Consider the following 57,229-nt stretch of genomic DNA (forward strand, 5'->3'; position numbering starts at 1 on the left):
CAGTCCGCGCTTCTGGGCCACGGTGGCCAGCGTGATGCCGGGCTGGGAGGCGCAGCGCCAGGTGCTGCGCGACAGGCTGCTGCCGCCCTGGGAGTAGGCGATCCGGGCACCTGCGAGGCGGCGCCAGTCGGGCTGGACGGTTATTCTTGCCGGGCACACAACCGCGTCCTATCAAGAAAGCCCATCCATGTCCGCAAACGCTCCCGTTCCAGCAGCCATTCCCCTGGCCGTCCAGCCCGCACAGGGCTATGCAGGCGATATTCCTCCCGAACTTGCCTGGCAATGGCTGCAATCCGGTGAAGCCGCGCTGGTGGACGTGCGCACCGATGCCGAGCGCGAGTGGGTGGGCCGCGTACCCGGCGCCGTGGCCGTGGCCTGGAAGCAGTGGCCGTCCATGGCGATGAACCCCGATTTCGACAGCCAGCTGCGCGCCGCCGTGCCTGAAGGCGGCAAGGTGGTCCTGCTGTGCCGCAGCGGCGTGCGCTCGGTGGCCGCTGCCCAGCGCGCAGCGCAACTGGGCATCGAGGCCTACAACATCCTCGAAGGCTTCGAGGGCGATGTGGACGCCAACGGCCAGCGCGGCCATGTCGGCGGCTGGCGCCTGCGCGGCCTGCCCTGGCGCCAGTAAGCCGGCGCCAGCCTGTCGTCGCTCAGCGCTGCGGCTGCGCGAACCCCAGCGCCGCCGCCCGGGCGGCCACCATGTCCACCAGGGCTTGGGCCGGTCCCGACAGCGTGGCCTGCGAGCGCATGGCCAGCAGCAGCCGGCGCCGGGTGTTGAGCGCCCCCAGCGGGCGCAGCCGCAGTGCCCGCGCGGCCAGGTGCGGCGCGGTGGCCGCGCGCGGCAGGATGGCTAGGCCCAGGCCCACCGAGACCATGTGGCACATGGCATCGAAGCTGCGCACCTGGATGCGGATCCGCACGGGCCGGTTGATGGATTCGGCCTCGGCCGCAATGCGCCGCATCAGCGAGGTGGAGCGGGCCAGGCTCACGAAGTCGTGGTCCAGCACGGTGGCCAGGGGCACGGGGGAGTCGTCGTCCGTGTCCAGCGCATGGCCGCGCGGCATGACCAGCACCAGCTCGTCCACATCGCAGACCTGGGTGCTCAGCCCTTCCAGGGGCGTGTTCTCCCCGATGATGGCCAGCTCGGCCACGCCGCTGAGCACGGCGCGCACGGATTCCTCGCTGAGCGCGTCTTCCAGGTCCACCGACACACCCGGGTGGGCCTCCATGAAGTCGGCCAGCAGCCGGGGCAGAAATCCCGCAAATGCGGAGTTGTTGGCCCACAGGCGCAACTGGCCCGTGGCGCCGCTGCGAAAGTCGTCCATGGCCAGGGCCAGATGTTCCAGCCGGGCCACCACGTCCACGGCATGGTGGTACATGCTCTGGCCGGCGGGCGTGGGCGTGACGCCGCGCTTGCTGCGCACCAGCAGGGTCACGCCGCAGTGCTGCTCCAGCTCGGCCACGCGCTTGCTGGCGGCTGCCAGTGACAGCCCCAGCGTGCGCGAGCCGGCCGTCAGGCTGCCGGCATCGACCACGGCCACATACAGGCGCAGCGTCAGCAGATCGAATCGGTGCAGGTTGATCATTCGCATCCTCCACCAGAGACGAAGGATGGATCAACGAGATACGGCTGTTCGACCGCGAGCAGGCCCGCAAGAATGCGCCGGTACAAAGAGAACATGGAGACAAGCATGAATCGACGCATTGTGCTGCAGGCCGCCGGCCTGGCAGCGGCCGCCCTGCTGGGCGCAGGAACCGTCCAGGCCCAGGCCTTTCCAGCCAAGTCCATCACCCTCGTGGTCCCCAATCCGCCCGGAGGTGTGGTGGACACGGCGGCACGCCTGGCGTCCGATCCGATGTCGCGCCTGCTGGGGCAGTCGGTCGTGGTGGACAACCGGGGCGGGGCCAGCGGCAACATTGCCTACCAGATGGTGGCCAGGGCACCCAAGGACGGCTACACGCTGCTGGCTTCGTATTCGGCCTACCACGTGGGCAATCCGGCGCTGTTTCCCAAGCTGCCCTGGGCCCAGTCCGAGCTGGTGCCCGTGGGACTGATCGTGGCCGCCACCAATGTGATCGCCGTCCATCCTTCGGTGCCGGCGAACAGTCTGCAGGAATTCATTGCCTACCTGCGCAAGAACCCGGGCAAGGTCAACTATGCGTCGCAGGGCAATGGCTCGCTGTCGCACGTGGGCACGGCCGTGTTCGCCCAGGTGACCCAGACCCAGATCACGCATGTGCCCTACAAGGGGTCCGGCCCGGCCATCCAGGACGTGCTGGGCGGCCAGGTGCAGATGTTCATCACCACGCCGCCTTCGGTGCTGGGCCATGTGCAGACGGGCAAGCTCAGGGCCCTGGCCGTGACCAGCAAGACGCGCCATCCCATGCTGCCCGATGTGCCCACCACCGCAGAAGCGGGCCTGCCGGGCTTCGAGCTGGAGGCCTGGGTCGGCCTGTCCGCGCCTGCGGGCACACCGCCCGACGCCATCGCCAGGCTGTCGGACGCGCTCAAGACCTCCCTGGAGTCGCCTGACGTGCAAAAGCGCGCGGCCCTGCAGGGCGTGGAGCCGCGATTCCTCGGCCCGCAGGCGCTGGCCGCCCTGGTCCAGCGCGAGACGGACCACTGGGGCAAGGTCATCAAGGCCAACCACATCACGATGGATTGACATGACAGCCAAAAACCATTTCCGTATCGGGCAGATCGTGCCCAGCTCCAACACCACGATGGAGACCGAGATCCCCGCCATCCTGCGGGCCCGCGAGGCCCTGGCGCCCGAGCGTTTCACCTTTCACTCCAGCCGCATGCGCATGAAGCATGTGACCAAGGAGGAGCTGGCTGCCATGGACGGCGACAGCGACCGCTGCGCGCTGGAACTGTCGGATGCGCGTGTCGATGTGCTCGGCTATGCCTGCCTGGTGGCCATCATGAGCATGGGGCGCGGCTACCACCGTGTCTCCGAGACGCGCCTGCACCAGCGCACCGTGGACAACGGCGGCCCCGCGCCTGTGGTCACCAGCGCCGGCGCCCTGGTCGATGGCCTGCACGCCATCGGCGCGAAGAAGGTGGCGCTGCTGGCGCCCTATATGAAGCCGCTGACGCAGCTGGTCATCGACTACATAGAGAACGAAGGCATCGAAGTGGTGGACAGCATCTCGCTGGAGATTGCCGACAACCTGCAGGTGGGCGCCCAGGATGCGCGCGCACCCATCGAGATCACGCGGCGCCTGAACACGGCCAATGCCGACGCGGTCATCGCCTCGGCCTGCGTGCAGATGCCCTCGCTGGCCTCGGTGCAGCCCATCGAGGACCGCGTGGGCCTGCCGGTACTGTCTTCCTCGGTGGCCACGACGTTCATGATGCTCAAGCGCCTGGGCTTGCCGACAGCCGTTCCGGGATTCGGTGCGCTGTTGAGCGGTAAATACTGAATCTTTCATTGAGAAAGGCCGCTATTGCGGCCTTTCTCGGAGCGGGGTAGGTCTAATTCGCGGCATCCAGAACTGGCATGAGCCAGGTCAGAGACACCGAGCAAGGGCCGCCCCGCCGCGAGGGTGTCGTCCCCCTCAGGGGGAAGCGGCGACGCCGCTCAGGGGGGCTTAGATTGCCGGAATGCGCAGCTTCTGGCCAGGGTAGATCTTGTCGGGGTGGCTCAGCATGGGCTTGTTGGCCTCGAAGATCACCGGGTACTTGTTGGCATCGCCATAGAACTTCTTTGCAATGGCCGACAGCGTGTCGCCGCGCACCACGTCGTGGTACTGGGCTTCGGGCTCGGGGTTGGTCACCGTCATCTGGTTGTCCACGGACTGCACGCTGGAGACGTTGCCGCAGCACAGCGTCACCTTTTCCTTGGCCGCCTGGGTAGGTGCCGTGCCCAGCACCGTGACCTTGCCCTGCGAGCCGTCGAACTGCACCTTCACGTCACTGACGCCCAGGTTCTGCGTGCCGATATAGGTCTCGATGGCCTTGGCCGCCTTGGCATTCAGGTCTTGCGCAGGCTCGGCTGCCTGTGCGGCGCTGCCGCCGAACAGCTTTTCGCCGGCTTCCTTGATGAAACTGAAAAGTCCCATGGGTGACTCCTGTTGGTGGGTGGAAAAACGGAAAGGCCAATGTAACGCCTAACAGTGGCAGCGCGCGCTGCCGGGCAGGAGCGCTCCCGGATTTTTGACATTTGCGCCATTCTTGCGTTCACGTCCTCACTCAGTTGTCGTCCATGGCTGACGCTATCCTCCGGAAAACTCCGATAATCCCGCCCATGACTTTTTTGGCCATAGACATCGGCAACACCCGCTTGAAATGGGCGATGTACGACGCGCATCGGCCTGGCGCTGCCCTGTTGGCGCACGGCGCCGAGTTCCTTGAGCACATCGAGCACCTGGCCGAAGGGCCGTGGAGCGACCTGCCCACGCCCACGCGCATGCTGGGCTGCGTGGTGGCTGGCGACACGGCGCGACGGCGCGTGCACGACCAGATCGACATGATGCTGGGCTGGGATTTCGAGCCGCAGTGGGCCGTGCCCAGCGCAGCCGAGGCCGGCGTCACCAATGGCTACGATTTTCCGTCGCGCCTGGGTGCGGACCGCTGGGTGGCCATGATCGGTGCGCGCCAGCACATCCTGCAGCGCGGCCCCGAGCGGCCCCTGATCGTGGTCATGGTCGGCACGGCCGTCACCGTGGACGCGCTGGACCAGCATGGCCACTTCATGGGCGGGCTGATTCTTCCGGGCCACGGCATCATGCTGCGCGCCCTGGAAAGTGGCACGGCCGGCCTGCATGTGCCCACGGGCGCGGTCACGCCATTTCCCACCAACACCAGCGACGCCCTGACCAGCGGCGGTACCTACGCCATCGCCGGTGCCGTGGAGCGCATGTACCAGCATCTCTACATGCACTGCAGCATGGAGCCTGCCTGCGTCATGGCCGGCGGCGCCGGCTGGAAGATGGTGCCCAGCATGACGCGGCCTTTCGAGCTGGTGGACAACCTCATCTTCGAGGGGCTGCTGGTCATGGCCCAGCGCCGTTGGGGTGATGCCAGCGGCCTGCCCGCGGAGGCGGTGAAGGCGGCTTGAAGCCGCCTTGAACCACCTGACAACGCCTGAACCCGCCTGAGGCCACTTTTCATCGTGCAGCGCAGCATCGCGCCGCACGATTGCGCGCGTAACAGTTGATGACGGGAAGGCGGCGCCCCTGGGTGTCGCATGCTATGCCTTTGGCGGGGGATGCGGCGACAGTGGATAATCCGCGGCAATGTCTTCCACCAATCACCTCATGGAACCGATTGCCGCTGTCGAAGCCCCGATCAAGGGGCGGCTGGGCGAACGCCTCCTTTCCGCCGGCAAGCTGAACGAGCGCGATCTGCAAAACGCCCTGCAGGCGCAGCAGGAGTTGGGCGGCTACCTGGGCCAGGTGCTGGTACAGCTGGGTGTGGTGGCGGAAACCGACGTGGCCCAGGCGCTGGCCGAGCAGCTGCAGATGCGCTGGCTGCGTGCGGAAGAGTTTCCCGACCTGCTGCCCGACGTGCCGGGCCTGCTGGCCAGTTTTCTGGATGCGCAGTGCGTCTGCCCGATTTCGCTGCAGGACGGCGTGCTCGAAGTGGCCATGTCCGTGCCGCAGGACCCCTTCATCACCAAGGCGCTGCGCCTGGCCACGGGGCTGCAGATCAAGCCCGTGCTGGCGCTGGAGGCCGACATCCGCAAGGCACTGTCCGAAGCAGGCCAGGAACCCGAAGGGGAAGAAGGCCAGGACTGGGAATCGGACGCCACGGGTGGCGACTTCGTCGAACATCTGAAGGACCTGGCCAGCGAGGCGCCCGTCATCCGCCTGGTCACAGGCATCATTTCCCGCGCCATCGAGCTGCACGCCTCCGACATCCACCTCGAGCCCTTTGAAGCCGGCCTGCAGGTGCGCTACCGCATGGACGGCGTGATCCACGCGGCCGAACTCGTGCCGCCGCGCCTGAGCGCCGCCGTCGGCTCGCGCGTCAAGCTGCTGGCCCATCTGGACATTGCCGAGCGCCGCCTGCCGCAGGACGGCCGCATCAAGACCCGCGCCAAGGGCCGTGAACTGGACCTGCGCGTCTCCACCGCGCCCACGGTGCATGGCGAGAGCATCGTCATGCGGGTGCTGGACCGCGCCAGCGTGAGGCTGCGCCTGGAAAGCATGGGCTTCGAGGCGGACACGCTCGAGAAATTCAACACGCTGCTGGCCAAGCCGCACGGCATTGTGCTGGTCACGGGCCCCACGGGCTCTGGCAAAACCACCACGCTGTATGCGGCCCTGTCCAAGATCGACGCGGTTTCCAACAAGATCATCACCGTCGAGGACCCGGTCGAATATCAGCTCGACGGCATCAACCAGATCCAGGTCCATCCCCAGATCGACCTGACCTTCGCCAACGCCCTGCGCTCAATCCTGCGCCAGGACCCGGACATCATCATGATCGGCGAAATGCGTGACGGAGAAACCGCGCAGATCGCCGTGCAGTCCGCCCTGACAGGTCACCTGGTGCTGTCCACGCTGCACACCAACACCGCCGCAGGCGCAGTCACCCGCATGCGCGACATGGGGGTGGAGAGCTACCTGATCACCTCCTCGGTCAACGGCGTGCTGGCCCAGCGGCTGGTGCGCACGCTGTGCTCGCGCTGCAAGCAGCCCGACACACTGCCGACGGCCGCCATCGAGGGCAGCGGCCTCAAGCGCTTTCTGCGCGAGGGCTCGCCCATCTACCGCGCCGTCGGCTGCGAGCACTGCCGCGGCACGGGCTACAAGGGGCGTACCGGCATCCACGAACTCATGGTCATCGACGAGCCGCTGCGCCGCGCCATCATCGAAGGCCAGGATGCCAACGCCCTGCATGCCATGGCCGCCAAGAGCGGCATGCTGAGCCTCTATGACGACGGCCTGCGCAAGGTGGCTTCGGGCGTCACCACGCTCGACGAAGTGCTGCGCGTGACCCAGGACCAGAGCGATGCCTGATTACAGCTGGGAGGCCGTGGACAGCCGCGGTCAGATGGTCAAGGGCACTTTTTCCGCTGCGGCCGTGGCCGAGGTGGTGGTGCACCTGCGCAAGAGCCGCCTGTCGCCCATCAAGGTCGAGGAAGCCGCAAGCCTGGGCAATGTGCCGCTGGCGGCGCGTGCGCTCAAGAAAGGCCGCATCAAGGCCGACGACATCCAGGGCATGACCACCGAACTGGCCATCATGATGCGTGCCGGCCTGTCGCTGGACAATGCGCTCAAGGTCCTGGTGGAGATGAGCCACAAGGTGCAGATGCAGGCCATGCTCCAGTCCGTGCTCGACAGCGTCAAGGCCGGCATGCCGCTGAGCCAGGCGCTGGGCAAGCACCATGACCTGTTCGGCGACTTCTATATCAACATGGTGCGCTCGGGCGAGGCCAGCGGCCAGATGTCGGGCGTGCTCAACCGGCTGGTGGAACACATGGCGCGCCAGCGTGCCCTGCGCGACAGCGTGGTCTCGGCCACCATCTATCCGGCCATCCTGCTGGGCGTGGCCGTGCTGTCCCTGGTGGCCATGCTGGGCTTCGTGGTCCCGCAGTTCGAGCAGCTCTTCAACGACATGGGCGACGCGCTGCCTCTTCCCACGCAGTTCGTGATGGGGTTGGGCCATGCGTTTCGCAGCTACGGCTGGGCGGTGTTCATCGTGCTGGGCGCGCTGGGCTGGGCCTTTTCCCGCTGGGCCAAGAGCCCCAAGGGCCGCCAGACCTGGCAATCGTGGCTGCTGGGCCTGCCGGGCCTGGGTGGCGTGGTGCGCAAGTACCAGCTCACCTTGTTCAGCCGTTCGCTGGGCACGCTGCTGGGTAACGGCGTCACGCTGCTGACCGCACTGCGCATTGCCAGCGACACGGTCTCCAACGTCGCCATCCGCGAGCGCCTGGAAAAAATGGGTCCCATGGTCAAGGAAGGCCATCGCATGGCCCATGCTGCTCAGAAAACCGGAGAATTCGAGCCCCTGGCCCTGAATCTGGTGCGGGTGGGCGAGGAAACCGGCCGCCTGGGCGACATGATGCTGGAGCTGTCCAACATATTGAACCGCGAGGTCGAAAACGCGATCAAACGCCTCCTGACCATGCTGGAGCCGGCGCTGATCCTGGTCCTCGGTATCCTTATCGCCTCCATCATCGTGTCGATCCTGCTCGGAATCCTGTCCGTCAACGATCTGGCCGTCTGATGAATCTGAATTGTCTGAAAGGTATGTAGAAGATGATGCGCATGCAAAAGCAACTGTCCTCCCGCGCCCGCAAGCGTGGCTTCACGCTGATCGAACTGCTGGTCGTGCTGGCCATCCTGACCCTGCTGGCCGGCCTGGTCGGCCCCAAGGTGCTGAACCAGTTGGGTGGAGCAAAGACCAAGACGGCCGGCGTGCAGATCGCCGACATCGAAAAGGCGCTGGAGCTGTACAAGCTCGACGTGGGCCGCTATCCCACCTCGCAGCAGGGCCTGGACGCGCTGGTCAAGCAGCCTGCCGGCGTTGCCGGCTGGGCGGGCCCCTACCTCAAGGGCGGCGTGCCCAATGATCCCTGGAACAACCCTTACCGCTACACCTACCCGGCTGCCAATGGCGACCTCGAAATCCTCTCGCTGGGTGCTGACGGTGCCCCGGGCGGCGAAGGTGAAGCAGCCGACGTGCGCAACACCAAGTAAGGTGCTCTTGAACACTGCTGTAGCCACCGTTGCCGCACCGTTTTGCCAAGGATGAGTCTTGAAGCGCGCCCAGGGTTTCACGCTGATCGAGCTGCTGGTGGTGTTCGCCATTCTTGGCGCCATCATCGGCATCGTGCCGCCTGCCATGGGCAAGCTGCGCGATGCCGTGGACTATCGGCAGACGGTGCAGGACGTGACGTCCCTGCTGCGCAAGGCGCGCCAGCAGGCCACGCTGCAGGGCATGCCCGTGACCTTTGCGGTCAATACGAATAGCCGCCAGTACGGTATCGCCGGGCAGGCCTCGGCGAGGCTGCCGGACAGCCTGACCGTGCAACTGACCACGGCGGCGGGCATGGCCCTGGCCGACGGCAGCCAGACCATCGTTTTCCTGCCGGAAGGCGGTGCCACGGGTGGCAGCATCTCTCTGGCCCGCGCGCAAAGCGGCGGTGGCGTGCGCCTGCGCGTTGACTGGCTGTCCGGCCAGGTCACCAAAGAGGCCCTGTAGTGCGTCGGCGCGCAGGTTTCCGCCCCAGGGTGCGGGGCATGACCCTGCTGGAGTTGCTGGTGGCGCTGTCCATCATGGCCCTTTCACTGGCCCTTATCTATCGCGCGGTCGGCGGCTCTGCGCGGGGCGTGGCCAAGCTGGAGCAGAACCAGGTCGTGGCCCTGCTGGCAGATTCGCTGATGGATGCATTTCCCATGGTAGATCCTGGAGGCACGCAGGCTTCGGGCCAGGATGGCGCCTATGCATGGCAGGTGGCCTCGGCACCTTTTCCCGTGGCCGATCTTCCCGAGACCGCAGTTCCGCTCCATGCCTTGCGCATCACCATCTCCACCGAAGGGCGCAGCTGGGTCTTCGAGACCCTGCGCCCCCAGCGGCCCTTGCAGCAGGGCGAGGTGGCGCGATGAACCGGCATGGCCGTTTGCCGGCAGGCCAACTAGGCTTCACCCTGGTCGAGTTGCTGGTGGTCATGGCCTTGCTTTCCCTGCTCATGCTTGGACTGGCGTCGGCCATGTCCACGGTTTCGCAGACGCAGGAGCGTGTCGATGCGCGGCTGGACCGCATGGACCATCAGCGCGTGTCCGTCGCTTTTCTGCGCTCCGTCCTGGGCCAGGCCTCTGCCATACGGCGGCAGGCGGGTCTGCGCAAGCAGGGCGAGAGCGAACTGTTCTTCGAAGGCGGCCCACAAGGCATACGCTGGCTGGGCATCATGCCTGCGCGCTTCGGCATGGGCGGGCGCACCCACTTCCAGCTCTCGGTCGAGGGGGATGCTCTGGTATTGCGCTTCGCGCCCTGGCAGGGGCCCGATGTCATGCCCGACTGGGGGCAGAGCCAGTCCTATGTGATTGATCGCGGTGTCACGGCTTTTGCCTTGCGTTACCAGAATGCCAAGTTGGGCGTGGCACATTGGCAGCCGCAATGGGGACCGGAAAAGGACAATGAAAAGGAGCTACCGTCTGCCGTGCAGATCGAGTTGCAGGCGGCGTCGGGGGCGTGGCCCATGACGGTCATCGCCATGCGTACACCGGTTGGATCGAACCCTCGAAGCGTTCTGATGCCTTCGTTCGGTGGAGGTCAGCAATGATGCCCCGCGTCAGACGGTGGGAGGCCGTGGCAAGGGGCGATCAGGGCATGGCGCTGGTGCTGGTGCTCTGGATTGTCGCTGCATTGGCCATTTTTGCCAGCAGCCTGGGCGGGGTCGTCCGCCAGGAGGCTGCGGTTGGAGGGGTGACCCGCAACATGGCCGAAGGCCGCGCCGTGGGTGAGGCTGCGATTTACCTGACTTTGCAGCGTATGGCGACCAGCCCGACAAACCTGAAGGCCTTTGAATCGGTGACGGTTCCGGTCGCCGGACGGATAATCCCGGTCGAAGTCATACCCTGGAGTGGCCTGGTCAACATCAACAACGCGCCTCCCGCCCTGCTGGCCTTGGTGCTGTCCCGGTTTTCGGGACTCGCAAGCGGGCCTGCAGAGGCGATGGCCCAGGCCATTGTCCAGACCCGCGAGGAGATGAGGCGGCGCTCTATAAGAGTGCCTTTCGAAGCCACTGAAGACCTGCTGCAGGTGCCCGGTATGACCTATGCCATCTACGCACCTCTGCGCCATTTCGTCGTCGCGGATTCAGATGGGCGCCCGGGCGTCAACCTCGAAGCATCGCCCCTGGCACTGAGGGCGGTGCTGGAGACGGCGGACGTGGGTGGGATTCGCCAGGCGCAGTCCAGTTCGCGGTACACCGTGATAGCGCGCGTTCCTTTTGATGCAGCGGGGGCGGTGCTGGTCATGCGCCAGGTGGACGTGCGCCAGCAGCGGCCTATGGGGCAATTGCCGTGGACGGATTTCTCTTCCATGCAGGTATGGCAAGGACGTATGTAGTGGGTGCCCCGTGGCGATGTACAGGGCAGCGCGCTGCAATTGCTAGAAGGATTCGTCGTGATGAGACAGTTTTTTTGTAGGAAATGGCAGGCTTCATGGGATTGATGACCTCCGACGCCAAGCTTTTTGGATTGGACCTGTCGGCGCTGGGGCGCCAATGGCAGGAAGCATGGGCGCAGATGATGGATTGGCCGGTGCTCCGCCGCCTCATGCCCGCCTCTGGGATCGAGGTGCTGGGCCACAAGGCAGGTGCATGGGTGCGTGCAGGCCGCTGGCTGAGCTGGCAGGAGCCGGGGCAGGGCAGCTCCGTCCCCGCTGGCGTGGCGGTGCTCGTGGATGAAGGCAATGTCCTGTCACGCAGCCTTCGCCTGCCTGCCATGCCGCCCGCCTCACTGCAGGGGGCGGTTGCGCTGGACGTGCAGACCATGTCCCCGTTTTCCGCGCTGGACACCGTCTGCGGTTACGTCCGGCGCAAGGCCCCCGACGCGGCGCATGGCGCTATTCCGTCGCAGGGTCCGGTCGATGTGGTGATCGTCTCGCGTGCTCATATCGACGGGCTTCTGAAGGCGTTCGCCGACCATCCGGCCTTGGCCAAGGGCGCCGAGCCCGAGATCTGGGCGATGAGCGCATCGGGTATCCCGGTCATGCTTGACGGCTTCGGCGAGCAGCAGCGCCTGAAAAAAGAAGCATGGCGCTGGCGCTGGCTGATGCTGGGCCTGGGCGCCGTGCTGGCCCTGGCTCTGGCGATCGCTGCCACGCCCTCTTTGCAACTGCGGTTTCGCGCGCTGGATGCCCAGCGGCAGTTCACCCAGCTTTCACGTTCTGTCTCGGAGGTCGTGGCTGCCCGGCAGGGTCTGGCGGAAGGGGGGCAGGATGTGGCCACCTTGCTGGACCGCCAGCGCCAGCAACTCGACCACCTGCGTGTCCTGTCCGCGTTGACGGCCACCTTGCCCGACGACACCGCTGTGCAGCGCATTCAATTCAAGGGAAACAAGCTCACGGTGCTGGGGTTGAGCGGCAATGTGTCGCACGCTGTGGACCTGCTCTCCAAGGTGCCGGGGTTCGTCGATGTGCAACTGCCCAGTGCCGTCACGCGGGCCGCAGGGACCAGCAAGGACAGTTTTGTCCTGGAGGCCGTGATCGACCCCAAGGTGTTTGGCTCCCATGCTCTGCCTGACGAGCCGGCCACGCCGGCGGAAGGCACCTCTGCGGAGCCTGGTATTGCCTCTGTGCCCCCGGCTGCCAAGGAGGGCCAATGAAAATCGCGATACCTGCCCCCCTGGCACGCCAGTTGCTGCTGCTGGGCGCGCTCGTTTTGCTGGTGCTCGTTCCTGTGAGCCTGGCTGGACTCTGGATCTATGGCCGGCATCAGGCCGCGCAGGAAGCCCTTGATACGCTGGCGCCCCGGTATGCGCGGCTGCTGGGAATGCGCGACCAGGAAGATGAAATCCGCCAGGCCCTGGTCCAGGTGGCGGAAATCAAGGCCAAGCATGTCTATCCCGGAGAGCTGGATGCGACCCAGACCGGCAATGGCATGCAGCAGAGGTTGCGCACCATGCTCGATGCGGCGGGCCTGTCGGTGGTCAGCAGCCAGGTCAAGCCGGTGACCGACGATGGCGCCTATGAACGCATCAGCGTGGCCATGACGGCCGAGGGCGCATGGTCCGCCATCCAGTTGGCGCTGGTGGCTCTCAAGGACCTCTCTCCCACCGTATGGCTCGACGATCTGGAAATCAGCCTGCAGGGCAGCCTGCTGAGCAATGATCCCAAGGCCGTACCCAAGCTCAGCGCGCAATTCACGTTCAGCATTCTCCGGAGCAAAATCTCGTGAGGCGGCCTAATTTACCGGTCTGGGGCATTGCAGGCACCCAGCTCATACTGTGCGCAGGGCTGGCTGCCCTGTGGCTGACGCCCGAGCTTCAACTTCGGAACACGACCTGGCAACCGCCAGGAGTGCAGCGAGGCGATATCCAGGCCATGGTTCCCCAGTCTCCGTCCGGGTCTGCCCCCCGCCAGGATGACCGGCAACTCCTGCAGATGCAGGAGCGTCCGCTGTTCGCCATGACACGCCGCCCGCCGCCGCCGCCGCCACCACCGCCGCCACCTGCCAAGGAGCCCGAGCCCGACCGCCTGGCCAATGCCCAGGTGCTGGGCTCGTTCGCGGGCAAGGTGACGGGCATCATCCTGCGCGTCGACGGCAAGGAGCAGCGTCTGATGGTGAACCAGAGCCTCAATGGCTGGAAGCTCATCCGGGTGGATGGACGTGAGGTTGAGCTGGAGCGTGAAGGCAGCCGGCGCACGCTCACCATCGCCAGATCCAGTATGGACAAGGGAGCCGCTCCACGGCCGGGATCCCCTGCCCAGGCGAACTCCGCGCCGGAAGAGCCGCAGTTCCCGCTGCCCGCCGGGCTGACCCGAAGCGGCCAGGGAGCGCCTGTGCCGTCGTTCGGCAGCAGTGGCCCTGCCGTTGCCAAGCCGCAGAAATGAAAGAGATCGGTCAGAAAATCATGAAATTCCACTACCGTCCCGTCCAAACCGTATTGGCCGTCGCTGTATGCCAGTTGTTGCTGGCGTGCGCGCAACCGGCCCAGAAGAGCTTCGTCAGCCACTTCGGCACCGGCCACACCCAGGAATATTTCTTCACTGAGCCGGAGGAGGAAAAGAAATCCGACTCCAAAGCGGACGAAGGCCGCCAGCCCCGCATCATGGAAGGGACGGGCAGGCTGATCGGCGAGCCCAAGGCGCTGCCTCCTGTCTCCGGCGCGCCGGTCAAGCTCAGTTTCGAAGATGCTCCGCTCGCGCAAGTGGTCCGTACCGTGCTGGGCGACATCCTGTCGCTGGACTATGTGCTGCATCCGCCCATTGCAGGCACCGTCACGCTGAGCACGCAAAAGGAAGTTCCCGCCGACCAGGCGCTGAACCTTCTCGAGACGGCCTTGCAGGCCAATGGCATGGCCATGGTCCGCGACGCGCGAGGGACCTACCATGTGGGTCGTGTCGATGCGCTCAAGAGCATCGGCGCAACGGTGCGCCAGGCAGTGGTCGACAAACCGCTTGCGCCTGGGTATGGGACCATCATCGTTCCGCTTCAGTACATTGGCGCCAACGAGATGGCGTCCATCCTGCGCCCCATGGTGCCGGGTGATGCCATCGTGCGCGTGGACAATGTCCGCAACCTGCTGGTCATGGTGGGGTCGCGCGCCCAGGCCGAAGGCTGGCTGGAGATGGTGCGCACCTTTGACGTGAACCTGCTGGAGGGCATGTCGGTGGGCGTGTTCCCGCTCAAGTATGTGACCATCCAGGAAGTCAATGCTGCTCTGCAATTGATGAGCGGCGGGGGCGCTGCTGCCCAGGCGGCAGCACCGGCTGCAGGCGCGGCGGGCACGGCCGGCGCCGCTCGGCCGGGGGGGGCTGCGGCCGCAGCCGCACCCAATGCTGCAACCGCCCTGGGCGAAGGCAACCCGCTGTTTGGCGCATTGCGCATCATGCCCATCGAGCGGCTCAACAGCATTTTGGTGATCACGCCCCGCGCTGCCTACCTCGAGGAAGCACGCCGCTGGATCGCCAAGCTGGATCAGCCCGGTTCGGGCGGCGCGCAGCCCCAACTGAACATCTATCACGTACAGAACGGCAATGCCAAGCATCTGGCGGGCGTCCTGTCGGGCATCTTTGGCGGACCGGGTGGTGGCTCATCAACCAACAGCGGCGTGGCGCCGGGGCTGGGGACCTCCATGGGGAACAGCGGTTTCGGCAACAGCGGTTTCGGCAACAGCGGCTTCGGCAACAGCGGCTTCGGCAACAGCGGCTTCGGCAACAGCGGCTTCGGCAACAGCGGCTTCGGCAACAGCGGCTTCGGCAACAGCGGCTTCGGCAACAGCGGTTTCGGTAGCAGTGGCCTTGGCAACAGTGGCTTCGGTAACAACCAGCAGCGCCTGGGGCAAACCGGTGTAGGCGGTCAGGGCGGCGGCACGGCCAGCATCGGCAACATCCGCGTCATGGCCGACGAACTCAACAACTCCGTGCTGGTCTGGGGAACACCGGCAGAATTCGAGCGCATCGAGGTAACACTCAAGAAGCTGGACCTGCCTCCAACCCAGGTGCTGATCGAGGCCAGCATCGTCGAGGTGACGCTCAATGATGGACTGCAATTCGGTTTGCAATGGTCCTTCAATGGTGGATTGCATAACAGCAATGCCGACGGCACCGGTACGCTGCGCACAGCGGATAGCACGACATCCGACCTTGGTGAGGCCCTGGGCATGGGCTTCAACTACACGGTGAGGTCTTCTGCCAGCAGGGTGCGGGCTACGCTCAACGCGCTGTCGACCAAAACTAATGTGAAGGTGGTGGCAAGCCCTTCCCTCATGGTGCTGGACAACCACACGGCCGCCATCGCCGTGGGCACGCAGCAGCCCTATCGGTCCGGCGAGACCTCCACTAGCGCGACGGTGGGCACTACCACGACCAATTCTTATCAGTACAAGGACACGGGCGTCAACCTGCAGGTTACGCCTTCGGTCAATGCCGGCAACCTTGTCACCATGACGGTCAACCAGCAGGTCATTGACGTGGGTAGCGAGGACAAGATTACCAAGCAAACTGCCTTCCTGCAGCGCCAACTCTCCAGCCGAGTGTCTGTTCGCTCCGGCGAATCCATTGTCATGGGCGGCCTGATCCAGGAGACGAATACCAATAGCCGCAATGGCGTGCCGTTCCTGCACGACCTGCCCGTGGTCGGCAACCTGTTCGGTTCTACCTCCAACTCCGGGCGGCGAACCGAGCTGCTGGTCATCATCACCCCGCGCGTGGTCCGCTCCGATGTCGATATCCGCAGCGTAAGCGATGATCTGCGCGATCAGATGCGTGCCCTGGTCCCGCTGCTCAAGACGCCGGAGCCCGCCGGGTCCAAGGCGGAGGTGGAGATCGGTCCCCTGTCGTCGAGCAGTGTGCGCTGAGGCCGGAACCAATGCAGGCGCCATGCCTCGAAACTTTCTTTTTGGAGAAAACAAGCTCATGAATCTCTTGACGAACCAACGTCCTCTGCCGGGCCGGGTGCGCTGGCTGCAATGGGGCGCAGCCCTGGCCGGCGTTGCCGTGCTGGCCGGCTGTGCAGGCCTGGGCAAGCCCAAGGACCCGGAAACCATCGTGGCCGAGCGCTCGCTGGCCTACTGGCAAGCACGCGTGGATGGGGATGTGGCAAAGGCCTATGGCTTCACCTCGCCTGGCTACCGTGCGGTCAAGACCCAGGAGCAGTTCCGCCGTGCCTATGGCACCCCGCCTGCTGTCGATGACCTTGAAGCAGGCAAGGCGCAGTGCGAGGCGGATCGCTGTGAGTTCAACATCAAGTTCAAGGCGCAACTGCCCATGGCCAAGGGGGCTGTCGTGCCCATGGGCATGCAGGAAGTCTGGATCCGTGAGGACGGCCAGTGGTGGCTGTTCCTGGAGTAGGCCGGGAATCGGCAGATCGCCTCTGGCCGCTCGCAAACGCTAGGCAGGGACGCAGATGTTTGCAATAATCCGGTCCTCCACTTGTGGGTGCCCTGAAAGTGTTGTTTTTTTCCGAAACACGATTTGAGTGCCCGAAATAAGCGGTAAGTGGCGCAAATGGCTGTGCTACGATTCCTCGGCGATCAATCGTGGTGGTTGCAACTACCTTATCTTTTTACTGGAGATAGTTCTTATGAAGAAAAATGTTCTGGCCCTGAGCATTGCTGCCATGGTTGGTGGCCTGGGCTTTGCCGGCGTGGCTTCGGCTGCCGTTATCGGCGGTTCGAACGCCGGCACGGATGCCAAGGCTGCTGCCGCTGCTTCGCAGCTGCTGCAGGCTACCAACGGCGGCCTGACTCTCGCCCACGGTGGTGTCGGTCACGCTCTGGTCGTGCCTTACTTCAACGCCCAGAACGGCAACGCTACCGTTCTGCACCTGACCAACACGGACACCGTGAACGGTAAGGCAGTGAAGATCCGCTTCCGCAGCGCCGCGAACTCTGACGACCTGCTGGACTTCCAGATCTACCTGTCGCCCGGCGACGTCTGGACCGGTGCTGTGTCCGCCAATGGTACCGATGGTGCCACTCTGGTCAGCGCCGACAACACCTGCACGGTGCCCGCTCTGACCAAGAACGTGGCCGTGCCCTTCGGCACCCGTCGTCTGAATCCCAGCCTGTCTGATGCAGACAAGGCCAACCAGACCCGTGAAGGCTACGTTGAAATCTTCAACATGGCTGACATCACCAGCGCTGCTGCATGGAACGCTGACGGCGTGGCTCCTGTTGATCTGAGCGGCAACCGTCGCTCGCCCCTGTACACTGCTGTCAAGCACGTGAACGCAGTGGCGCCTTGCTCGGTGGCTGGCTCTGCCGCCCGCTCGCTGGTCGACACCGTGGCCGTGACGAACTTCACAGAAGCCACTGCTGCCCAAGCTGGCCTGCAGACTCCCACCAGCGGCCTGATGGCTGACTGGTACATCCTGAACGTGGCTCAAACCACCACGTTCTCGGGTGCTGCAACCGCCATCCAGGCTACGGGCCGTGGCAACTTCGTGCACTTCCCGCAGGTCAACCAGGAAGCTGCTGGCGTCTCTGCCAACGCTACCACGGCTGATCCGCTGTTCCGTACGGCCAACGTGTACGGTCAAGATGGCAAGAACATCGCGACTGCAGCGCTGACGATGAACTACAGCGACCTGCCCGACATGTCCACGCCTTACACTGGCGGTGTGACCGATCCCCGCGTTCAGGCCTCCAACCTGACCACGGCCCTGGCTGCCACCTCGGTGACCAACCAGTACGCTACGGACGCCATCATCTCGGCCAAGACGGATTGGGTGTTCTCCATGCCCACACGCCGTTACAACGTGGTGGCCAACTACGCTGCTGCGAAGACCAGCGACGCCAACTACCGCCTGTTCACCAACCTGAACACTGCTGCAGCTGAGCAAACTAACAACTGGTTCTACCCCGCTGCTGCTAACGATATTGCCGCTGGCGCAGGTGCCTACAAGGGCAACGGCAACACGACGGTTGACTCCAAGGGCAACATCTGCGTGCTGGCTGACGGTCAGAAGTTCTGGGATCGTGAAGAAACCACCAGCGGCGTGATCCCCGAGTTCTCGCCCGGCGGTACCACTTCCGTGCAGTTCTGCGGTGAAGTCAGCGTGCTGGCATTCAAGGACACCGGCAACTCCGTGCTGGGCGCCTCGGTGGCCCGTACCACGGCTACTTCCGGCACCTATGAAAACGGCTGGGGTGTTCTGACGACCACCAACTCCGGCCTGGGCCTGCCCCTGATCGGCTCCGCCTTCATCAAGCTGGAGAACCCCTCCGCTCGTCAAGGCATGTCCGGCACCTACGGCGTGACTTGGCCTCACCGCTACACGCGCGTTGCTCCCTAATTAGTGGGCACTTTTTCGCGGTAACGCGATCCGAAAAGGCAGGGGTTTCCCCTGCCTTTTTTTATTTCACTATACGTTTTCAATTCCATGAAGCTTTCGACCATCCGTTTCTCTCCGTTGCAAGCCTGGGCCGTGGCAGCGCTGGTAGCTGCTGTACCAGTGGTGCACGCCGCCGATGCGGTCACGCTGGTGCACGATGGCCAGGCCGCCGTCACTGCGGTTGATGTAGAGGCCGATGTGCAGATGCGCTTGCCTGTCGAGGTGCGTTCGCAGGCGTTGGCCAGCAAGCAGACTGTGGGGCAGATTGCACAGAATCTCTTTGTCCGCCGGGCCTTGGGCAAGCAGGCTCTGGCCGATGGGCTGGACAAGGATCCTGTGGTGGCTGCTGCCCTGCAGGTGGCACGCGACAAGGTGCTGTCTGACGAGTTGTTGAACCGTGCGGCTGGCAACAGCGTGGCCAGCGAGGCGGCCATGCTGAAACAGGCGCGTTCTATCTACCAGGCCAAGCCTGAGCGCTTCAAGGTGGGTGAGCAGGTGAAGGCTCGGCACATCCTGATTTCTGGCACGACGCCCGAGTCGCGGGCCAAAGCGGAAGAACTGCTGGCCCAGGCCAGGAAGGGTGCCGATTTCGCGAAACTTGCTGAAGAAAATTCAGCCGACAAGGGCAGCGCGGCGCGCGGTGGCGATCTCGGCTTCTTCACGCAGGGTCGCATGGTTCCAGAGTTCGACAAGGCTGTCTTCGCCCTTCAGAAAAAGGGAGACCTGAGCGAAGTGGTCCAGACCCAGTTCGGCTACCATGTGATCCAGTTGGAGGAGCGGCGCGCGCCCTCGGTCCGTCCGTTTGATGAAGTCAAGGAAGAACTGCTGCGCGAGGTGCGAGCCGAGTCTGCCAACGAGGCCCGCATGGCGCTGGTGCGCAAGGTGCAGGAAAAGATGGTGGCCGATGACAAGGCGCTCGACGCGTTTGTCGAACGCCAGGCACCTTCTGCACAGAAAGCTGCCGCGACACAGCGCTGATACGGCGTATCCTGTCTGATCCAAAGGCTGCCCTGCCTGTGCCTCGATGGCGCTGGCGGGCAGCCTCCAGTTTTTCTACGATGAACGCTTTATGGAATGAGGCGCTTGCGCTGTGGCGCGGGCGCGGTCTGGCGTGGGTGCTGATACGCCGCGAGATCGCTTCGCGCCACACCGGTACGGCCCTGGGCATTGCCTGGCCCTACCTGCAGCCGCTGCTGACTGTGGCAGCTTATTACCTGGTATTCGATGTGGTGTTCGGCATGCGGCTGGGTGAGCACGCACCAACACCTGCGGTGGGGGCATTTCTCGTGGTGGGTGCTTTGCCTTGGATGGCCTTCTGCGATGCCGTCTCGCGGGGCATGAACAGCCTGATCGACGCAGGCGGGCTGTTGCAGAAGAACCCCTTGCCCCCCGTGCTTTTCGTCACGCGCTCGGTGCTGGCCAGTGCGCTGATCTATGGCCCGCTGTTGCTGCTGGTGGCCTTGGCCTATATTCCCTCCCATGGACTGCAGCCCGCCGTCCTGGCCTTGTTGCCACTGCTGGCATTGCAGGTGCTGCTGTGCCTGGTGCTTGCGTATGTGCTGGCCATTCTGGCCGCCGCCCTGCGCGATACAGTACAGGTGGTGGGCTTTCTGTTGTCCGTAGGTATCTACCTGACCCCTGTTCTGTTTCCGTTGAGCATGTTCCCCGAGCGCTGGCGCTGGGTGCTCTGGCTCAATCCGATGACGGGGCTGGTCCAGGGCTATCAGCAGGTGCTTTTGCAGGGGGCCTGGCCGCCGCTGAGTGTGTGGTGGGTGTCGCTGGCCTGGCTTGCGGGCGGCGCCATCGTTTTGAATGCGCTGGTGCGGCGCAGCCGTGACCAGTTGGTGGATTGGCTATGAGCATGAAGCATGGCAATGCCCTGCCCGATGACATGGTGCTGCGTGTGCGCCAACTGGGCAAGGAATACAAGCTCTATCCCTCTCCGCGTTCGCGCCTGAAGGCGCTGTTGACAGGTGCTGCCACGCACCGCAGCCATTGGGCACTGCGGGACGTGTCCTTCGAGTTGCGGCGCGGGCAGTGCATTGGCGTGATCGGTGACAACGGCGCTGGCAAGAGCTCACTGCTCAAGCTGCTGGCGGGGACCTTGCAGCCCAGTTGCGGACAGATCGAGCGCGTGGGGCGGGTGACGGCCATCCTGGAATTGGGCGCGGGCTTCCACCCTGATTTCAGTGGGCGCGACAACCTGTATTTCGGCGGCAGCCTGATCGGCATTAGCCATGAGCGTATGCGCGAGCTCGAGCCCGAGATCGCGGCGTTCGCCGAGCTGGGCGAAGCACTGGACCGGCCCGTCAAGACCTATTCATCCGGTATGACGGTGCGGCTGGCGTTTGCGCTGGTGACGGCGGTGCAGCCGGACGTGCTGATCATCGATGAAGCCCTGGCTGTGGGCGACCAGCATTTCCAGAAGAAATGCATCGAACGCATCATGGCGTTCCGCAAAAGCGGCTGCACCATCCTGTTTTGCTCGCACAGCCCCTATCACATTCGCCATCTCTGCGATGCCGCCCTGTGGCTGCGGGGTGGCCAAGTGGCGCAGTTCGGCCCGACCGAACCAGTGCTGGCCGCGTACGATCTGCATACGCGCGAGCGCCAGGAGCGTGAGCAGCAGTCGCTGGAGGCTCCCGTCGCCGCACTGCAGGTGTCTGCGGGCGAGGGTGCCGGACACCAGGAGGTACAGCCTGAGCCTGCAGGTCCCGTCGCGGCCGTTGACAGTGGTTCGGCCTGCATTCTTTCCGTGGATGTGAAGGATCTGGCCGAACCTGCCGGCGACCAGCCCGGTCTCTTGCAAAGCCAGGATCTGGTCGTGACCATCACAGCGCGCGGCCGGGGGAGCGAGCGGCCCCATATCGGCTTCATGATCGAGCAGTCCAAGGGCGTGGGCATCACCTCCCTGGCCACGCATGAGGATGGAGCGGTCCCTCGCCAGTTGCCCGATGGAACCTGGCAGACCGTACTGACGTTCCCGGAGCTGCCGCTCCACAGCGGCGACTACGTGATCAGCGCTTTCCTGTTCGATGAGACAGGGCTGGCCGTCTATGACGAGTGGTTCCAGTTCCTGCACCTGCGCTTCATCTTTCCCAAACCCTTGCCGGGCTTGGTGCGGTTGCCCCACCACTGGAGCTGAGCCCGTACGGCGGGATACACGGCTGCCTGTCGTTGGCTCCATAATCCACACCCCATGACATCCGACAATTCTTCGAATCCCCTCGGTGAAGGGCAGCGATTGCTGCAGGAGGCTTTGCATCTCCTGGAGCGTGGCGATCGCGCAGGTGCTGCGCAGGTACTGGTCCGTGCACGCGAAAACGACGACAGCCTGCTGCAGGCGCATGCGCTGATAGAAGCCCATGGGCTTGTGGGCTCGTTCTCCAACATCATGGGACTGGACTGCAGAATTTCCCCGAAGGACGATATTTTTGGCTTCTTCCGAGGTCATCCGTCCAGTGTGAATCCGCTGCGCGATTACTTCGCCGACGGCTGGCGCACGCTGTCGGAACTCATGCTGCTGCTGGAGGCCGTGGACAAGCCGCTGTTGCGCACGGCCAGCGTGCTGGAGTTCGCCAGCGGCCATGGCCGCTTCACGCGGCACTTGGTCAAGGCCCTGGGGGCTGAACGCGTCACGGTCTCGGATATCGTGGCCGATGCCGTGGATTTCTCGCAGCAGACATTCGGCGTGAACGGCTTTGCGTCGGCCAGCGTGCCGGAGCAGGTACGCTGGCCCCAGCAGTACGAGCTGGTGTTTGTGCTGTCGCTGTTCAGCCATCTGCCGCGCTCGACCTGGACACGCTGGCTGAAGGTATTGCGCGATGCGGTGGCACCAGGCGGTTTGCTGGTGTTCAGCACGCATGGTGTGAAGGCGGCGGACTTCGATAGCGTGAAGCTCGATGATGATGGTTTTTTCTTCGCCCCATCCAGCGAGTCGAGCGCCATCGACGCCAATGAATACGGAACAGCTTTTACCTCTGAGCGCTTTGTGCTGGACCGCATTGCCGAGACCTGGGGCAGTGATGCGCTGTGCCATCGCTCTCTTGTGCATTTCTGGAATCACCAGGATGCCTATGTACTGCAGCGGTTGTAAACGTTATCTGGGCTAAAGAAAGAACAAAGAGGACGATCGCATGAGTTGGATGCTGCGTTTGCAGGAGCGGCTGTTAGGCATTTCCCCATGGAATGCCGGCAAGATCACGGATGAATGGTTTCGTGCGCATTTCAACTATGCAGCTGATCTGGCCCATGACTGGCTGGGACGGTCGCTGAATCTGTCCCAGGCCAAATTGCTGAATTTCGGCTGCGGCGACGGCATCACCGACCTGGCTTTGGTATTGCGCCACGGCGCGACATCCATCCACGGCATAGATATTCGACAGGAGTATGCCAAGCTGCCCCGGATTGCACGAGAGCAATTGGGCATGTCGCGCATTCCCGCCGCGTTGAGCTTCGAGACCATCGTGCCAAACTCGCCGTTGGCGGGCAGGCATGCAGGCTACGATGGCTTGCTGAGCTGGTCCACCTTCGAGCATGTGCAGCGAGACAAGGTGCTTCCCATCCTGGCGGACCTGCATGCCTGTCTGCGGCCGGGTGGCGTCTTCTTCCTGCAGATAGAACCCCTGTTCCACTCTCCCTGGGGCTCGCATCTGCGTCGCTATGATGATGTGCCCTGGCACCATTTGATGGCCTCGGAAGAGGAGTTGTGGAACACCATCGAAAAGCATGAGGGCCCTCTTGATGCCGCCGAGGTGGATTTTGGCTTTGCGGACTTCGGTGCGGATGGCTACAAGCGCTTCGTGTTCAAGGAATACCAGGCGCTGAACCGGCTCACTGCTGATGAACTGATCGATATCGCCCGGCAGGCCGGTTTCGAGGTGTTGCGTGAGGAGCGGCGCCATGTGGACATGCCCATTCCCGAGGCATTGCAGGGACGTTATCCCGAAGATTGGTTGCGCAACAACGAGATCCTGCTGCTGCTGGGCAAACCATAGCCGGGATCGGGCCTCAGGCCCGTCCATCAATCTATCGTGCGATAGAAGCTCCAGCTGCCCTCGGACTTCAGGTGCCGCAGGTGCGGATTCTGATTCAGGCCCTGCTCATGCCGTTGCGGTGCTGCGATGTGGGTGGCAGCAATCTTCGAGAAGTCGAAGCTGCGTGTGTCCACACGCAGCAGCACATGGTCCAGGCTATGGAGGACGGGCTCGAAATCCGTGCCTTGCAGTTCGGCACCTTCTATGGTCAGGTGCTGATAGCGGTTGTAGATACCGAAGTATTTTCTCCCGGGGTCCAGTCTTTCCCAGAACGCGAGAGGCGGGTGGTAGAAGATCCCTGAACTGATCCTGATGCCAGATGCCGCCAGCGCCATGGCCTGCCGATTGTTGTCCAGCACGACCCAGCGGGCCTGGCGGCTCGTGGCATCGGCGTCCAGCTGTTGCAGCTTTGGCCCTGGTTCCACATGCAATGGCGCCTGCAGCAAGGGGTTGAAGGGCAGGGCTGTTCCCAGCATCCAGACCATGTAGATGGCCATTGCGGCAACAAATTGCCGGTTTGCCAGCAGCAGGGCCAGGACGGCAAAGGCCGTTGCCGTGATGACGGCGACCCCAGGACTGATGGTCTCGGAGATCGCCGCAGGCAGCGTTGAATAGGTGAAAACCGCAAGCCATGCGCAGGCGGTTGCTCCCGTTACCGCAAGTGCCGACAACTGGCGCTGCCTTTCCGGGATGGTTGGAATGATTTCCGAGGCCTGGGTGGGCCATTGTTTCCTGAGCACGCTGGCCAGCAGCCAGGTCTGAGCCAGCAGCAAGCCGATATCCGTGCGGTAGACAGGAACCTTGGCCCATTGCGTCGCCTGAGCCAGCCAGGCAGGTATGCCTTGGTATGAAAAGTACAGGGTCCAGCCAATGAAGGTCAGGCAGAGGCACCCCGCCAGATCCAGTTGCCGTGGCGTGCTGCACCGCATGTTCTGCGTTTGCTGCCAGGCAAACAGCAAGGCCAGCGGAATGGCCAGGAAAATGTAGGAGCCGGCATCGCTGGGGACAAGCATGTCGGTGATGTGGAACATCTGATCCGGACCGAAAAGCCCTCTGGTCAGATACCAGGGATCCATGTATCCCCCTGTCTCCATGCGCCTTCCCGGGTAGACCGTGGCAGCAATCGACGACACGGCGTCTGCAGCATGAAGCCACCATGCGTAGAGCAAAAGGGCGGGCACAAGCGCCATGACCACCACGAGCAGTGCCTGTTGCCAGTTCCAGCGCCAGTCCCCGCGGTGCATATACAGCCATGCTATGGCGAGCGGGCCCAGCAGGCTGGCCACCACTACGAGCCAGGCCGGGTACAGGGTAAGGGCAAAGCCTGCCAGTGCCCAGCCTGCCACCAACGCCCTGGGCAGCACCTGCCGGATGGATTGCCTTGTCCAAGCGGTCAGGAACATGCCGAAGGCGAGCAGTGCGAAAAACAGGATGTAGACAGGCCAGCCCGACCAGCCAACTGACATGGGGGACGCACTTACGCTAAGTGCAAGAACAGCTGCGGGCTGCCAGCGCAGTTGTGCGATGCGCACCAGGACCCACAGGCATGCAGCGAATCCGGCAAAGTAAGGAAACCACCAGTACCATGCGAGCGCCCGCCGCAGGTCAAGGATGAAAAAGCCCCAAGTAGCTGGCTTGGCAAGCGCAGACAGGTTGGAGACGGGCACGCCGCTCATGCCCACAGTGTTCATGTTGTGGCCGGCGCTGGAAAAAACCGTGCTGGTGTTCTCGAAGCTCTTCAGCAGGTGTCCGGGTGCGGCGGCATGGTATTGGCTGATGGCCATGGCGGTGATGACCTGCCATTCATCGCTGCGAATGATCTGGGGGGTACCAAGCCAGGCATTTTCGTCATGGGTAACAAGCTCGTCGTTCTGAAAGAGCAGGGCAACGGAGGAGCCGGTCCATCCACCCGCCACCAGAATGATGAAGGCTGCTGCGGTTGCCGCACCAAAAGCCCTGGCACCAATGCGCAGCCTGGACTGCCATCCGGACAGGGACAGCAACAGGAGCAGCGCAGGCAGGCAGAAGGCCACAAGGGCGCCGGCTCTGGGCAGCAGGCTGGCGCGGGCAGCCTGGTGCAGCGTGATCTGTCGCGCCTTGTCCATGGTGGTCAGCGCAAAACGCCTGCCGTCCGTGGTCATGATTTCCATGCGTACGGTGTAGGTGCCGGAGGCAAAGTCCGGGTCGAGCGGGGCACGGATGTGGAATCCGGCGTTGGCCCAGTTCGGATTGCCTGTAGCCGCCACAACGTCGGGCCTGGGATACGACAGGGCATTGAGCCGGCCTTGGTAGACAAGGTGGTCGTCCAGGAAGATCGAAGCCTGGGTCGGAAAGGCGTGGCTGCGTCCGGAGGCGCTCCAACCCTTGGCGATCAACTGCTGTTTGGCCGCATCGAAATGGATATCCTCCAGTACTCCTTGGTCATGGAAGGCCGTATCAGTTGCACCGGCCGGTAGAAGGAAGCCGCAAAGCAGTATGGTCAGCAGCAGGAAGGACATCCGATGGATGACCCTGTGGAATGACTGGCGTATGGAGTGCATGGCCTGAGAAGCGTTGTCAACCTTTGTGCGATGCGGACCTTGCCTTGAAGCGCGCAAGGTTCAGGGCAGTCGGGGCTGCAAGCCCGCCAGCGACGGTCTTGCCTGCTGACTCAGGCCTGCAGCCAATTCTTGACCCGGCGCTGCCAGTGCGCGGGAATACGCCTGGCCACGCCGCGCAGGATGGGTAGCGAGCGCAGGTGGGCCAGCAGGATCAAGGCCCCCGATCTTGCAGCATGGTCCTGGCGTTGCAGGCGATGTGTGGCCAGGAAGGCCGCATCCAGTGGCTGGAGCAGGGCCTGATCGCGCGGCTGCAGCCCCTGGAGATAACCGTCGCCATAGAAAGCCGCTCCCGGCTGGGCGGCGGCACTCCCTGTTGCGGCCGGTTGCTGCGGCAGCTGTCCTTCAATGAAGTGGCGTTCGCGTATTTGCGCGAAGAAGTCCAGCCATTGGGCGGTGCTGGCGTCCCAGGGCATGACCCAGGACCAGTCGCGGCCTGCCAGCCTTTCGGGGAAGGCCCCTATGTCGGGCGCGACGATGGGCAGTCCGGCGGCCAGGCAGGCGCTGAGCGTGTAGCTGTAGGTCTCCGGCCATTGGGCGGGGAACCAGGCCAGGTCGGGCTGCAGCCACTCCAGCAGCGCAGGCAATTCCTCTTCCTTGTAGCCACCATGCACCGTCAGGCGTGCGCGTGGCTGGGTCTGCAGGCTGCGGTAGCCATAGCCGAGCAGATGGAATTCCACAGGAGCTCCGCGTTTGGCGGCTTCGATAGCCACGGCTTCAAGCACGTCGGCCCCCTTGATGGCACTCATGGCTCCCAGCACGACGATCTTGAGTGGGGCCGTGGCGGCCAATGTGCGTGCCGTTGGGGTCGGCAACTGTGCCGGCATGTCGGTGTGGGCAACGGCCTGGACGCGTGCCCCGGGCACGAAGCCGGCGATCCGGCTGGCTGTGTCCTGGCTGGGGGCCAGCACATGGCGCGCGTTGTTCAGCAGCAGCGCATTGCGGTGGCGCCACTGGGCCACGGTGCCGGCATAGGGGGCTGTGTCCGTTGGTTCGCAGCAGCCGCATTCGCCCGCGCGGGGCGGCACGATGTAGCGGTTGTCGATGCCGGTCAGCGAGATATTCTTGCAGTAGGTGTAGAAATCATGGGCCGTGAAGTCATGGGCCGTTCCCAGGCGTGCGGGCAGGTCCAGGATGGCTTCGCTGTGGCCCAGGAGATGCTGGTAGTGCACGTGCACCACGCCCAGCTGGCGCAGGGCCTGCACCAGCTCCTCCATCTGGTCGTTGATGCGGAAGGCGAGCTCGAAGGCTTCCTTCTCTTCGGCACGGCGCAGGACCACGACTCCACCTGCGGCTGGGGACAGCATGAGGAACAGTGCCTTGCCTTGCAGGAACTGCGCCAGTTCGCGGACATGGCGCACGGTGCCGCCCGCCCGATCGTGGAGCACGGCCAGCACCACGGGCTGCTGCGCTGCCTCGGCCTGCAGGCGTGCCACATCCAGCGCCAGGCGTGCCGTGCGCGCAGGGTCGGCCTGGACGAAGGCCATGACATCGGCTTCGTAGCGCGGATGCAGCCTGCGCAGGGTTTCCATGGCGGCACGTTCACGCGGGCTCTTGCTTTCTCCGAAGCTCACGCCGCCTGTGTGCAGCACGAAGGTGTCCAGCAGATGCAGGTTGCGCCAGCCAGCGGCTGCGGCACGCTGGCAGAAGTCGTTTTCCTCGCCATAGCCCTTGCCGAAGTGCTCGGTGTCGAACAGGCCGACGGCGTTCAGGCTGTCGCGGCGGATGTACATGCAAAAGCCCACGCCGGTCGGCACGTCCACCACCTGGCCGGGGTTGGTGCGCGCGCACAGTGCGTCGATGGCGGCCGTGTCCATGCCGGGCGGCAGGTCGTTGCCCTCGCAAAAGCGCGGGTAGCTGCAGATGGTGGCGTTGTTGGAAAACGGCGTGACGGAGGCGATGCGTGCATCGCCGTAGGCAGCCTGGCGGATGCGGTCCAGCCAGTCATTGGCAACCACGGTGTCGCTGTTGAGCAGCAGCACGTCATGGGCGGTGTTCAGCGCCATGCCGCGGTTGACGGTGCCGACGAAGCCGAGGTTCTCCTCGTTCTCCAGCAAAGTGATGCGGGGCTCCTGCGCAGCCTTCTCGCGCAGCCAGGCCGTGACTTCGGGCTCCGGGCTGGCATCGTTGATGACCACGAGTTGCCAGTGCGTGCGGCAGGGGCTGGCCAGAACGGATTCGATGCAGTTGCGCGTGTCGTCCAGGCCGCGGTACACGGGCACGATCACATCGACGGGTTGCTGCGGCATCGGCTGGGGCACGGGTGTGTGGAGGACAGGGGCAGGCACGGACGTGCGGCCCAGCAGGCGGTCAATGCGCATCTTGGCGTGGACGAGAGGGCGCGTGGCCCGGAAGACGGTGGAGTTCTCGATATCGCGCAGGTGCTGCTCCAGGCGCGCGAAGTCCCGCTGCACGCGGGTGGCCTCTTGCTGCCAGATGGCGCGCTCCTTGCTCTGCGACTGGTGGCTGTCTTCCAGGAGGGCGTTGCGGTGCTGCAGCCTATGGATCGCAGCGCTTCGCTCTTCCAGTTGCTGGACATCCTGCGCGTGCTGCTGCTCAAGCCGCATGCGCTGTGTGTGCCACTGATCCTGCAGATCATTGGCCCGGCTGCGCTCTTGCGCGATCTGCCGTTCAAGCGGCTGCACGGCGCCCGCCAGCGCCAGATAGTCGGCCGACATGGGCCATCCCATCTCGATCTCCAGCGAGGCGCCACGCAGTGCAGCCAGGGTTTCTGCGGGAATGGGCAGTTCGAACCAGGGGTCATCGCCGGTCAGAAGCAGCATCAGCGAGAAGGCGCCTGCCGGATGAAGTCCATTCCACACGAGCTGATGATGCGGGCGTTGCCCCAGCAGGGCAGCGTCCGAATCCTCGGGCAGCCATTGCCAGACGACGGCGCCTTGCGCATCGAGCAAGGCCAGCCGATGCAGGTGTATGAAGCCCGGCCGGTCGGCCAGGTCCAGACGCAGATGGCTCAGTGAAGTGTTGTGGTCGGGCAGCGCAAAGCGCAGTGTCTGGCGTGCCTGGCCAATGATGCCCGTGGTGGAGAGCTTGCTTTCTTCGTCATAGCGGCCAGCGCGTGCCATGTAGAGCTGTGCCGTGAATAGGGCATGTGCCTGTGGATAGTTCACCGGCGGCTCGATGGCCTGTGCCTGGGCCACCGGGGCGGCACTGGCGATGAACTGATAGGCCAGTGCATCGGGCGTGGCCAGCAGGTGGCGGGCAACGGCAGGGGGCAGGCTGTCGTAGGCGACGCGGAATTCGGATTCGGGGAGCGCCCGTTCGATGGTGTCGATGTCGTCCACCTGCCAGCCTTGCTCGGCCAGAAAGCGCGACAGCGAGCGCCGCGTAAAAAAACGCAGGTGGGTGCGGTCCAGCAGGCCTTCTTCGCGGTAGCGGAATTCGCCATGCAGCAGTTCTGCCACCAGGCCGCTGTAGCCTGCATTGGGCACGGAGATCAGCAGACGGCCTTCGGGCGTCAGCCGCTTGCGGCATGCAGCCAGGATGCGCTCGGGCTGGCGAAGGTGCTCCAGCACGTCGGCGCAGACGATGTAGTCATAGCGTGCTTCGCCGAAGAGCTGGTCCAGGTCGCAGTCTTCCAGGTCGGCCACATGGACATGGCGGTAGAAGGGCGCTGCATGGCGTGCCTCTTCCTGGCTCAGGGTGACGCCGTCGCAGACGCATTGCTTGTGCTCGGCGAGAAAGGCGCCCAGCGCGCCGCTGCCGCAACCCAGATCCAGTATGTGCGCCTGGGCCCGGACATGGCCGGCCAGCACGGACAGCGACGTGCGCTCGTTCAGATCGACGGTGCGCAGGTAGACGTGGGGATCGGGAATGGGTGTGGTCATAGGAAAAGGGGTGCCGGGCAATCTCTCCGCTGGGAGCAGGTGCCGCGGCCGTATTCATTCATGCCAGACGGCCTTGGCCAGTCCGCAGCGGGCAGCAAGCTGCGCCCACGTCAGGGCGCAAAAAATCCCGGAAGTCCGGGCGGCAGATTGTCGCGCATCATAATCCCGGCCACTGCAGTGACTGCATGGCATGGCCGGGTAATGACATATTGCGCGGCTGTTGCATTTTTTTTGCATTACGGCATGGCCGCTGACGCTTGACAAAGGCTGTCGGCGGAATACTCTGTGCCGCCGTTTCTGCGGCGCGTGATTCCCGTGCGGGAATTTGAAGATTTGAAGGGCGGCATTGATGGGTTCATCGTTGGTCGTGTCGGTGGTGAGCCACGGACATGGCGCTCATATCCAGAGGCTGCTTGAGTGCCTGGCTTCGGCGCGCCTTGCGCCGGTGTCCCGTGTGGTGTTGACGCTCAACATTCCCGAGGCGGAGCCCCAGGCGCCCGTGGCCGGCTGGCCCTTTGCTCTGGAGATCCGGCGCAATGCGCAGCCTCTGGGGTTCGGCTGCAACCACAACCGGGCGCTGGCGAGCGCACGGGAGCCGTTTGTCTGCGTGATCAATCCCGATGTGTTCTGGAGCGAGCAGGAGGAGCCGTTGCAAGACCTTCTGGCGCTGGTGGCCCGTCCGGGACTGGCCCTGGCCTATCCCCCGCAGATCGGTGAAGACGGCGCGCTGCAGGATTTCGAACGGGAGCTGCCATCGCTGTGGAATTTGCTGCGGCGCAAGCTGCGTGGGCGCGTGGAGCGGCGTGTGGAATGGGTGAATGCGGCCTGCCTGGTGCTGGGCCGGGACAGTTGGCTGCGGCTGCGTGGGTTTGACGAAGGTTTCTATATGTATTGTGAGGATGTGGATCTGTGCCTTCGCCTGCGGGTGCTGGGCGGAGAACTCAGGCGCGGCGGTTTGCCTGTGGTCCATGCGGGCCAGAGGGCGAGCCGGCGCAGCCTGCGCCACGGCGCATGGCACGTGGCCAGCCTGCTGCGGCTGTGGAGCCGGCCGGCATACCGCAAGGCCAGGGCCCTGCCGCAGGCAGCGCCATCGCTGCGCAGCCTGCGTGGAGAACCATCGTGATCTGGATGTCGGTACTGGCCTTCATGGTCTCCTTCATCGGCTGTGCGCTGCTGCTGCGCTGGGCCCGGCGGTCCGCAACGTCCTCCTACGGATACGACAAGCCTCAGCGTTTCCACATGGGCGAGGTGCCCCGGCTGGGGGGCGTGCCCATGTACCTCGGGCTGGCTGTCTCCTGGGGAGTCGGCACCTGGCTGAGCATGCGCGGAGATCCTTCGTCGCTGCGCATGCAGCTGTGGGTCGTCGTATGCCTGGCCGCCATGCTGCCGGCCGTGGTCGGCGGCGTCATCGAGGATGTCTCGCAGCGCCTGAGCGTGCGCTACCGGCTGGTGCTGACCCTGCTGAGCGCCGTGCTGGCTGTTTTGCTGTGCGGCCTCACCGTGCCCCGGCTCGGCTGGCCCTGGCTGGAACAGGCGCTGGGTCCTGCCATGCCCTGGCTGGGCATGGGCCTTGCGGTGCTGGCGCTGACGGGCCTACCCCATGCCTTCAATATCATCGACGGCTACAACGGGCTGGCGGGCATGGTGGCCACCATCATCTGCCTGGCGCTGGCCCATGTGGCCTTGCAGGTGGGCGACCGCACGCTGGCCGCCATGCTGGTGACGCTGGCCGCCGCCACCTGCGGCTTCCTGGTCTGGAACTACCCGCGCGGCATGATGTTTGCCGGCGATGGCGGAGCCTATGTCTGGGGCCTGGCGATTGCCCTGGCCAGCATCGCCCTGGTGCAGCGCAATTCCGCAGTCTCTCCATGGTTTCCCATGCTGCTGCTGATCTATCCGGTCTGGGAGACGGTGTTTTCCATTTACCGCAAGCTGATGCGCGGCATGTCGCCGGGCATGGCGGATGCGCTGCATTTCCACCAGCTTATCTATCGGCGCATGGTGCGCGGTGTGTTCGACGATGATCTGGCCCGGCGCATGCTTCGCCGCAATAACCGGACCTCCCCCTATCTGTGGGCCTTCACGCTGCTGACCGTGGTGCCGGCATTGCTGTTCTGGAGCAATACGCCCGTTCTGGTGGGTTTTTGCCTGCTGTTCGTGGTCAGCTACGTGGTGGCCTATCTGGCCATCGTGCGCTTCAAGCTGCCGGGCTGGATGCAGAACAATGGATGATGACCGGGCGCCATGGGCGTTCCGTCATCCGGGCATGCAACACTGCGGCGCAGTTGCGGCACAATGCCCGCCTTGTTGTTGACTACTTCCACGCCCCCGGGCTAGCACCATGAACGATATCCTCTCGATTGCCCCCCGCGACAAGGCCGAAATCCTCGCCCAGGCCCTGCCCTACATCCGCAAGTTCCATGGCAAGACCATGGTCATCAAGTATGGCGGCAACGCCATGACCGATCCGGCCCTGCAGGCCGACTTCGCGGAAGACGTGGTGCTGCTGAAGTTGGTGGGCATGAATCCGGTGGTGGTGCATGGCGGCGGGCCGCAGATCGAGACGGCCCTGAACCGCCTGGGCAAGAAGGGCGAGTTCATCCAGGGTATGCGCGTGACCGACGCGGAGACCATGGAAGTCGTGGAATGGGTGCTGGCCGGCGAGGTGCAGCAGGACATCGTGGGCCTGATCCACCAGGCCGGTGGCAAGGCCGTGGGCCTGACAGGGCGCGATGGTGGCCTGATCCGCGCACGCAAGCTCAAGATGGTCGACAACAAGGATCCGAACATCGAGTACGACGTGGGCCAGGTGGGCGACATCGTCTCCATCGACCCCAGCGTGGTGCGCGCGCTGCAGGATGACGCCTTCATCCCCGTGATCAGCCCCATCGGCTTTGGCGAGGAAAACGAGAGCTACAACATCAACGCCGACGTTGTCGCCAGCAAGCTGGCCACCGTGCTGCAGGCCGAAAAGCTGGTGCTGCTGACCAACACCCCCGGCGTGCTGGACAAGGCCGGCAGCCTGCTGACCGACCTCACGGCACGCGAGATCGACGCCCTGTTCGCAGACGGCACCATCTCGGGTGGCATGCTGCCCAAGATCAGCGGCGCCCTGGATGCCGCCAAGGCCGGCGTCAACGCCGTGCACATCATCGATGGCCGCGTGCCGCATGCCATGCTGCTGGAAATCCTGACCGACCAGGCCTACGGCACCATGATCCGCAGCCATTGAGGCCCGATGGCGCGGACTTTGCGGTTCGCGTTACCATCGCGCATGGCCCGGGCGTGGTCTGACGGCCTGGGCCGGTCTGCTGCAAGCCGCCTTTGGGCGGCTTTTGTTTTTTAGGTTTGATATGCGTTTGCTTCTTGTGGAAGACGATGTGATGGTGGCCAGCGGCATCAAGCTGGGGCTGTCCGATGCGGGGTATGCCGTGGACTGGGTCGGCAGTGCCGAGCGCGCCCTGGAGGTGCTGGCCCAGGAAGCCTTCGACCTGGCCGTGATCGACATCGGCCTGCCCGGTATCGACGGGCTGGAGCTCACGCGCCGCCTACGCAGCAGCGCGGTGGAGAGCTCGGCCATGCCCGTGCTGATTCTGACGGCGCGCGACGCGCTGCAGGACCGCGTGCAGGGCCTGGACCAGGGCGCCGACGACTACATGGTCAAGCCCTTCGAGCTTCCTGAACTGCTGGCCCGGCTGCGCGCGCTGCTGCGCCGATCACAGGCAGCCACATCGGCCGTCCTCAGCTTCGGTCCCATCGAGCTGGACACGGCAGGCCGCCGCGCCGGCGCGCGCCAGCCTGCGCAAGACGATGAGAGCGAGGGAAAGCTGCTGCCCATCGACCTGGGCCCGCGCGAATGGACCGTGCTGGAATACCTGCTGATCCACGCGCCCAAGCCGGCCAGCAAGGACAAGCTGCTGCAGGCGCTCACGGGCTGGGACCGAGAGATCACACCCAATGCGGTCGAGGTCTATGTCTCTCGCCTGCGCAGCAAGCTGGAGCCGCACGGCGTGGCCCTGCGCTCCATCCGGGGCTTCGGCTATCGGCTGGAACTCTCGCATACCGTTGCCTGATGCAGACATGGCGCATGGCCCCAGGCGCTGACCGCCCATGACAGCCAATCTGCGACTTCGCCTGCTGGTGCTGCTGGTGGTGCCGCTGACGCTGCTGGCGCTGATGGGCGGCTGGTTCGGCTACCGCTCGGCAGACGAGGCCTCCACCCAGCATGACCAGCGCCTTTTGCGCCTGCTGCCCGCGCTGGCCGACTCCGTGCTGGCACCGTCGATTGCCGAGGGAACGCCGCCGCTGGTCGCGCTGACGCCCGCCATCGAGGAAGTCTTGCGCCAGCGCGGCAACGACGTCGGATATGCCGTGGGCGACCTGCAGGGCCATGTCGTTGCCGGCGACACCTGGATCCGCTTCGATGTGCCTTCCACGCCGCTGGCCGAGTTCCACAGCCAGGAGCATGACGGCCTGACCTACCGCGTGGCCGTCATGCGCGCCGAAACCTATGGCGCCGGTGAAATGGTGCTCGTGCTGGCCGACGGTGGCGACGTACGCCAGCAATGGGTGCGCCAGTTGCTGCTGCATGTGCTGCTGCCCAGCGTGTTGCTGATCGCGGGCGCTGGCATCGCCATCTACTGGTCGGTCAGCCGGGCCTTCCGGCCGCTGTTGACCCTGACCCAGGCTGTGGAGCGGCGCTCGCCGCGCGACCTCAGTCCCATCTCGGAGCACAGCTCGCCGGCCGAGGTCCGCCCGCTGGTGCGCTCGCTCAACCGATTGTTTGCACTGGTCAACGCCCAGGCCGAAGGCCAGCGGCGCTTTGTGGCCGATGCCGCCCATCAATTGCGCACGCCTCTGGCGGCCTTGCAGGCCCAGGTCGAGGCCTGGGCGCTGAGCGCGCAGGCTGCCCAGGCCGAAGCGAGGCGCAAGGGCACTGAGGCCCAGGTGGTGCTCAGCGTGACGCAGATCGAGCAATTGCGCGACGCCACGCGGCGCACCTCGCAGCTGGCACGCCAGCTGCTGGCGCTGTCACGTGCCGACGCCCGCAATGCCGAAGTCCAGCCGCTGCAGCAGGTGGACCTCAAGGACCTGTGCGAAAGCATGCTGGAAATGTTCTTCGACCAGGCCAGCGCCAAGGGGCTGGACTTCGGCCTTGACGTTGCTCCGGCCAGTGTCTGGGGCCACAGCTGGCTGCTGCGCGAACTGGTGTCCAATCTCGTGGACAACGCCATCAAGTACACGCCGCCCGGCGGCAGCGTCACGCTGCGCTGCGGCATGTACCATGGCGCGGGGCAGTCTGCGGATGAGCCGCCAGGGTGGGCCTTCCTGGAGATCGAGGACGATGGCCCCGGCGTGCCCGAGGCCGAGCGCTCGCAGATCACGCAGCGCTTTTACCGCGCCCAGGGTGCGTCCGGCGATGGAACGGGGCTGGGATTGGCGATTGCCGATGAAATCGCCCTGTTGCACCAGGGCACTCTGGCCTTTGGCGCTGGCGCGCAGGGCAAGGGCCTGCTGGTACGCTTGGAGCTTCCATTGCAAATGCCGGCCGTGCTCTCGGAAACAGTAGCAGCGCAGCCAACAGGGACGCGATCCTGACGGTTGCGCTCATGGGGACAGCTTTGTGCGGAGTTGCCGCCGAGGGCTGTGAGAGAATTACTTACAAATAGTTGATCTGCTTATGTCCGAGTCTGAAGTCCTGTCGCCTTTATCCGCTCCTGGCGCTGATGTCGTTTCCGACGAAGCCGCCTCCGCTTCCGCCCCCACGCCTGCGCGCAAACGCCCCAAACCCGGGGAGCGGCGCGAGCAGATCCTGCAGGCGCTTGCGGCCATGCTGGAAAAGCCCGGCGCAGAACGCATCACCACGGCAGCGCTGGCCGCTCACCTGGGCGTCAGCGAGGCGGCCCTGTACCGCCACTTCGCCAGCAAGGCACAGATGTTCGAAGGCCTGATCGAGTTCATCGAGCAATCCGTCTTCACGCTGGTGCAGCAGATCGTCGGGCGGGATGTGCCGGAGGAAGAGCGTCCCGCAGTGGATGGCATGCGCCAGGCCAGCCGCGTGATCTCGCTGGTGCTGCAGTTTGGCGAGCGCAACCCCGGCATGGTGCGCGTCATGGTGGGCGATGCCATCGTCTTCGAGCACGAGCGCCTGCAGGCCCGCATGAACCAGTTCTTCGACCGCATCGAATCCACGTTGCGCCAGTGCCTGCGCCCCGCCGCCGGTGCGCTGGGCTCCTCCGCCCCGACGGTCGATGCCCAGGTCGCCGCCAGCGTGCTGACGTCGTTTGCGCTGGGCCGCCTGCAGCGCTACGCACGTTCGGGTTTCCGCCGCCTGCCGACCGAGCATCTGGAAGCCAGCCTGGCCTTGATGGTCTGAACATGGCCCAGCGGACCCCAGGGTCCGCTTTGCAGGAAAGCCACCCGCTTGCGCCGGTGGCTTTTTTTGCGACCAAGGCCTTGCTTCGTCGCGGTGGCTGTGCTCAGCCCACGAGATTGCGCCGTCGCCTGGTCGGTGCTGTCACGCCCAGCGCCGCAACGATGCGCCCCACCTGGCCTTCCGTAATCCCATGCTCGGCAGCCAGTTGCCGGGCTGTCTTGTCCGTGGCGTAGTCTGCGGCGATGCGCTGGTTGCGCAGTGCCTGCAGTGCGCGCGCTGCCCTGGGCAGCTGGAAGTGGGGCAGGCCGCCATACTCACGTGCGAGCTGGAGCAAGGCTGGCACGCCGATGGTGGTCGCATAGGGATGCTCGGCTGTGACCTTGTCCGGTGTGGGAATGTAGATGCGCAGTCCACCCCAGCGCTGCACCAGGGCCATCGTGGTCTGCAGCCCGATCAGGCGCTCGAAGTCCTGCAGCAGGGGCGGGAGCAGATCACTGCAAGTGCCATGGCGCGGGTCAATGGCAGCTGCTGCGGGCGTGGGTATGCCGATGGTGGGGGGCAGGGCAGCAGGCCGAAAGCCCTGGAAGACAGGTGCCGGATGGTGTTCGGAATGCATTTTGGCTGTACGCTCTTGGTTCAAAAGGAAACGGTTCAATTTGAACCATATTCTTGGTCCATAACGAACCACTGTCAAGATTCGCCATGCCTGCAAAACCTGTGACTGATGCGCTTACATCCAACGTTGATGAGGTACTGGCGCGCATGGCTGAAGCCTTGGGATCCGACTGGATGGCCGGCATGGAGGTTCAGCCTGAAACGGTGCGGACATGGCGCAAGCGCGGGGAAGTGCCAGCACGGCAACTGCTGCGGGCCTCGCAGCGAGCGGGCCGGCCGCTGGAGTATTTCAACGGCACGGGTGCAGCGAAGCCTGGGGCCCGGCATGGCGGGGCGGCCGAGGACGAGTTCACGCAGATCGAGATGCTCGATGCGCACGTCAGCGCAGGGCATGGGGCCGTCAACGGCCCCGACGAGGTGATAGGCCGCTTCGCCTTCCGTTCGTCCTGGCTGCAGTCCAAGGGACTGGGCAGGCACAACGCCAAGATCGTGCGTGCCCGTGGAAGATCCATGGCGGACCGCATCAACGATGGCGACATCCTGCTGGTCAACACCTCGGTCGATACGCTGACCCAGGAGGGTGTCTATGTGATCGAGCTGGAGGGTGAGAACTACGTCAAGCTGCTGGAGCGCGACTTCAGCACGGGCGGTGTGCGCATCGTCAGCTACAACCCCGCCTATCCGCCCCAGGTTCTGGAAGGCGAAGCGGCCAACCGGCTGCGCATCTGCGGCCGGGTTCTGTGGCACGGCGGAGAACTCTAGCCCCCGGGCCGCGCCGCCCAGCATCGCTCCAAAGACTTTGCCGCGGGCCTGAGGCCAGCCTGCGCGCTTCCGTCTTCACCCAGCCTTTCTCGTCCTCCTCTTTCGTGCGTCCGTGCCTGCCCGAGCGGCAGGACGTTTGCGCTTGCCTGGCCGTTGGGATGTGCCGGGCCAAGGCACATGTGGCTGGCATCCAGGTCCGCTGCGCCTGAGAAGGCGCGCGCCTGTGGACGCTGAAACCGGGCCTGCATATGCAGGCCTTATTCATTTTTGCCTGCCTCGGCACAGTCACTCCATCGCAACGACGCATCTTTTTCTGCGTCCCCAACGGAGTGACCCATGTACGCCATCGCACAACTGTTCCTGCTCTTTGCCGCTCATCTGCGGCCCATCGTGGCCGAGGCTGCGGCCAGTGTGGTGGCGGCCTTTCCGGTGCTGCGCTCATGAATGCACTGGCCCAGCATCGCAACGCCATCGTGGCCATCCTGGCCTCGGTGCCGCAGATCGGCGTTGTGCAGGACCGCGAACGCCATGCCGCCAGCGATGCCGAACTGGCAGCCCTGTTCACGTACACGCCGCCTGCAGCAGGCACGGCCCATGTCCGCGGCTGGTGGCTGCGCAGAAGCAGCACGGCCGAGCACGGCAGCAGCACGGCCCGCACGGTAAGCGTGCACCAGTGGACGCTGCATGGCTACCTGGCCATTGCCGACGCCCAGGCCAGCGAGTTGTTGCTGGACGACCTGGTCGAGCAGTTCCGCGCCCTGGTGCGAGCCGATCCGACCCTGGGCGGCGCGTGCCAGCCCGGTCCCCTGGCAGGCAGCGACGACAGCACCGATGGCGTGCAGCTCATGCGTGCCGAGCCTGTGGATTTCGCGGGAGTGCGTTGCCACTCCGTTGTCCTGCAACTCAGAACCTGGAGCTACCTGTGACCTGCACACCCCCGAACCGGGCCTAGACCGGATAACCCGCACCTTTCCCGCAACCCCTGTGGCCCGCGGCGCTGGAGAACGGCGCCCAAGGTCGCGAAACATCTCTTCATCTCTTCAAAGGATTTTCCAAATGGCAGCAAAGATCATGCGCAAGATGGCCCTCCTGGCCCTGGTTGAAACCGTTGTCGGCACGGCCGTCGTACCGCTGGCGGCCAATGCCATGCTGGTCAGCGACGTGACCCTCACCCCCATCGAGGGCGACGTGGTTGAGCGCAACAACATCCGTCCCTTCTTCGGCTCCAGCGGCAGCACCCTGGTCACCGAATACCAGAAGGTGGCGTTCTCCGTGGAATTCGCGGGTGTGGCCGCAGCGGGCGAGCGTCCCGGCGTGACCGACCTGTTGCGTGCGTGTGCCGCCAGCGCCAGCACCGAGACTGGCGTGAAGACAGTCTTCTCTCCCGTGACCGACGGCATCCAGAGCGTGACCATCTACGGCAACGTGGACGGCACCCTCTACAAGATGCATGGCGCACGCGGCGAGGTGGAGTTCAGCACCGATGCCAAGGCCATTCCCAAGTGGAAGTTCGAGTTCACGGGCTCCTTCGTCCCCGCCGTGGATGAGGCCCTGCCGGCAGTGGACTACAGCGACTTCGTCGCTCCCCTGGGCGTCAACAAGACCAACACCCAACTGACCCTCGACGGCCTGGCGGTGGCCTGCAGCGCCTTCAGCTTCAAGTGCGGCAACCAGGTGGTCAAGCGCGACCTGATGAACGTGGACACCGTGGAAATCACGGACCGAAAGTCCACGGGCAGCGTCACCTTCGAGAACACCAGCGTGGCCACCAAGGACTGGATCGGCCTGGCGCGCGCCAGCGCCATCGTGCCCGTCACGCTCAAGCATGGCCCCGGCGCCACCAACACCGTCAGTTTCAAGAGCGCGCGCGCCCAGATCGGCAAGCCGACCTACAGCGACAGCGATGGCGTGCAGATGATCACGATCCCCCTGTCGTTCATTCCCTCCGACGCGGGCAACGACGAATGGTCCATCGAGATCTGACGCCTCACCTCCCTGCCTGACAACTACACATCCAAGGATCACCATGGCCGTCAAGATTTCCGGGCTCAAGCCCACCATCTCCGTTCCCGCAACGCTGTACCTGCCCGTCGATGAGGGCAGGTTCGGAGCCCATCACTTTGCCGTCGTGTTCAAGCGCCTGGGCAAGGCGCGGCGTGACGAGATCAATGAACTCATCGTCGTCGGCAAGCCCGCCACGCAGCCCGATGGCTCGCAGGAGGTACGGCGCATGACCATCCCTGAACTGCTCGACGAAGTGGTTGTGGGCTGGGAGGGGATGCTGGGCGACGAAGGAACACCCGTGCCCTACAGCCGCGACGAGCGCCTGGCGGCCGAGGAGGCCTACCCGGGACTGGAGCAGGCCATGGCCGTGGCCTGGTTCGACGGACTCAACGTGCACCAGCGGGATGCCGCCACAAAAAACTCCGTGGCGCTGTCCGGCATCACCTCGGCCTCGACGGCGCAGACCGCTATCTCGTAGACGACGAGCTGCGCACCCAGTGCGCGCAGATGGGGATCGACCCCGACCGGATGGTGCCCGGCGATCTGCAACGGCAGCACCCCGAGGACTACGAACTGTGGCCGGAGCATGCGATGGCCTGGAGCGTGTACCTCGGCTGCTCCACCCAGTGGCGCAGGACGGCCACGCCCTGGGGCCAGTGGCACTGGGACGGGCTGGACTACGCCGGGGCCGAGATCGTGATGCGCCGCTACGCGGTGCCCGCCGCGCAGCGCGGCGAGGTCTTCGCGCAATTGCAGGTACTGGAGGCGCAGGCGCTGCGCCAGCTCAACCGGGGCTGAGGCATAGGGGCCTCGGCTCCGGCCTTTCAAGACAAACACAAGCGGTCAAGCATACCGAACAGAGATCAGCATGAGTACAGCGGTCAAAAGCATAGGCATCGCCCAGACGCCCAGCCTGAGCGAGCTGCGTGCGCAGAATGCCCAGTTCTCCCAGGAGCTCGACAAACTCCACGGCAAGCTGCAGCAGGCGTATGCCGGCATGTCGCAGTTCGCAGGTGCCTCAACGGACACGGCGCTTGTGTCGGCGCGTGCCAGCGTCGATATCGAGAGCCTGTCTACTTCCATGGGCAAGATTGCAGGCCGCGCCAATGCCATGCTGGAAGTGGCGGGTTCGGCGGCCAAGGTGGGAGAGGCGCTCTACACGGCCAGTGCCCAGACAGAGAATCTGCGTACACGGTTGGACCTTGCCACCGGCGGCAAGGGCGCGCAGGAACTGGCCTATGTCACGGCCCTGGCCGATCGGCTGGGCCTGCAGCTCAATGCCACCGGCCAGGCCTACGCCGACTTCGCCACCAAGGCGCGAGGTACGGCGCTGGAGGGCGCGCAGGTGCAGACCATCTTCACGGGGATTGCCTCGGCCAACGCGGCCATGGGCCTTTCCGTGGAGCAGGGCAATGCCTCGTTGGCAGCCGTACTCGACCTGATGGGCAAGGGGACGATAGGCGCGTCGGACTTCAGCGAGAAACTGGGACATATCCCGGAGGCGGCGCTGGTCGGCGCTCAGGCCCTGGGTGTGACACAGGAGCGGTTCTCCCAGATGCTGCAGACCGGCGAGGTCGTGACGCAGGACTTTCTGCCCCGTTTCTCGCAGGCGCTGCAAAGCTCCCTGGGAGAGGGGACGGACAAGGCGGCGGACAGGCTGGATGCCGGCACCCAACGCATGGCCAACGCCTGGGACAAGCTCAAGTCCGCCGTGGGAGATTCCGGCATCAGCCAGATGATCTCCTTTGGCATGAATGCAGCGGCCAACGACATGAACGCCTTTTCGGAGTCCATGTCGCGGGCGCGTGACAACGGGTCGGGCTTCCTGGGCCAGATCAGCAGCGGCCTGGGCAACATAGCCGGGCGCGCGGTGGGCTTGCAATATGTCAGCACGGCCTTCCAGTCGAATGCGGAAAAGGCAGCCTATCTGGCCAAGGAGCTTCCGCGCGCCAGGGCTGAGTTGGAGATGCTGCAGGCCAAGGGGGCAGCCACATCGCGCAATGTATGGGTGCGCACGGCCCATGACGATGCCCAGCGCTTGGTCGAAAAATTGCAGCAGGTGCAGCGCGAATTGATGGCGGCACAGGGTCAGCGCAATGCAGGCGGCGGCCGTGGGTTCATCAATCCGCCGCTGGTGCGACAGCCACAGCCGCAGGAGCAAAGCAAGAAAACCGACGCGCCTGCGCAGAAGAAAGAGCCGCCTGCGGTACCCCGCACCGTCAGCTACGCACCACCGGCCGTGCCAGCCAGAACGCAGCAGGACAATGAGGAGCTCAAGCGCGATCAGGAACTGCAGAAAAGGCAGCAGGAGGTGGCGCAACTCGTCAAGGAACACCAGGCCAAGGCCGAACTGGCTGAAAAGAACCTGGACCTCGCCCGGCAGGAAACGCGCGCGATTGGCCTGACCGGTGAGGCGTTGGGACAACTGCGCCAGGAGCAGGTCGAGAAGACCATCGCGGAGATGGAAGACAACGCGGCCGGGCAAGAGAGTGTCCGCTGCTCCAGGGAGGTCGCCGAGGCCGTTGGCAAAGAGGCCGAGGCCACGCGCGAACTCGCCCGGGTCAAGGGCTACAACGAGTCTGCCAGCAAGGTGGACGAGTACACCAAAAGCGTGAAGGCGGCCAGTGAGGCGGTGCAGTTCGAGCAGTCTCTGGCAGCCATGTCGGAACGCGACCGCAAGATCGCGCTGGAGCAGTACCAGGTCGCGATCGAGCTCAAGAAAAAGCTCGAAGACATCTCGGCCAAGAATCCGGATGATGCGGCTGGCGCCCAGAAACTCAAGGACGACGCCACGGCCGCAGCCAACCAGGCCAAGGCCAATGTTGCCGAACGTGTCCGCATGCAGGAGACCCAGAAATCGGTCGACCAGATGGACGAGATGTTCCGCAAGGGCTTCACGGACATGCTGGCCAACGGCACCGAAGGCTGGCGTACCTTCACCAAGAGCCTGAGTGCGACGTTCAAGGCCTCTGTGGCCGATGAGATGTACAAGGCGTTTGCGCGGCCTTTTCTCGTGCCTGTCTTCGCTCAGCTCAGGGGGTTCGTCGGCAACTTCCTCGGTCAAGGCGGTGCTCCGGGAACAGCGGGCGCTGGTGATGCGCAGGGCACGGGCCTGGGCCTGGGCGGTGGATTGACGGACTGGTCCACCTGGGGCACCTCGGCGCAGAAGTACCTGAATGAATCCGCACTCAAGCTCATGTCCAATGGCTGGAACATGGCCGGTGAAGCACTGCAGGACCTGGGCAAGACCGTGGGCCGGTTCGACACCTGGCTGAAAGACATTCCCGGTTTCCAGGGAGGGATTGGCTCTGCTGCCGGTTACCTGGGAAGCCTGTACAGCCTGTCCCAAGGACAGTACGGAGCCGCTGTGGGTCAGGCGGTGGGAACCTGGATCCTTCCGGGCATCGGCTCGATGATCGGCAGCTTCCTAGGTGGAGCGCTCGACAAGGCCTTCGGCTCCCGCGGCGCCAACCATGGCGGCGCGGCCTACAGCACGGCCGGCATTGGCAATGACAAGGCGGCCGAGCAGCTGTTCGGCCGCGCGGCAGGCGACTGGTACGACGATCTGACACGCCGCCACAGCGATGGCATCGAAAAGCAGCTCAAGACCAGTCTGGACGGACTGGCCCTGGTCTACGGATCCCTGGGCAAGTACGCCACGGGCGGAGTGCGCGACATCGACTTGGTGGGCGGCTTTGCCGCCAACGGAAAGTACACCGACGAGGACGCCTACGGCTACGCCAAGATCATCGACAAGACGACCGGCATGATCCTGGCCGGCTTCGAGAACCGCTCGCTGGGCAACAACCCGGAAGAGGCCTACAAGGCCTTCCTGGGCCAGACCGGTTCCCTGCTGGTGTCCGAACTCAAGAAGGCGGACCTGCCCAGCTGGATGCGCACCACGCTGGACTCGCTGGGCGAAGCACCCAATGTCGAGGCGTTGCAGGCAGCCTTCCAGACCATCGACCTGATCGGCCGCTCCTTCGAGGAACTGGGCAAGAAGATCACGGGCTTTGCCGACCTGACCGACCTGGCCTTCGAGTCCCTGATCAAGGCTTCGGGCGGCATCGAGGCGCTGAATGCCAACGCCGGCAGCTTCTACCAGAACTTCTACAGCGAGGACGAGCGCAAGACCATCGCTAAGCGCGAGATGGGCAGCAAGCTCAAGGACTTGGGCGTGGACATCGACCTGGACGCCGATGACGCCCAGGCCCGGTTCCGCACGCTGGTGGAGGACAAGCTCAAGGCAGCCAACTCCGAGGAGGCGAACGCCAAGGTATTGAAGGACGCCATCTCGAAGGTCCAGGGCACGCAAGGCCTCAAGGACATGGCCAAGACTGGCGCCTTCAAGGACTGGGCCAGCACCACCCTGGGAGAAGGTTCGGGCGATATCGGAAAACTCGCGGCCGATCTCGAGAACCTGGCGAACACCAGCACGTCGCTGGACGACTTCACTGCCGGTATGGACAAGCTGATCGGCAATATCGGCGGCACCGGCAAATCTTCGGCCGAGACCGCTGCCGAGCTGCTCAAGCTCAACGACACGTTCAAGGCCGTTACCAAGACATCCGAGGATGCTGCGGCGGCTTCGGCCAAACAGGCCGAGGAAGCCAAGCGCAAGCAGGAGGAGCAAGCGCAGGAGGCGAAGAAGAAGAACGAGGCCGATACGGATGCGGCGTGGAGCCTGCTGCAGCGTTCCGTCGATGCGGAGCGCTCGGCCATACAGGCACGCATCGATGTCGCGCAGGAGCGCGTGGATACCGAGCGCGCCCTCATGGACACCTTGCGCGGGCATGTCGTCGAACTGCGCGGCCAGATCGAGAGCACCCAGGCCATGGCCTTGGCCAGAGCCAACGAGGTCATTGACCAGGCACTGGCTGCGTACCGGCGCACGGGCTATCTGCCCGAATCGGCTGACATCGGCGAGGCCGTCTCGGCTGCGCGCGGCGGTATTTCCTCGGGCAACTTCCGCTCGCGCCTGGACTATGAGGCCGCGCAGTTGATCCTGGCCAACAAGCTCGAAGTGCTGCATGACGCGGCGGGCGAGCAGCTGTCTGCCGATGAATTGATTCTGGAGCAGGAAAAAAGCCAGGTCGATGCGTTGGACCGGCTGCTCAAGACCGAGAAGGAGGCGCTGGACATAGCGCGTGGCATCGACACGCGGCTGCTGTCGTCCGATCTCGCATGGGCGGAATTCCGCGCGGCACTGCTCAAGGAGAGTGTAGGCCATGGCAGCGCAGGCGATCTGGACGGGGCTGACGGCAAGAGCGAAAGCGGCTTCGGCCCTGGCGGTGGAGATGGTTCAGGCGCTGATCGGGCAAAGCGCATCGCTGAGACCTATCGCAGGTACGAGGGGACTGGGGATGTCGCAGGCTTGGTGCGAGATATCAAGGCGGCTGGCGGGACGGCAAAAGATATCGCGAATCTGGGAGGCTATGCGCTGGGCGACGTGAATGCTGTTCTAGACCAGATGGGAATCCCCCGATTCGCGCGAGGTGGCGATCACGCCGGAGGCGTGCGCATGGTCGGCGAATTGGGGCCTGAGCTGGAATTCACCGGCCCATCGCGCATCTACAGCGCACAGAGAACCCAGCAACTGTTCGCCGGAATGGGGGGCGGTGAAACATCCAGGCAGATCCAGGCATTGCATCAGTTGATCTTTGACATAGGCCGTCAGCAAATTGTGCTGTTGCACAGCATGGAGGGCTTGGCACGCAAGGCCGATGCGTTGGGTATCAAGCGGAGGGTCGCAGCATGAGCACGAATGGCGCATTCACGAAAGGCATGGGCTTTCTGCCTCCCATCGCCGTCACGCTTTCCAATATGACAACAAACGTTGCACCCAGTGAACTGGCGCCCTGGATGGTCAACAAGACGTATGCCCTGGGTGACGAGATCATTGACGTCACAGGACTCATTTGGCGATCCCTGGTCGCAGGCAATACGGGCAATGCTCCAGCAACGTCCGAAGGGAAATGGCAACGGCGCGGTGTGGAAAACCGCTTGCGCATGTTCGATGCAAGTCTGGGTTCCTACACGGAGGCTGACGACCTGATTGAGGTGCAGATCAAGCCAGGTTGCATCGTGACGGATATCGAGCTGCTGGGTATTCAGGCTCACACGGTCCAAGTGCTGATGCGCGATCCCGTCGATGGCGACGTATTCGACAGTGGCGCGCAACTCATGCTCAAGCCGTCGGGCAACTCCCACTGGAACTATTTCTTCGCCCCCATCGCTCGCGAACACAAGTTCTCCCTTACGGGTCTGCCGGCATACACCCAGGCCACCATCACGATTCGCATCAGCAACCGTGGGGCCAAGGCGCGCTGTGCGGAGGCAGTCATCGGTCGTGCCGTGTGGCTGGGCAACACACAGTGGCGACCCTCCATCAGTTTTGACGACTGGAGCCTCAAGAAGCGCGACGACTGGGGGGGCTGGGTAGCCGAGCCCGGCGCATACAGCGATCGCCTGAAGCTGCAGGTACTCGTTCACGGCACGCAGTACGAGCGCGTGCGCAACGAAATCTTGGCGTACCGCGCCAGGCCGGTCGTATGGATAGGTGCGCGAGGCTACAGCGTGCTCACCACGTATGGCTACATCACGGGCTTCGACCAGGTACTGGTGGCCCATGGCTTCTCCGATTGCAACCTAACCATTGAAGGACTGGAAGACGATGAACTTCACGCAACCACCTGATCCACCGGATGAAGGAGTGTCGATACCCAACCGACGAACCGACCCGCAGGATGTATTCGACGTCAAGACTGATGTCTACCTGAATTGGCTTTCCGGCTTCAGAAGCTGGACAGCGGGTCTGGCCGGTTGGCTGAAGACCTTTCTTGCGGAACTAGTCCAGGCACTGCAGACAGTTGAAGCCAATAAGAACGCCGCCCAGGCTGCCGCCGCAGCTTCGGCCACTAGCGCACAGAACGCCGCCTTGGTCGCCGGGGCGCAGCGCTGGGAGCCGGGCAACTATGCCCAGGGCGATGCAGTCTGGTCGCCTATCTCGCTGCTGACCTATCGGCGTGTACAAGTGGGGCTCTCAGCCAGCGCCATTGACCCCGCACAGGACCCTGCCGGCTGGCGGCTGTCAGGCTCTCCCATGTCGATGCCGCAGCAGGATCTGACCTCAGCTGGGCCGCACCAGCTCATCGTCGGCATGCACTATCTGGTCACGCATCCCCTGTGCGTGTGCCTGATGCCTGCAGGCGCCGCGCCTCAGGACCAGTTGCGCGTCACCAACCGCTCCAACGCCCTGACGCCCGTGCTGCGCCGCAACGGCGGCAAGTTCTCCGGCATCGAGGACGACTTGGTGCTGGATTCGCGCTTCGCCGACCGCACCTTTACACAAACCGCAACCCTGGGGTGGATCTGATGCTTTCGTTCAATACCTTGTATGGCCAACCGGCTGCGCTCATGCGCCGGCGCATCTGGAGCGGCGAGGAGCGCAAGCTGCCTGCAGCCAGTGTGCGCGTGGAAAACATGTTCAAGGCGCACCAGGGCTTCCTGCCGAATTTTTCGTTAGGGGTTCCAACTCGAGCAGTGTGGAACGGCCGCGTGTATGCCGTCGCCACTGCCACGACGCTCTACACGACACCGGACCTGCGCACCATCACGTCCAGGTTTGTGACGACCGGGACGATCCAGGGCTTGGCACAGCACAACGGCACCATCGTCGTCAGCTATGTCGATGGACCGCAATACGGCCTGCGCGCGAGCACGAATGATGTGTCGTTCACGGCGCCCGCTGGCGCTCAAGCCGTGGCCGCGATCAGCCGGGCCGGTGGGTTCTTTTTTGGTCAGCAGACGTCGACCGGCCTCTCCTACTGCTACAGGTCCGTCGCAGGGACAGATACCTGGCTGAACACGCCCATGCCTTCGGGAGACCCATGGCATAAATTCCTTTTCAACGGGTCTGCTTATCTGGCATTGTCTGGAGCAGGCCCCTCCTGGATCAACGCTGCAGTGTCAGACTCCGGGGCCTCGTTCATCAGCTCCACCGGGTTCAACGCGCTGCGCAACACGGTATCAGCAGCATCGGCCGCGCTCAATCAGGGCATTGCGGTCGGCACAAAGTTCGTGCTGTTTGGTGCGGTGGGGAAGCGGATGTGGACGGCAACGTCCGAAGATGGGCACAACTTCGACCTGAAGGTCCAACTGCTGCCCCTGCTTGATGGAGAAGATGTCCAGAGCATCACGAGCGCAATCGTGCTGGACGGCGTGATCTATGCGCGGGCCGTGACGCTTGACAACGCCAATGCGAGCCGCTTACGCCTTGTGGCCTCATACGACGCTGGGGCGAACTGGCGCTTGTTCCCCCCAGCATTCGTCCCTCGAACAGGGGTAGTCGATGTGACAACCCCCATCTTTGCCCTGGAGCCTGGTAAGGGCTTGTTTCTCGGGACCCAAGGCATGGGACTGCTATCCGACGTCGACAACGACCGTGAGTTCTACTACGAACAGGGGGCCGCATGAATTACGAATATGACCTGTGGGGTTGGTATGTGGGCATGGCCACGTCGCCCAGCGAGCGCACGACCACGCTGCCGCCTGACAACATGCAGACCCACGACGCACCGGGCCGCCCGCGCAGCAACTTCACGGGCCTGGCCTGGGTCGAACTGCCTTATGAGGCCCCGCCCGAGCCGGTGCCCGAACCCGCGATGCCGGAGATCGTCATCACCGGCATCGCGGCCGACAAGGAGGACTTTGTACATACTCCCGACTTTACCGATGCGACGGTGCCGGTAGGCGCCACGCTGGCCTTCTCTGCCGAGCTGCGGGCAGGCGCGCAGGTGTTGGCCAAGGATGACAGCTTTCGACTGCCCATCCGGTCGCGCGATGGCCGCGAGCGCGTGGTGCTGGCCTCCATGGCCAAGGGCTTCATCCGTTTCTCTGTCCACTTCGAAGACAGTCGGGTCTGGGAAGTGACCGAAGCCATGGTCAATTCCGACCTTCCTCCCGAACGCCACATGCGCTTCAAGGGCATCAAGGTATTTGCCGTGGAGGCATGACTTGCTCTGAGGCGTGACAACCAACCAAGCCGGCACCTGCCGGCTTTTTTGCGCCTGCCCACAAGCTAGGTGTTTTCCCCCGCATGTCTTCGCCGCGACAAGCTTTCCATGCAAAATAGCACGAACGTTCGTTTTAACAAGAATTTCGCATGTCCAGCGTTTCCGCCCCACGCCGCACCGCTCGCTCTCCGACCAACTCCAATGCCGATCCCAAGGCCGGCTCTTCCGTGCACGAAGCGGCTGCGCCCGCGCCGCGCCGCGCGCTGCACAAGGGTCAGCAGACCAAGGCCACCATTGTGGAGGCTGCCCTGAACCTGGCCACGCACATCGGGCTTGAGGGCCTGTCCATAGGCGCTCTGGCCGAGCTGACGGGCATGAGCAAGTCGGGCGTGTTCGCGCATTTTGGCTCGCGCGAGGAGCTGCAGATTTCCGTGGTGCATGAATACCACGACCGTTTCGAGCAGGAAGTGTTCTTCCCGGCGCTTCAGGCACCGCGCGGCGTGGCGCGTCTGCGGGCGCTGTTCGACAACTGGATGAAGCGCACCTCCATCGAGCTGGACTCGGGCTGCATCTATATCAGCGGCGCCGTGGAGTTCGACGACCGCACGGGGCCGGTGCGCGATGCGCTGACGGCTTCGGTCCAGACCTGGCACGCAGCCATGCGCCGCACCATCGTGCAGTGCCGCGAATGCGGCGACCTGCGTGCCGACCTGGACGAGAACCAGCTGCTGTTCGAGATCCACGGCCTGATCCTGGCCCTGCATTACGAGGCGCGCTTCCTGCGCAACGAAGGCTCCATGCAGCGCGCCATCGACGGCTTCGAGAGCATTCTGGCGCGCTACGCCAGCCCGACCTGATTTTTCAGTTTCACCGTTTTCACCGCATCCACTGCAAACCCCGCCAACACAGGAGAAGACAAATGCCCAGCTACAACCCGCCCCTGCGCGACATGCAATTCCTCATGCACGAGGTGTTCAAGGTCACGGATGACTACCGGCAGATGACGGCGCATGCCGAGGTCGATGCCGACACCATCAACGCCGTGCTGGAAGAGGCGGGCAAGTTCGCGGCCAATGTGACGTTTCCGCTGAACATCAGCGGCGATGCCGAGGGCTGCGTGCTGAACAAGGAAACCCACGAGGTCACCACGCCCAAGGGCTTCAAGGAGGCCTACCAGAAGTACGTGGAAGGCGGCTGGCCTTCGCTGTCCTGCGACACGGCCTATGGCGGCCAGGGCCTGCCCTTTGCGGTGAACTCGGCGCTGTACGAGATGCTCAACAGCGCCAACCAGGCCTGGACCATGTACCCCGGGCTGTCGCACGGCGCCTACGAGGCCCTGCATGTGCATGGCACGGAAGAGCAAAAGAAGCTGTACCTGCCCAAGCTGACCAGCGGCGAGTGGACCGGCACCATGTGCCTGACCGAGCCCCATTGCGGCACCGACCTGGGACTGCTGCGCACCAAGGCCGAGCCCGTGGCCGGCGCGCCCGAGGGCACCTACAAAATCACCGGCAACAAGATCTTCATCAGCGCTGGCGAGCACGATTTCACAGAGAACATCGTCCACCTGGTGCTGGCCCGCCTGCCCGATGCGCCCCCGGGCTCCAAGGGCATCAGCCTGTTCGTGGTGCCCAAGTTCGTGGTCAAGGCCGATGGCTCGCTGGGCGAGCGCAACCCCATCTTCTGCGGCGCACTGGAGCACAAGATGGGCATCCATGGCAATGCCACGGCTCAGATCAATATCGACGGCGCCATCGGCACCCTGGTGGGCCAGCCGAACAAGGGCCTGCAGGCCATGTTCGTGATGATGAATGCCGCCCGCCTGGGCGTGGGCAACCAGTCGCTGGGCCTGACCGAGGTGGCCTACCAGAACGCCCTGGCCTATGCCAAGGACCGCCTGCAGATGCGCAGCCTGTCGGGCACCAAGGCCAAGGACAAGCCGGCCGACCCCATCATCGTCCACCCCGACGTGCGCCGCATGCTGCTGACGGCCAAGGCCTATGCCGAAGGCGGCCGCGCGCTGGTGACCTATTGCGCCTTCCTGATCGACAAGGAGTTCAACCACCCCGACGAAAAGGTGCGCAAGGACAGCGCCGAGCTGGTGGCGCTGCTGACGCCCATCGTCAAGGCCTTCATCACCGACAACGGCTGGACGGCCACCACCATGAGCCAGCAGGTCTATGGCGGCCATGGCTTCATCACCGAATGGGGCATGGAGCAGTTCGTGCGCGATGCGCGCATCAACATGATCTATGAAGGCACGAACGGCATCCAGGCGCTGGACCTGCTGGGCCGCAAGGTGCTGGGCAACCAGGGCGCATCGCTCAAGAAGTTCGGCAAGCTGGTGGCGCAACTGGTGGAGGAAGAGGGCGTCAACGAGAAGATGGCCGAGTTCATCAATCCCATCGCCTACCTGGGCGACCAGATGACCAAGTTCACCACCGAGATCGGCTTCAAGGGCATGCAAAACCCCGACGAGGTGGGTGCCGCCTCTGTGGACTACCTGCGTGTGGCGGGCCACCTGGTGTTCGGCTACTTCTTCGCCCGCATGGCCCAGGTGGCGCTGCGTGAAATCGCCAAGGGCAACACCGACCCGTTCTACCAGGCCAAGCTGCAGACCGCGCGTTTCTACTTCGCCAAGCTGTTCCCCGAGACCGCGACGCTGATGCGCACGGCCCGCGCGGGCAGCAAGTCCCTGATGGACACGGACGCAGCGCTGGCCTGAACGGCTTCACTCCAACATGGGAGCACGGGCTGTGCGCATCAGCGTGGTCTGTGCGCCTTTCTAGGCGAAAGGGGTTTGAAATGAAGGCATATCAAGCACTGGCAGCAATGGTGCTGGGCCTCACGGCCGTCGCGGCGCAGGCGCAGATGACGCCCGTGGGCCTGTGGAAGAGCGTGGACGACAAGAGCGGCGAAGCCAAGTCCGAGATCCGCGTGGCCGAGAACGATGGCGTGGTCACGGGCCGCATCGAGCAGATCCTGCGCAAGGGCGCCGATCCGGCCGCCACCTGCACCGAGTGTTCTGACGACCGCAAGGGCCAGCCGCTCAAGGGGCTGGAGATCATCCGCGGCGCCAAGAAGGCCGAGGGCAAGGACGTCTGGGAAGGCGGCAAGATCCTCGACCCCGAAAACGGCAAGACCTACACCCTGCGCCTGACGCCCATCGAGGGCGGCGCCAAGCTCGAGGTGCGCGGCTCCATCGGCCCCTTTGGCCGCACCCAGACCTGGGTGCGCGTGCAGTAAACCATTCCGGAAGGCGGCCGCAGCGGCCACCTCCCTCCCACTTGTGGAACATCCATGTCCCGATTCAATGTGAAGAAAGTCGCCGTGCTCGGCGCTGGCGTGATGGGTGCGCAGATCGCGGCCCATCTGGTCAATGTCAAGGTGCCCGTGGTGCTGTTCGACCTGCCTGCCAAGGAAGGCCCGAAAAGCGGCATCGCCGAGCGCGCCATCGCCAACCTCAAGAAGCTCAAGCCTTCGCCCATCGGCGTGGCCGAGGACGCGGACCTGATCCAGCCCGCCAACTACGAGGAGCACCTCAAGCTGCTCAAGGGCTGCGACCTGATCATCGAGGCCATTGCCGAGCGCATGGACTGGAAGCTCGATCTGTACACCAAGATCGCGCCCCATGTGGCCAAGCACGCCATCGTGGCGTCCAACACCTCGGGCCTGTCCATCACCAAGCTGTCCGAGGCGCTGCCCGACGCGATCAAGCCGCGCTTTTGCGGCATCCACTTCTTCAACCCGCCGCGCTACATGCCGCTGGTGGAGCTGATCGCCACGCCGACCACGCAGCCCGTGGTGCTGGACCAGCTCGAAGCCTTCGTCACCAGCGGCCTGGGCAAGGGCGTGGTGCGCGCCAAGGACACGCCCAACTTCATCGCCAACCGCATCGGCATCGCCGGCATGCTGGCCACCATGAAGGAGGTCGAGAACTTCGGACTGACCTTCGACGTGGTCGATGACCTCACCGGCAAGAAGCTGGGCCGCGCATCCAGCGGTACCTTCCGCACGGCCGACGTGGTGGGCCTGGACACCATGGCCCATGTGATCAAGACGCTGCAGGACAACCTCAGCGCCGAGACCGATCCCTTCTACGGCAGCTTCGGCACGCCGCCCGTGCTGGCCAAGCTGATCGAGCTGGGCAACCTCGGCCAGAAGGCGAAGAAGGGCTTCTACAAGAAGGTCGGCCGCGACATCCTGCAGTTCGAGCTGGACAGCGAGGACTATGTGCCCGCAGGCGGCAAGGCCGACGAGGTCTATGGCCGCATGCTCAAGAAGCCTGCTGCCGAGCGCCTGAAGCTGCTGCGCAATGCCGAGGGGGCGCAGGGCCGCTTCCTGTGGGCCATCCTGCGCAACAGCTTCCACTACGCGGCCATCCACCTGGAGAGCATTGCGGAGTCCGCACGCGACGTGGACCAGGCCATGCGCTGGGGCTTCGGCATGAAGCAGGGCCCGTTCGAGCTGTGGCAGGAAGCCGGCTGGCTGGAAGTGGCGAAGATGGTCCAGGAGGACATCGATGCCGGCAAGGCATTGAGCAAGGCACCTCTGCCCAAGTGGGTCTTCGAAGGCCCGGTGGCCGAGGCCGGCGGCGTGCACACGGCGCAGGGCTCGTGGAGCCCTGCCAAGGGCCAGTTCGTGCCCCGCCGCGTGCTGCCCGTCTACGAGCGCCAGATCTTCCCCGAGAAGCTGCTGGGCGAAGACAGCCTGCCCGACTGGAAGACGGCAGGTACCACGATCGCCGAATCTAAGGCGCTGCGCACCTGGACGCTGGACGGCCAGATCCTGATCGCCAGCATCAAGAACAAGATGCACGCCATCAGCCCCGAAGTCATGGAAGCGCTGATGGAGGCCGTGGACGTGGCCGAGACCGACTTCCAGGGCATGGTCATCTGGTCGGGCGATGCGCCGTTCAGCGTGGGCGCCGACCTGGAAGCCACCATGCCGGCCTTCGTGATCGGCGGCGCCGACGCCATCGAAAGCGTGGAGCAGGAGCTGCAAAACCTGATGCTGCGCATCCGCTACGCCCAGGTGCCCGTGGTTGCGGCCATCCATGGCATGGCGCTGGGCGGCGGCTGCGAGCTGGCCGTCTACAGCGCGCGCCGCGTGGCGCATATGGAAAGCTACATCGGCCTGGTGGAAGTCGGCGTGGGCCTGGTGCCCGGCGCGGGCGGCCTGACCTACATAGCGCGCCGCGCGGCAGAGAACGCCGCCACCAGCACGGGCAAGGACCTGCTGCCCTTCCTGACCGAAGGCTTCACGGCCGCGGCCATGGCCAAGGTGGGCACCAGTGCCATCGAGTCGCGCAAGCTGGGCTACCTGCTGGACAGCGACCTCATCGTGCCGCACAAGGACGAGCTGCTCTTCGTCGCCATCAACGAGGCCAAGTCCATGGCCGCAGGCGGCTGGCGCGCGCCGCTGCCGCGCAGCTTCCCCGTGGCGGGACGCAGCGGCGTGGCCACCATCAAGGGCTCGCTGGTCAACATGCGTGACGGCGGCTTCATCAGCGAGTTCGACCAGCATGTGGCCAGCCTGATCGCCAACGTGGTCTGCGGCGGCGACGTGGATGCGGGCACCCTGGTGGACGAGGCCTATCTGATGAAGCTCGAACGCAAGGCGTTCTGCCACCTGATCGGCCATCCGAAGACCCATGAACGCATTCTCGGAATGCTGAACACCGGCAAGCCCGTCCGGAATTGATATGTCCCCCCTGAGTCGCTTCGCGCCTTCCCCCAGGGGGACTACAGCCTCGCGGCGGGGCGGCGCGGCCAGCTTAGGCCCTTGCTTGCTGTCCCTGACTTGGGACATGCGTGCGTTGCGGGCCGCGAATAACTGAGATCTAGGAGCAATCTCCATGAAACAAATCCAAGACGCCTACATCGTCGCCGCCACGCGCACGCCCATCGGCAAGTCGCACAAGGGCTTTTTCCGCAACTACCGTCCCGACGACCTGCTGGCGACCACGCTGAAGGCCGCGCTGGCCCAGGTGCCGGGGCTGGACCCGGCTGCCATCGAGGACATCATCTGCGGCTGCGCCATCCCCGAGGCCCAGCAGGGCCTGAACGTGGCGCGCATCAGCGCCGTGCTGGCGGGCCTGCCCACCAGCGTGGGTGGCATTACCGTGAACCGCTTCTGCGCCTCGGGCCTGTCGGCCGTGGCCATGGCGGCGGACCGCATCCGCGTGGGCGAGGCCGACGTGATGATCGCGGCCGGCGTCGAGAGCATGAGCATGGTGCCCATGATGGGCAACGCGCCCTCGCTGTCGCCGTCCATCTTCGAGCGCGATGGCGACGTGGGCATTGCCTATGGCATGGGCCTGACGGCCGAGAAGGTGGCCCAGCAGTGGAAGGTCTCGCGCGATGCGCAGGACGCCTTTGCGCTGGAGTCGCACCGCCGTGCCCTGGCCGCGCAGCAGGCCGGCGAGTTCAAGGACGAGATCACGCCCATCGAGGTCACTGACCGGAGCCTGGACCTGGCCAAGGGCGAACCCGTGGTGCGCACGCGCACCGTGGAGCTGGACGAGGGCGCACGCCCCGACACCAGCCTGGAAGGCTTGGGCAAGCTGCGCACCGTGTTCGCGGCGCGCGGCTCGGTGACGGCCGGCAACAGCTCGCAGACCAGCGATGGCGCAGGCGCGCTGATCCTGGCCAGCGGCGCCGCCGTGCAGCGCTTCGGCCTCACGCCGCTGGCGCGCTTCGTGAGCTATGCCAGCAAGGGCGTGCCGCCGGCCATCATGGGCATCGGCCCCATCGAAGCCATCCCGGCCGCGCTGCGCTATGCGGGCCTCAAGCAGGACGACATCGACTGGTTCGAGCTCAACGAAGCCTTTGCCGCCCAGTCGCTGGCCGTGGTCAACACGCTGGGGCTGGACCCCGCCAAGGTCAATCCCATGGGCGGCGCCATCGCCCTGGGCCACCCGCTGGGTGCCACAGGCGCCATCCGCTCGGCCACCGTGGTGCATGCGCTGCGCCGCAAGCAATTGCGCTACGGCATGGTGACGATGTGCGTCGGAATGGGCCAGGGCGCCGCCGGCATCTTCGAGCGGGTCTGACCGGTGCTCAAGGCCCCGTTCGCGGGGCTTTGTCTTTTTCGCTCATCCCATTTTTTCCCATCCATGCGAGCCGGCACAGAAACGGCACCGACCAGGAGACAGCCATGGAACAACACCAACTCAGCAGCGACGGCGCCACGCTGGCGCTGCGCGTCTACACGCCCGCTGGCCCGCCACGCGCCAGCGTGGTCATCGGCGGGGCCATGGGGGTGCGCCAGGCCTTCTACGAGGCCTTTGCCACCTGGCTTGCGGGCCAGGGCTATCGGGTGACCAGCTTTGACTACCGGGGCCATGGCGATTCCCTGCAAGGCTCTTTGCGCCAGGTGCGTGCCGACCTGTGCGACTGGGCGCGCGACTACGAGGCGGTCATCGCCCATGCCAAGGCGCAGCTGCCGGGCCAGCCGCTGTTCCTGATCGGCCACAGCCTGGGCGCCCAGCTGCCGGGCCTGCTGCGCTCCCCGCAGCTGGTGGACGGCCTTTTGAGCATTGCGGCCGGCAGCGGCTACTGGCGCGACAATGCGCCCCGCCTCAAGCGCCTGGTTCCCTATTTCTGGCATGTGCTGGTGCCCGTGGCCACGCGCCTGTGCGGCTACTTTCCGGGCAGGCGCCTGCGCAAGGTGGGCGACCTGCCGGCCGGCGTCATGCTGCAGTGGCGCCGCTGGTGCCTGAATCCGCGCTACAGCGTGGGTGCTGAGGGCGAGGCCGCCGCGCGCAGCTACGCCGCCGTGCGCTTTCCGGTGATGGCGCTGTCCATGAGCGACGACGAACTCATGACCTGGCGCGGCACCGAGCACCTGTTCGCGCTCTACGCCAATGCCCCCAGCCGCATCGAGCGCATCGAACCCAAGGCCCTGCAGTTGCGGCGCATAGGGCATTTCGGCTTCTTCCGCGCCGATATGCGCGACGCGCTCTGGGGCCGGGCCGTGGACGTGTTCTCGGGCTGGACCAAGGCGCCGGCCGCCGCGGCCCACCCGCGCTTTCCCTCACCCGCAGAGTCGCCGGCTTGACGGACGCGGGCCCCGCTTGCCATCACACTCGTTTGCCATGAGCACAGACATCCATCCTCTCGACCAGGCCGTGGCGCTCACGCCCACCGGCGCCGTGGGCCACTACCAGGGCCAGACCACGCAGGACTACTGGAACATGGTGGGCCCGTACGGCGGCATCACCGCCGCCGCGCTGGTGCGGGCCATCCAGCAGCATCCGCTGTGCCTGGGCGATCCGCTGTCCATCACCGTCAACTACGCGGCCGCGCTGGGCGCGGGGCGCTTCGACATCGAGGCCCGCCCCGTTCGCACCAACCGCTCCACCCAGCACTGGCTGCTGACCATCACCCAGCCCGACCAGGATGGCGATGCCCAGGTCGTCACCACGGCCACGGCCGTCACGGCCGTGCGGCGCAGCACCTGGGGCGGCACCGACCTGGCCATGCCCGAGGTGCCGTCGCCCGCCGCCGTGCCGCGCGTGC

Annotated in this window: 51 protein-coding genes (2 of these 51 only partly in view); 46 read left to right on the forward strand and 5 right to left on the reverse strand. The window is 64.7% G+C overall.

From position 1 onward, the window contains the following. Together ACN20X_RS06425 and ACN20X_RS06430 are read left to right on the forward strand one after the other, a co-directional pair. Nucleotides 1-97, forward strand: the 3' end of a protein-coding gene (locus ACN20X_RS06425) for a M48 family metallopeptidase (protein WP_151019756.1). The gene continues 824 nt to the left of window position 1, outside the view; the window shows 97 of its 921 coding nt (coding positions 825-921); its start codon lies off the left edge, out of view; its stop codon occupies nt 95-97. Nucleotides 98-187: 90 nt separating this feature from the next. Continuing rightward, nucleotides 188-628 carry a rhodanese-like domain-containing protein gene (locus ACN20X_RS06430; protein WP_151019755.1) on the forward strand — a complete coding sequence of 147 codons (441 nt, stop codon included), beginning with the start codon at nt 188-190 and terminating at the stop codon, nt 626-628. Between the two features lie 22 nt (nt 629-650). Here ACN20X_RS06430 and ACN20X_RS06435 read toward each other — a convergent pair whose 3' ends face one another. Beyond that, entirely contained in the window at nt 651-1,586 is a 936-nt protein-coding gene (locus tag ACN20X_RS06435; protein WP_343739777.1) for a LysR family transcriptional regulator, read from the reverse strand. 105 nt (nt 1,587-1,691) lie between these two features. Between ACN20X_RS06435 and ACN20X_RS06440 the strand changes: the two genes are divergently transcribed. Both ACN20X_RS06440 and ACN20X_RS06445 read left to right on the forward strand, forming a co-directional pair. Then, nucleotides 1,692-2,666 carry a Bug family tripartite tricarboxylate transporter substrate binding protein gene (locus ACN20X_RS06440; RefSeq protein WP_473210380.1) on the forward strand — a complete coding sequence of 325 codons (975 nt, stop codon included), beginning with the start codon at nt 1,692-1,694 and terminating at the stop codon, nt 2,664-2,666. A gap of 1 nt (nt 2,667) precedes the next feature. After that, nucleotides 2,668-3,426 carry a maleate cis-trans isomerase family protein gene (locus ACN20X_RS06445; RefSeq protein ID WP_016451831.1) on the forward strand — a complete coding sequence of 253 codons (759 nt, stop codon included), beginning with the start codon at nt 2,668-2,670 and terminating at the stop codon, nt 3,424-3,426. Between the two features lie 168 nt (nt 3,427-3,594). Here the strand turns inward: ACN20X_RS06445 and lysM are convergent, their stop codons facing one another. Beyond that, entirely contained in the window at nt 3,595-4,065 is a 471-nt protein-coding gene (lysM, locus tag ACN20X_RS06450; RefSeq protein ID WP_016446469.1) for a peptidoglycan-binding protein LysM, read from the reverse strand. 185 nt (nt 4,066-4,250) lie between these two features. Between lysM and ACN20X_RS06455 the strand changes: the two genes are divergently transcribed. The 19 genes from ACN20X_RS06455 (at nt 4,251) to ACN20X_RS06545 (ending at nt 23,455) form a co-directional block, all read left to right on the forward strand. Then, nucleotides 4,251-5,063 carry a type III pantothenate kinase gene (locus ACN20X_RS06455; protein WP_016446468.1) on the forward strand — a complete coding sequence of 271 codons (813 nt, stop codon included), beginning with the start codon at nt 4,251-4,253 and terminating at the stop codon, nt 5,061-5,063. A gap of 199 nt (nt 5,064-5,262) precedes the next feature. Further along, nucleotides 5,263-6,969, forward strand: a complete 1,707-nt coding sequence (gene gspE / locus ACN20X_RS06460) for a type II secretion system ATPase GspE (protein WP_016446467.1) — start codon at nt 5,263-5,265, stop codon at nt 6,967-6,969. Next, complete coding sequence (locus ACN20X_RS06465) at nt 6,962-8,179, forward strand: type II secretion system F family protein (protein ID WP_016446466.1); 1,218 nt, start codon at nt 6,962-6,964, stop codon at nt 8,177-8,179. Before gspE ends, ACN20X_RS06465 begins: the two co-directional genes overlap by 8 nt. Nucleotides 8,180-8,211: 32 nt before the next feature. Beyond that, the gene (gspG, locus tag ACN20X_RS06470) at nt 8,212-8,652 is read left to right on the forward strand and encodes a type II secretion system major pseudopilin GspG (RefSeq protein WP_016446465.1); all 441 of its coding nucleotides are present in this window, start codon (nt 8,212-8,214) and stop codon (nt 8,650-8,652) included. A gap of 58 nt (nt 8,653-8,710) precedes the next feature. Beyond that, a complete protein-coding gene (locus ACN20X_RS06475) occupies nt 8,711-9,157 on the forward strand; it encodes a GspH/FimT family pseudopilin (RefSeq protein ID WP_016446464.1) in 447 nt (148 codons plus the stop codon). Next, nucleotides 9,157-9,561 carry a type II secretion system protein gene (locus ACN20X_RS06480; protein ID WP_264567138.1) on the forward strand — a complete coding sequence of 135 codons (405 nt, stop codon included), beginning with the start codon at nt 9,157-9,159 and terminating at the stop codon, nt 9,559-9,561. Before ACN20X_RS06475 ends, ACN20X_RS06480 begins: the two co-directional genes overlap by 1 nt. After that, nucleotides 9,558-10,238, forward strand: coding sequence for a prepilin-type N-terminal cleavage/methylation domain-containing protein (locus ACN20X_RS06485; RefSeq protein WP_016446462.1), 681 nt, complete (start codon nt 9,558-9,560; stop codon nt 10,236-10,238). The genes ACN20X_RS06480 and ACN20X_RS06485 overlap by 4 nt, the downstream gene beginning before the upstream one ends. Nucleotides 10,239-10,285: 47 nt before the next feature. Continuing rightward, nucleotides 10,286-11,026 carry a helix-hairpin-helix domain-containing protein gene (locus ACN20X_RS06490; RefSeq protein ID WP_227468579.1) on the forward strand — a complete coding sequence of 247 codons (741 nt, stop codon included), beginning with the start codon at nt 10,286-10,288 and terminating at the stop codon, nt 11,024-11,026. Between the two features lie 95 nt (nt 11,027-11,121). Next, a complete protein-coding gene (locus ACN20X_RS06495) occupies nt 11,122-12,285 on the forward strand; it encodes a PilN domain-containing protein (protein ID WP_227469588.1) in 1,164 nt (387 codons plus the stop codon). After that, nucleotides 12,282-12,857 carry a type II secretion system protein GspM gene (gene gspM, locus ACN20X_RS06500; protein ID WP_016451828.1) on the forward strand — a complete coding sequence of 192 codons (576 nt, stop codon included), beginning with the start codon at nt 12,282-12,284 and terminating at the stop codon, nt 12,855-12,857. The genes ACN20X_RS06495 and gspM overlap by 4 nt, the downstream gene beginning before the upstream one ends. A 230-nt stretch (nt 12,858-13,087) precedes the next feature. After that, nucleotides 13,088-13,513, forward strand: a complete 426-nt coding sequence (locus ACN20X_RS06505; protein WP_223275138.1) for a hypothetical protein — start codon at nt 13,088-13,090, stop codon at nt 13,511-13,513. Next, nucleotides 13,510-15,981 carry a type II secretion system secretin GspD gene (gspD, locus tag ACN20X_RS06510; protein WP_473210381.1) on the forward strand — a complete coding sequence of 824 codons (2,472 nt, stop codon included), beginning with the start codon at nt 13,510-13,512 and terminating at the stop codon, nt 15,979-15,981. Before ACN20X_RS06505 ends, gspD begins: the two co-directional genes overlap by 4 nt. A gap of 58 nt (nt 15,982-16,039) precedes the next feature. Continuing rightward, nucleotides 16,040-16,474: a hypothetical protein gene (locus tag ACN20X_RS06515; protein WP_016451824.1), complete on the forward strand. Its 435-nt coding sequence runs from the start codon at nt 16,040-16,042 to the stop codon at nt 16,472-16,474. Nucleotides 16,475-16,706: 232 nt separating this feature from the next. Continuing rightward, on the forward strand, nt 16,707-18,419 hold the full coding sequence (locus ACN20X_RS06520) for a hypothetical protein (RefSeq protein ID WP_016451823.1): 1,713 nt from the start codon (nt 16,707-16,709) through the stop codon (nt 18,417-18,419). A gap of 87 nt (nt 18,420-18,506) precedes the next feature. After that, entirely contained in the window at nt 18,507-19,436 is a 930-nt protein-coding gene (locus tag ACN20X_RS06525; RefSeq protein ID WP_016446454.1) for a peptidylprolyl isomerase, read from the forward strand. Nucleotides 19,437-19,516: 80 nt separating this feature from the next. Beyond that, nucleotides 19,517-20,317, forward strand: coding sequence for an ABC transporter permease (locus tag ACN20X_RS06530; RefSeq protein WP_016446453.1), 801 nt, complete (start codon nt 19,517-19,519; stop codon nt 20,315-20,317). Beyond that, entirely contained in the window at nt 20,314-21,603 is a 1,290-nt protein-coding gene (locus ACN20X_RS06535; RefSeq protein WP_046987374.1) for an ABC transporter ATP-binding protein, read from the forward strand. The genes ACN20X_RS06530 and ACN20X_RS06535 overlap by 4 nt, the downstream gene beginning before the upstream one ends. 114 nt (nt 21,604-21,717) lie before the next feature. Further along, nucleotides 21,718-22,554 (forward strand): class I SAM-dependent methyltransferase, encoded by an 837-nt coding sequence (locus tag ACN20X_RS06540; RefSeq protein WP_473210382.1) that lies wholly within the window; start codon nt 21,718-21,720, stop codon nt 22,552-22,554. Between the two features lie 40 nt (nt 22,555-22,594). Beyond that, nucleotides 22,595-23,455, forward strand: coding sequence for a class I SAM-dependent methyltransferase (locus tag ACN20X_RS06545; RefSeq protein WP_016451818.1), 861 nt, complete (start codon nt 22,595-22,597; stop codon nt 23,453-23,455). 26 nt (nt 23,456-23,481) lie between these two features. Here ACN20X_RS06545 and ACN20X_RS06550 read toward each other — a convergent pair whose 3' ends face one another. Both ACN20X_RS06550 and ACN20X_RS06555 read right to left on the reverse strand, forming a co-directional pair. Next, entirely contained in the window at nt 23,482-25,992 is a 2,511-nt protein-coding gene (locus tag ACN20X_RS06550) for a DUF7657 domain-containing protein (RefSeq protein WP_227469586.1), read from the reverse strand. A 152-nt stretch (nt 25,993-26,144) separates the two neighbouring features. Continuing rightward, complete coding sequence (locus ACN20X_RS06555) at nt 26,145-29,936, reverse strand: methyltransferase domain-containing protein (protein ID WP_047474655.1); 3,792 nt, start codon at nt 29,934-29,936, stop codon at nt 26,145-26,147. A 349-nt stretch (nt 29,937-30,285) separates the two neighbouring features. Here ACN20X_RS06555 and ACN20X_RS06560 point away from each other — a divergent pair, with 349 nt between their 5' ends. The 6 genes from ACN20X_RS06560 (at nt 30,286) to slmA (ending at nt 36,312) form a co-directional block, all read left to right on the forward strand. Further along, nucleotides 30,286-31,059 carry a glycosyltransferase family 2 protein gene (locus ACN20X_RS06560; protein WP_016451815.1) on the forward strand — a complete coding sequence of 258 codons (774 nt, stop codon included), beginning with the start codon at nt 30,286-30,288 and terminating at the stop codon, nt 31,057-31,059. A gap of 5 nt (nt 31,060-31,064) precedes the next feature. Further along, on the forward strand, nt 31,065-32,168 hold the full coding sequence (locus tag ACN20X_RS06565) for a glycosyltransferase family 4 protein (protein WP_016446446.1): 1,104 nt from the start codon (nt 31,065-31,067) through the stop codon (nt 32,166-32,168). A gap of 109 nt (nt 32,169-32,277) precedes the next feature. After that, nucleotides 32,278-33,168, forward strand: a complete 891-nt coding sequence (argB, locus tag ACN20X_RS06570; protein ID WP_012203251.1) for an acetylglutamate kinase — start codon at nt 32,278-32,280, stop codon at nt 33,166-33,168. A gap of 121 nt (nt 33,169-33,289) precedes the next feature. Next, nucleotides 33,290-34,009: a response regulator transcription factor gene (locus ACN20X_RS06575; protein WP_016446445.1), complete on the forward strand. Its 720-nt coding sequence runs from the start codon at nt 33,290-33,292 to the stop codon at nt 34,007-34,009. Between the two features lie 37 nt (nt 34,010-34,046). Next, complete coding sequence (locus ACN20X_RS06580; RefSeq protein ID WP_016451814.1) at nt 34,047-35,534, forward strand: ATP-binding protein; 1,488 nt, start codon at nt 34,047-34,049, stop codon at nt 35,532-35,534. An 82-nt stretch (nt 35,535-35,616) separates the two neighbouring features. Continuing rightward, nucleotides 35,617-36,312, forward strand: a complete 696-nt coding sequence (slmA, locus tag ACN20X_RS06585) for a nucleoid occlusion factor SlmA (RefSeq protein ID WP_012203254.1) — start codon at nt 35,617-35,619, stop codon at nt 36,310-36,312. A gap of 103 nt (nt 36,313-36,415) precedes the next feature. Here the strand turns inward: slmA and ACN20X_RS06590 are convergent, their stop codons facing one another. Beyond that, a complete protein-coding gene (locus ACN20X_RS06590; protein ID WP_016451813.1) occupies nt 36,416-36,928 on the reverse strand; it encodes a Mor transcription activator family protein in 513 nt (170 codons plus the stop codon). Nucleotides 36,929-37,074: 146 nt separating this feature from the next. On the opposite strand from ACN20X_RS06590, the gene ACN20X_RS06595 reads away from it, so the two are divergent. From ACN20X_RS06595 to ACN20X_RS06675, 17 genes are all read left to right on the forward strand, one after another. After that, nucleotides 37,075-37,689, forward strand: coding sequence for a S24 family peptidase (locus ACN20X_RS06595; RefSeq protein ID WP_016451812.1), 615 nt, complete (start codon nt 37,075-37,077; stop codon nt 37,687-37,689). A 440-nt stretch (nt 37,690-38,129) separates the two neighbouring features. After that, the gene (locus tag ACN20X_RS06600) at nt 38,130-38,615 is read left to right on the forward strand and encodes a hypothetical protein (RefSeq protein ID WP_016446440.1); all 486 of its coding nucleotides are present in this window, start codon (nt 38,130-38,132) and stop codon (nt 38,613-38,615) included. A gap of 130 nt (nt 38,616-38,745) precedes the next feature. After that, nucleotides 38,746-39,672: a phage tail tube protein gene (locus tag ACN20X_RS06605; RefSeq protein WP_012203258.1), complete on the forward strand. Its 927-nt coding sequence runs from the start codon at nt 38,746-38,748 to the stop codon at nt 39,670-39,672. 43 nt (nt 39,673-39,715) lie between these two features. Next, complete coding sequence (locus ACN20X_RS06610) at nt 39,716-40,171, forward strand: hypothetical protein (RefSeq protein WP_012203259.1); 456 nt, start codon at nt 39,716-39,718, stop codon at nt 40,169-40,171. A 29-nt stretch (nt 40,172-40,200) separates the two neighbouring features. Further along, complete coding sequence (locus ACN20X_RS06615) at nt 40,201-40,491, forward strand: DUF1799 domain-containing protein (protein WP_012203260.1); 291 nt, start codon at nt 40,201-40,203, stop codon at nt 40,489-40,491. Between the two features lie 70 nt (nt 40,492-40,561). Further along, complete coding sequence (locus tag ACN20X_RS06620; RefSeq protein WP_016451811.1) at nt 40,562-45,451, forward strand: tape measure protein; 4,890 nt, start codon at nt 40,562-40,564, stop codon at nt 45,449-45,451. Continuing rightward, complete coding sequence (locus tag ACN20X_RS06625) at nt 45,448-46,389, forward strand: hypothetical protein (protein ID WP_016451810.1); 942 nt, start codon at nt 45,448-45,450, stop codon at nt 46,387-46,389. The genes ACN20X_RS06620 and ACN20X_RS06625 overlap by 4 nt, the downstream gene beginning before the upstream one ends. Continuing rightward, nucleotides 46,367-47,068: a hypothetical protein gene (locus ACN20X_RS06630; protein ID WP_016446436.1), complete on the forward strand. Its 702-nt coding sequence runs from the start codon at nt 46,367-46,369 to the stop codon at nt 47,066-47,068. The genes ACN20X_RS06625 and ACN20X_RS06630 overlap by 23 nt, the downstream gene beginning before the upstream one ends. Then, a complete protein-coding gene (locus ACN20X_RS06635) occupies nt 47,068-48,168 on the forward strand; it encodes a hypothetical protein (protein ID WP_016446435.1) in 1,101 nt (366 codons plus the stop codon). Before ACN20X_RS06630 ends, ACN20X_RS06635 begins: the two co-directional genes overlap by 1 nt. Then, complete coding sequence (locus ACN20X_RS06640; RefSeq protein WP_016446434.1) at nt 48,165-48,707, forward strand: hypothetical protein; 543 nt, start codon at nt 48,165-48,167, stop codon at nt 48,705-48,707. The genes ACN20X_RS06635 and ACN20X_RS06640 overlap by 4 nt, the downstream gene beginning before the upstream one ends. Nucleotides 48,708-48,856: 149 nt before the next feature. Further along, nucleotides 48,857-49,564 (forward strand): TetR/AcrR family transcriptional regulator, encoded by a 708-nt coding sequence (locus ACN20X_RS06645; RefSeq protein WP_016446433.1) that lies wholly within the window; start codon nt 48,857-48,859, stop codon nt 49,562-49,564. Between the two features lie 62 nt (nt 49,565-49,626). Next, on the forward strand, nt 49,627-51,432 hold the full coding sequence (locus ACN20X_RS06650; protein WP_017405915.1) for an acyl-CoA dehydrogenase C-terminal domain-containing protein: 1,806 nt from the start codon (nt 49,627-49,629) through the stop codon (nt 51,430-51,432). An 80-nt stretch (nt 51,433-51,512) separates the two neighbouring features. Continuing rightward, nucleotides 51,513-51,953, forward strand: coding sequence for a DUF2147 domain-containing protein (locus ACN20X_RS06655; protein WP_016446431.1), 441 nt, complete (start codon nt 51,513-51,515; stop codon nt 51,951-51,953). Nucleotides 51,954-52,007: 54 nt separating this feature from the next. Further along, nucleotides 52,008-54,410, forward strand: a complete 2,403-nt coding sequence (locus ACN20X_RS06660) for a 3-hydroxyacyl-CoA dehydrogenase/enoyl-CoA hydratase family protein (protein WP_012203269.1) — start codon at nt 52,008-52,010, stop codon at nt 54,408-54,410. 154 nt (nt 54,411-54,564) lie between these two features. Continuing rightward, nucleotides 54,565-55,761 (forward strand): acetyl-CoA C-acyltransferase, encoded by a 1,197-nt coding sequence (locus ACN20X_RS06665; RefSeq protein ID WP_017405913.1) that lies wholly within the window; start codon nt 54,565-54,567, stop codon nt 55,759-55,761. 104 nt (nt 55,762-55,865) lie between these two features. Beyond that, nucleotides 55,866-56,768, forward strand: coding sequence for an alpha/beta hydrolase family protein (locus ACN20X_RS06670; RefSeq protein ID WP_473210383.1), 903 nt, complete (start codon nt 55,866-55,868; stop codon nt 56,766-56,768). A gap of 37 nt (nt 56,769-56,805) precedes the next feature. Continuing rightward, nucleotides 56,806-57,229 carry the 5' portion of an acyl-CoA thioesterase gene (locus tag ACN20X_RS06675; protein ID WP_016446427.1) on the forward strand. The gene runs 407 nt beyond the window's last position, so 424 of the gene's 831 nt are visible here — the first part of the coding sequence; its start codon is at nt 56,806-56,808; its stop codon lies off the right edge, out of view.

This window comes from Delftia sp. PX-1 (assembly GCF_055797465.1).

Bases quoted from the DNA above. Each gene is read 5' to 3' on its own strand.
- ACN20X_RS06430 (WP_151019755.1), top strand. From the start codon at position 188: ATGTCCGCAAACGCTCCCGTTCCAGCAGCCATTCCCCTGGCCGTCCAG.
- ACN20X_RS06435 (WP_343739777.1), bottom strand. From the start codon at position 1,586: ATGATCAACCTGCACCGATTCGATCTGCTGACGCTGCGCCTGTATGTG.
- ACN20X_RS06440 (WP_473210380.1), top strand. From the start codon at position 1,692: ATGAATCGACGCATTGTGCTGCAGGCCGCCGGCCTGGCAGCGGCCGCC.
- ACN20X_RS06445 (WP_016451831.1), top strand. From the start codon at position 2,668: ATGACAGCCAAAAACCATTTCCGTATCGGGCAGATCGTGCCCAGCTCC.
- lysM (WP_016446469.1), bottom strand. From the start codon at position 4,065: ATGGGACTTTTCAGTTTCATCAAGGAAGCCGGCGAAAAGCTGTTCGGC.
- ACN20X_RS06455 (WP_016446468.1), top strand. From the start codon at position 4,251: ATGACTTTTTTGGCCATAGACATCGGCAACACCCGCTTGAAATGGGCG.
- gspE (WP_016446467.1), top strand. From the start codon at position 5,263: ATGGAACCGATTGCCGCTGTCGAAGCCCCGATCAAGGGGCGGCTGGGC.
- ACN20X_RS06465 (WP_016446466.1), top strand. From the start codon at position 6,962: ATGCCTGATTACAGCTGGGAGGCCGTGGACAGCCGCGGTCAGATGGTC.
- gspG (WP_016446465.1), top strand. From the start codon at position 8,212: ATGATGCGCATGCAAAAGCAACTGTCCTCCCGCGCCCGCAAGCGTGGC.
- ACN20X_RS06485 (WP_016446462.1), top strand. From the start codon at position 9,558: ATGAACCGGCATGGCCGTTTGCCGGCAGGCCAACTAGGCTTCACCCTG.
- ACN20X_RS06490 (WP_227468579.1), top strand. From the start codon at position 10,286: ATGGCGCTGGTGCTGGTGCTCTGGATTGTCGCTGCATTGGCCATTTTT.
- ACN20X_RS06495 (WP_227469588.1), top strand. From the start codon at position 11,122: ATGGGATTGATGACCTCCGACGCCAAGCTTTTTGGATTGGACCTGTCG.
- gspM (WP_016451828.1), top strand. From the start codon at position 12,282: ATGAAAATCGCGATACCTGCCCCCCTGGCACGCCAGTTGCTGCTGCTG.
- ACN20X_RS06505 (WP_223275138.1), top strand. From the start codon at position 13,088: ATGACACGCCGCCCGCCGCCGCCGCCGCCACCACCGCCGCCACCTGCC.
- gspD (WP_473210381.1), top strand. From the start codon at position 13,510: ATGAAAGAGATCGGTCAGAAAATCATGAAATTCCACTACCGTCCCGTC.
- ACN20X_RS06515 (WP_016451824.1), top strand. From the start codon at position 16,040: ATGAATCTCTTGACGAACCAACGTCCTCTGCCGGGCCGGGTGCGCTGG.
- ACN20X_RS06520 (WP_016451823.1), top strand. From the start codon at position 16,707: ATGAAGAAAAATGTTCTGGCCCTGAGCATTGCTGCCATGGTTGGTGGC.
- ACN20X_RS06525 (WP_016446454.1), top strand. From the start codon at position 18,507: ATGAAGCTTTCGACCATCCGTTTCTCTCCGTTGCAAGCCTGGGCCGTG.
- ACN20X_RS06530 (WP_016446453.1), top strand. From the start codon at position 19,517: ATGAACGCTTTATGGAATGAGGCGCTTGCGCTGTGGCGCGGGCGCGGT.
- ACN20X_RS06535 (WP_046987374.1), top strand. From the start codon at position 20,314: ATGAGCATGAAGCATGGCAATGCCCTGCCCGATGACATGGTGCTGCGT.
- ACN20X_RS06545 (WP_016451818.1), top strand. From the start codon at position 22,595: ATGAGTTGGATGCTGCGTTTGCAGGAGCGGCTGTTAGGCATTTCCCCA.
- ACN20X_RS06550 (WP_227469586.1), bottom strand. From the start codon at position 25,992: ATGTCCTTCCTGCTGCTGACCATACTGCTTTGCGGCTTCCTTCTACCG.
- ACN20X_RS06555 (WP_047474655.1), bottom strand. From the start codon at position 29,936: ATGACCACACCCATTCCCGATCCCCACGTCTACCTGCGCACCGTCGAT.
- ACN20X_RS06560 (WP_016451815.1), top strand. From the start codon at position 30,286: ATGGGTTCATCGTTGGTCGTGTCGGTGGTGAGCCACGGACATGGCGCT.
- ACN20X_RS06565 (WP_016446446.1), top strand. From the start codon at position 31,065: ATGTCGGTACTGGCCTTCATGGTCTCCTTCATCGGCTGTGCGCTGCTG.
- argB (WP_012203251.1), top strand. From the start codon at position 32,278: ATGAACGATATCCTCTCGATTGCCCCCCGCGACAAGGCCGAAATCCTC.
- ACN20X_RS06575 (WP_016446445.1), top strand. From the start codon at position 33,290: ATGCGTTTGCTTCTTGTGGAAGACGATGTGATGGTGGCCAGCGGCATC.
- ACN20X_RS06580 (WP_016451814.1), top strand. From the start codon at position 34,047: ATGACAGCCAATCTGCGACTTCGCCTGCTGGTGCTGCTGGTGGTGCCG.
- slmA (WP_012203254.1), top strand. From the start codon at position 35,617: ATGTCCGAGTCTGAAGTCCTGTCGCCTTTATCCGCTCCTGGCGCTGAT.
- ACN20X_RS06590 (WP_016451813.1), bottom strand. From the start codon at position 36,928: ATGCATTCCGAACACCATCCGGCACCTGTCTTCCAGGGCTTTCGGCCT.
- ACN20X_RS06595 (WP_016451812.1), top strand. From the start codon at position 37,075: ATGGCTGAAGCCTTGGGATCCGACTGGATGGCCGGCATGGAGGTTCAG.
- ACN20X_RS06600 (WP_016446440.1), top strand. From the start codon at position 38,130: ATGAATGCACTGGCCCAGCATCGCAACGCCATCGTGGCCATCCTGGCC.
- ACN20X_RS06605 (WP_012203258.1), top strand. From the start codon at position 38,746: ATGGCAGCAAAGATCATGCGCAAGATGGCCCTCCTGGCCCTGGTTGAA.
- ACN20X_RS06610 (WP_012203259.1), top strand. From the start codon at position 39,716: ATGGCCGTCAAGATTTCCGGGCTCAAGCCCACCATCTCCGTTCCCGCA.
- ACN20X_RS06615 (WP_012203260.1), top strand. From the start codon at position 40,201: ATGGGGATCGACCCCGACCGGATGGTGCCCGGCGATCTGCAACGGCAG.
- ACN20X_RS06620 (WP_016451811.1), top strand. From the start codon at position 40,562: ATGAGTACAGCGGTCAAAAGCATAGGCATCGCCCAGACGCCCAGCCTG.
- ACN20X_RS06625 (WP_016451810.1), top strand. From the start codon at position 45,448: ATGAGCACGAATGGCGCATTCACGAAAGGCATGGGCTTTCTGCCTCCC.
- ACN20X_RS06630 (WP_016446436.1), top strand. From the start codon at position 46,367: ATGAACTTCACGCAACCACCTGATCCACCGGATGAAGGAGTGTCGATA.
- ACN20X_RS06635 (WP_016446435.1), top strand. From the start codon at position 47,068: ATGCTTTCGTTCAATACCTTGTATGGCCAACCGGCTGCGCTCATGCGC.
- ACN20X_RS06640 (WP_016446434.1), top strand. From the start codon at position 48,165: ATGAATTACGAATATGACCTGTGGGGTTGGTATGTGGGCATGGCCACG.
- ACN20X_RS06645 (WP_016446433.1), top strand. From the start codon at position 48,857: ATGTCCAGCGTTTCCGCCCCACGCCGCACCGCTCGCTCTCCGACCAAC.
- ACN20X_RS06650 (WP_017405915.1), top strand. From the start codon at position 49,627: ATGCCCAGCTACAACCCGCCCCTGCGCGACATGCAATTCCTCATGCAC.
- ACN20X_RS06655 (WP_016446431.1), top strand. From the start codon at position 51,513: ATGAAGGCATATCAAGCACTGGCAGCAATGGTGCTGGGCCTCACGGCC.
- ACN20X_RS06660 (WP_012203269.1), top strand. From the start codon at position 52,008: ATGTCCCGATTCAATGTGAAGAAAGTCGCCGTGCTCGGCGCTGGCGTG.
- ACN20X_RS06665 (WP_017405913.1), top strand. From the start codon at position 54,565: ATGAAACAAATCCAAGACGCCTACATCGTCGCCGCCACGCGCACGCCC.
- ACN20X_RS06670 (WP_473210383.1), top strand. From the start codon at position 55,866: ATGGAACAACACCAACTCAGCAGCGACGGCGCCACGCTGGCGCTGCGC.